General features: G+C 71.8%; 51 protein-coding genes and 1 riboswitch (2 of these 52 only partly in view). Of the genes, 16 read left to right on the top strand and 35 right to left on the bottom strand.

Annotated features, from left to right (window positions below; translation table 11 throughout):
* Positions 1-58, bottom strand: partial view of a metallophosphoesterase gene (locus ABZT12_RS19045; RefSeq protein WP_356385332.1) — the start only. 1,448 nt of this gene lie to the left of the window's left edge; 58 of the gene's 1,506 nt are visible here — the first part of the coding sequence; its start codon is at positions 56-58; the stop codon falls past the left edge of the window.
* A gap of 256 nt (positions 59-314) precedes the next feature.
* The gene (locus tag ABZT12_RS19040) at positions 315-734 is read right to left on the bottom strand and encodes an ATP-binding protein (protein WP_356385329.1); all 420 of its coding nucleotides are present in this window, start codon (positions 732-734) and stop codon (positions 315-317) included.
* 339 nt (positions 735-1,073) lie between these two features.
* Between ABZT12_RS19040 and ABZT12_RS19035 the strand changes: the two genes are divergently transcribed.
* Positions 1,074-3,470, top strand: a complete 2,397-nt coding sequence (locus ABZT12_RS19035; protein WP_356385326.1) for a M4 family metallopeptidase — start codon at positions 1,074-1,076, stop codon at positions 3,468-3,470.
* Positions 3,471-3,538: 68 nt separating this feature from the next.
* Here the strand turns inward: ABZT12_RS19035 and ABZT12_RS19030 are convergent, their stop codons facing one another.
* From ABZT12_RS19030 to ABZT12_RS19020, 3 genes are all read right to left on the bottom strand, one after another.
* On the bottom strand, positions 3,539-4,723 hold the full coding sequence (locus ABZT12_RS19030) for a glycoside hydrolase family 64 protein (RefSeq protein WP_356385323.1): 1,185 nt from the start codon (positions 4,721-4,723) through the stop codon (positions 3,539-3,541).
* A gap of 144 nt (positions 4,724-4,867) precedes the next feature.
* Positions 4,868-5,623, bottom strand: a complete 756-nt coding sequence (locus tag ABZT12_RS19025; RefSeq protein WP_356385320.1) for a dienelactone hydrolase family protein — start codon at positions 5,621-5,623, stop codon at positions 4,868-4,870.
* A 124-nt stretch (positions 5,624-5,747) separates the two neighbouring features.
* Entirely contained in the window at positions 5,748-6,368 is a 621-nt protein-coding gene (locus tag ABZT12_RS19020; RefSeq protein ID WP_356385317.1) for an L-threonylcarbamoyladenylate synthase, read from the bottom strand.
* A 112-nt stretch (positions 6,369-6,480) separates the two neighbouring features.
* On the opposite strand from ABZT12_RS19020, the gene ABZT12_RS19015 reads away from it, so the two are divergent.
* Positions 6,481-8,019 (top strand): helix-turn-helix domain-containing protein, encoded by a 1,539-nt coding sequence (locus ABZT12_RS19015; protein ID WP_356385314.1) that lies wholly within the window; start codon positions 6,481-6,483, stop codon positions 8,017-8,019.
* Positions 8,020-8,322: 303 nt separating this feature from the next.
* Here the strand turns inward: ABZT12_RS19015 and ABZT12_RS19010 are convergent, their stop codons facing one another.
* The 3 genes from ABZT12_RS19010 to ABZT12_RS19000 are packed head-to-tail and all read right to left on the bottom strand — an operon-like array spanning position 8,323 to position 10,857.
* Positions 8,323-9,363 (bottom strand): NAD(P)-dependent alcohol dehydrogenase, encoded by a 1,041-nt coding sequence (locus ABZT12_RS19010; protein ID WP_356385311.1) that lies wholly within the window; start codon positions 9,361-9,363, stop codon positions 8,323-8,325.
* Positions 9,364-9,383: 20 nt separating this feature from the next.
* On the bottom strand, positions 9,384-10,166 hold the full coding sequence (locus tag ABZT12_RS19005) for an SDR family NAD(P)-dependent oxidoreductase (protein ID WP_356385308.1): 783 nt from the start codon (positions 10,164-10,166) through the stop codon (positions 9,384-9,386).
* Between the two features lie 7 nt (positions 10,167-10,173).
* The gene (locus ABZT12_RS19000) at positions 10,174-10,857 is read right to left on the bottom strand and encodes a TetR family transcriptional regulator (RefSeq protein WP_356385305.1); all 684 of its coding nucleotides are present in this window, start codon (positions 10,855-10,857) and stop codon (positions 10,174-10,176) included.
* 244 nt (positions 10,858-11,101) lie between these two features.
* Between ABZT12_RS19000 and ABZT12_RS18995 the strand changes: the two genes are divergently transcribed.
* On the top strand, positions 11,102-13,369 hold the full coding sequence (locus ABZT12_RS18995) for an MMPL family transporter (RefSeq protein ID WP_356385303.1): 2,268 nt from the start codon (positions 11,102-11,104) through the stop codon (positions 13,367-13,369).
* Positions 13,370-13,372: 3 nt separating this feature from the next.
* On the opposite strand, the gene ABZT12_RS18990 is transcribed toward ABZT12_RS18995, so the two are convergent.
* From ABZT12_RS18990 to ABZT12_RS18980, 3 genes are all read right to left on the bottom strand, one after another.
* Positions 13,373-14,488, bottom strand: coding sequence for a PP2C family protein-serine/threonine phosphatase (locus ABZT12_RS18990; protein WP_356385300.1), 1,116 nt, complete (start codon positions 14,486-14,488; stop codon positions 13,373-13,375).
* A 56-nt stretch (positions 14,489-14,544) separates the two neighbouring features.
* Positions 14,545-15,732 (bottom strand): glycoside hydrolase family 64 protein, encoded by a 1,188-nt coding sequence (locus ABZT12_RS18985; protein WP_356385297.1) that lies wholly within the window; start codon positions 15,730-15,732, stop codon positions 14,545-14,547.
* Between the two features lie 299 nt (positions 15,733-16,031).
* Positions 16,032-16,925, bottom strand: a complete 894-nt coding sequence (locus ABZT12_RS18980; RefSeq protein ID WP_356385294.1) for a Gfo/Idh/MocA family oxidoreductase — start codon at positions 16,923-16,925, stop codon at positions 16,032-16,034.
* A gap of 296 nt (positions 16,926-17,221) precedes the next feature.
* Between ABZT12_RS18980 and ABZT12_RS18975 the strand changes: the two genes are divergently transcribed.
* The gene (locus ABZT12_RS18975) at positions 17,222-18,079 is read left to right on the top strand and encodes an aldo/keto reductase (RefSeq protein ID WP_356385292.1); all 858 of its coding nucleotides are present in this window, start codon (positions 17,222-17,224) and stop codon (positions 18,077-18,079) included.
* A gap of 23 nt (positions 18,080-18,102) precedes the next feature.
* Here ABZT12_RS18975 and ABZT12_RS18970 read toward each other — a convergent pair whose 3' ends face one another.
* Positions 18,103-19,140 carry a helix-turn-helix domain-containing protein gene (locus ABZT12_RS18970; protein ID WP_356385477.1) on the bottom strand — a complete coding sequence of 346 codons (1,038 nt, stop codon included), beginning with the start codon at positions 19,138-19,140 and terminating at the stop codon, positions 18,103-18,105.
* A 157-nt stretch (positions 19,141-19,297) separates the two neighbouring features.
* Between ABZT12_RS18970 and ABZT12_RS18965 the strand changes: the two genes are divergently transcribed.
* Positions 19,298-19,771, top strand: a complete 474-nt coding sequence (locus ABZT12_RS18965; RefSeq protein WP_356385289.1) for a hypothetical protein — start codon at positions 19,298-19,300, stop codon at positions 19,769-19,771.
* A 7-nt stretch (positions 19,772-19,778) separates the two neighbouring features.
* Here ABZT12_RS18965 and ABZT12_RS18960 read toward each other — a convergent pair whose 3' ends face one another.
* The gene (locus ABZT12_RS18960) at positions 19,779-21,824 is read right to left on the bottom strand and encodes a SpoIIE family protein phosphatase (protein WP_356385286.1); all 2,046 of its coding nucleotides are present in this window, start codon (positions 21,822-21,824) and stop codon (positions 19,779-19,781) included.
* Positions 21,825-22,035: 211 nt separating this feature from the next.
* On the opposite strand from ABZT12_RS18960, the gene ABZT12_RS18955 reads away from it, so the two are divergent.
* Positions 22,036-23,211, top strand: a complete 1,176-nt coding sequence (locus ABZT12_RS18955; protein ID WP_356385283.1) for a serine hydrolase domain-containing protein — start codon at positions 22,036-22,038, stop codon at positions 23,209-23,211.
* On the opposite strand, the gene tgmB is transcribed toward ABZT12_RS18955, so the two are convergent.
* The 7 genes from tgmB to ABZT12_RS18920 form a co-directional block, all read right to left on the bottom strand.
* Positions 23,183-24,163 (bottom strand): ATP-grasp ribosomal peptide maturase, encoded by a 981-nt coding sequence (gene tgmB, locus ABZT12_RS18950; protein ID WP_356385280.1) that lies wholly within the window; start codon positions 24,161-24,163, stop codon positions 23,183-23,185. The genes ABZT12_RS18955 and tgmB overlap by 29 nt on opposite strands.
* A 16-nt stretch (positions 24,164-24,179) precedes the next feature.
* Positions 24,180-24,371, bottom strand: a complete 192-nt coding sequence (tgmA, locus tag ABZT12_RS18945; protein ID WP_356385277.1) for a putative ATP-grasp-modified RiPP — start codon at positions 24,369-24,371, stop codon at positions 24,180-24,182.
* Between the two features lie 163 nt (positions 24,372-24,534).
* Positions 24,535-24,831 (bottom strand): YkvA family protein, encoded by a 297-nt coding sequence (locus tag ABZT12_RS18940; protein ID WP_356385274.1) that lies wholly within the window; start codon positions 24,829-24,831, stop codon positions 24,535-24,537.
* Positions 24,832-25,284: 453 nt separating this feature from the next.
* Positions 25,285-26,454 carry a hypothetical protein gene (locus ABZT12_RS18935; RefSeq protein WP_356385271.1) on the bottom strand — a complete coding sequence of 390 codons (1,170 nt, stop codon included), beginning with the start codon at positions 26,452-26,454 and terminating at the stop codon, positions 25,285-25,287.
* Between the two features lie 384 nt (positions 26,455-26,838).
* Positions 26,839-27,327 carry a hypothetical protein gene (locus ABZT12_RS18930; RefSeq protein ID WP_356385268.1) on the bottom strand — a complete coding sequence of 163 codons (489 nt, stop codon included), beginning with the start codon at positions 27,325-27,327 and terminating at the stop codon, positions 26,839-26,841.
* 362 nt (positions 27,328-27,689) lie between these two features.
* Positions 27,690-29,054: an FAD-dependent oxidoreductase gene (locus ABZT12_RS18925; protein WP_356385265.1), complete on the bottom strand. Its 1,365-nt coding sequence runs from the start codon at positions 29,052-29,054 to the stop codon at positions 27,690-27,692.
* A gap of 167 nt (positions 29,055-29,221) precedes the next feature.
* Entirely contained in the window at positions 29,222-29,677 is a 456-nt protein-coding gene (locus ABZT12_RS18920) for a MarR family transcriptional regulator (protein WP_356385262.1), read from the bottom strand.
* Positions 29,678-29,846: 169 nt separating this feature from the next.
* On the opposite strand from ABZT12_RS18920, the gene ABZT12_RS18915 reads away from it, so the two are divergent.
* Positions 29,847-31,307 (top strand): MFS transporter, encoded by a 1,461-nt coding sequence (locus tag ABZT12_RS18915; RefSeq protein ID WP_356385259.1) that lies wholly within the window; start codon positions 29,847-29,849, stop codon positions 31,305-31,307.
* A 182-nt stretch (positions 31,308-31,489) separates the two neighbouring features.
* Here the strand turns inward: ABZT12_RS18915 and ABZT12_RS18910 are convergent, their stop codons facing one another.
* The gene (locus ABZT12_RS18910) at positions 31,490-33,319 is read right to left on the bottom strand and encodes an NlpC/P60 family protein (RefSeq protein WP_356385256.1); all 1,830 of its coding nucleotides are present in this window, start codon (positions 33,317-33,319) and stop codon (positions 31,490-31,492) included.
* A 9-nt stretch (positions 33,320-33,328) separates the two neighbouring features.
* A riboswitch (cyclic di-AMP (ydaO/yuaA leader) is annotated at positions 33,329-33,487 on the bottom strand.
* A 424-nt stretch (positions 33,488-33,911) separates the two neighbouring features.
* Here ABZT12_RS18910 and ABZT12_RS18905 point away from each other — a divergent pair.
* From ABZT12_RS18905 to ABZT12_RS18885, 5 genes are all read left to right on the top strand, one after another.
* Entirely contained in the window at positions 33,912-35,933 is a 2,022-nt protein-coding gene (locus ABZT12_RS18905; protein WP_356385474.1) for a DUF1996 domain-containing protein, read from the top strand.
* 214 nt (positions 35,934-36,147) lie between these two features.
* Positions 36,148-36,312, top strand: coding sequence for a 50S ribosomal protein L33 (gene rpmG, locus ABZT12_RS18900; RefSeq protein ID WP_356385254.1), 165 nt, complete (start codon positions 36,148-36,150; stop codon positions 36,310-36,312).
* Positions 36,313-36,400: 88 nt separating this feature from the next.
* Positions 36,401-36,661, top strand: coding sequence for a type B 50S ribosomal protein L31 (locus ABZT12_RS18895; protein ID WP_356385251.1), 261 nt, complete (start codon positions 36,401-36,403; stop codon positions 36,659-36,661).
* A gap of 59 nt (positions 36,662-36,720) precedes the next feature.
* Positions 36,721-36,843, top strand: coding sequence for a type B 50S ribosomal protein L36 (gene ykgO / locus ABZT12_RS18890; protein ID WP_356385248.1), 123 nt, complete (start codon positions 36,721-36,723; stop codon positions 36,841-36,843).
* 135 nt (positions 36,844-36,978) lie between these two features.
* Positions 36,979-38,190, top strand: coding sequence for a cysteine desulfurase-like protein (locus tag ABZT12_RS18885; protein ID WP_356385245.1), 1,212 nt, complete (start codon positions 36,979-36,981; stop codon positions 38,188-38,190).
* 4 nt (positions 38,191-38,194) lie between these two features.
* Here the strand turns inward: ABZT12_RS18885 and ABZT12_RS18880 are convergent, their stop codons facing one another.
* The 9 genes from ABZT12_RS18880 to ABZT12_RS18840 form a co-directional block, all read right to left on the bottom strand.
* Positions 38,195-39,409 carry a carbohydrate-binding protein gene (locus tag ABZT12_RS18880; RefSeq protein ID WP_356385242.1) on the bottom strand — a complete coding sequence of 405 codons (1,215 nt, stop codon included), beginning with the start codon at positions 39,407-39,409 and terminating at the stop codon, positions 38,195-38,197.
* Positions 39,410-39,537: 128 nt separating this feature from the next.
* On the bottom strand, positions 39,538-40,956 hold the full coding sequence (locus ABZT12_RS18875; RefSeq protein ID WP_356385239.1) for an MFS transporter: 1,419 nt from the start codon (positions 40,954-40,956) through the stop codon (positions 39,538-39,540).
* A gap of 13 nt (positions 40,957-40,969) precedes the next feature.
* On the bottom strand, positions 40,970-41,770 hold the full coding sequence (locus ABZT12_RS18870; protein ID WP_356385236.1) for an alpha/beta hydrolase: 801 nt from the start codon (positions 41,768-41,770) through the stop codon (positions 40,970-40,972).
* Positions 41,771-41,825: 55 nt separating this feature from the next.
* The gene (locus tag ABZT12_RS18865) at positions 41,826-42,284 is read right to left on the bottom strand and encodes a cupin domain-containing protein (RefSeq protein ID WP_356385233.1); all 459 of its coding nucleotides are present in this window, start codon (positions 42,282-42,284) and stop codon (positions 41,826-41,828) included.
* 162 nt (positions 42,285-42,446) lie between these two features.
* Positions 42,447-43,355 carry a DJ-1/PfpI family protein gene (locus ABZT12_RS18860; RefSeq protein WP_356385230.1) on the bottom strand — a complete coding sequence of 303 codons (909 nt, stop codon included), beginning with the start codon at positions 43,353-43,355 and terminating at the stop codon, positions 42,447-42,449.
* Between the two features lie 10 nt (positions 43,356-43,365).
* Entirely contained in the window at positions 43,366-43,965 is a 600-nt protein-coding gene (locus tag ABZT12_RS18855) for an isochorismatase family protein (RefSeq protein WP_356385227.1), read from the bottom strand.
* A gap of 218 nt (positions 43,966-44,183) precedes the next feature.
* Positions 44,184-45,011, bottom strand: a complete 828-nt coding sequence (locus ABZT12_RS18850; RefSeq protein WP_356385224.1) for an SAM-dependent methyltransferase — start codon at positions 45,009-45,011, stop codon at positions 44,184-44,186.
* A gap of 86 nt (positions 45,012-45,097) precedes the next feature.
* Positions 45,098-45,349: a DUF397 domain-containing protein gene (locus ABZT12_RS18845; protein WP_356385222.1), complete on the bottom strand. Its 252-nt coding sequence runs from the start codon at positions 45,347-45,349 to the stop codon at positions 45,098-45,100.
* Entirely contained in the window at positions 45,346-46,218 is an 873-nt protein-coding gene (locus tag ABZT12_RS18840; protein WP_356385219.1) for a helix-turn-helix transcriptional regulator, read from the bottom strand. The genes ABZT12_RS18845 and ABZT12_RS18840 overlap by 4 nt, the downstream gene beginning before the upstream one ends.
* Before the next feature lie 312 nt (positions 46,219-46,530).
* Here ABZT12_RS18840 and ABZT12_RS18835 point away from each other — a divergent pair, with 312 nt between their 5' ends.
* Positions 46,531-46,977, top strand: a complete 447-nt coding sequence (locus ABZT12_RS18835) for an ATP-binding protein (RefSeq protein ID WP_356385216.1) — start codon at positions 46,531-46,533, stop codon at positions 46,975-46,977.
* Positions 46,978-47,039: 62 nt separating this feature from the next.
* On the opposite strand, the gene ABZT12_RS18830 is transcribed toward ABZT12_RS18835, so the two are convergent.
* The gene (locus tag ABZT12_RS18830) at positions 47,040-48,458 is read right to left on the bottom strand and encodes a GAF domain-containing SpoIIE family protein phosphatase (protein ID WP_356385213.1); all 1,419 of its coding nucleotides are present in this window, start codon (positions 48,456-48,458) and stop codon (positions 47,040-47,042) included.
* 67 nt (positions 48,459-48,525) lie between these two features.
* On the opposite strand from ABZT12_RS18830, the gene ABZT12_RS18825 reads away from it, so the two are divergent.
* Positions 48,526-49,338 carry an SAM-dependent methyltransferase gene (locus ABZT12_RS18825; RefSeq protein WP_356385210.1) on the top strand — a complete coding sequence of 271 codons (813 nt, stop codon included), beginning with the start codon at positions 48,526-48,528 and terminating at the stop codon, positions 49,336-49,338.
* Positions 49,339-49,402: 64 nt separating this feature from the next.
* On the opposite strand, the gene ABZT12_RS18820 is transcribed toward ABZT12_RS18825, so the two are convergent.
* The 3 genes from ABZT12_RS18820 to ABZT12_RS18810 form a co-directional block, all read right to left on the bottom strand.
* Positions 49,403-50,458 (bottom strand): cellulase family glycosylhydrolase, encoded by a 1,056-nt coding sequence (locus ABZT12_RS18820; RefSeq protein WP_356385208.1) that lies wholly within the window; start codon positions 50,456-50,458, stop codon positions 49,403-49,405.
* A gap of 676 nt (positions 50,459-51,134) precedes the next feature.
* Positions 51,135-51,545, bottom strand: coding sequence for a VOC family protein (locus ABZT12_RS18815; protein WP_356385205.1), 411 nt, complete (start codon positions 51,543-51,545; stop codon positions 51,135-51,137).
* 53 nt (positions 51,546-51,598) lie between these two features.
* A complete protein-coding gene (locus ABZT12_RS18810) occupies positions 51,599-51,991 on the bottom strand; it encodes an AraC family transcriptional regulator (protein WP_356385202.1) in 393 nt (130 codons plus the stop codon).
* Positions 51,992-52,103: 112 nt separating this feature from the next.
* On the opposite strand from ABZT12_RS18810, the gene ABZT12_RS18805 reads away from it, so the two are divergent.
* A complete protein-coding gene (locus ABZT12_RS18805) occupies positions 52,104-52,838 on the top strand; it encodes a hypothetical protein (RefSeq protein ID WP_356385200.1) in 735 nt (244 codons plus the stop codon).
* A gap of 67 nt (positions 52,839-52,905) precedes the next feature.
* Here ABZT12_RS18805 and ABZT12_RS18800 read toward each other — a convergent pair whose 3' ends face one another.
* A complete protein-coding gene (locus ABZT12_RS18800) occupies positions 52,906-54,360 on the bottom strand; it encodes a glyceraldehyde-3-phosphate dehydrogenase (RefSeq protein WP_356385197.1) in 1,455 nt (484 codons plus the stop codon).
* Positions 54,361-54,640: 280 nt separating this feature from the next.
* Here ABZT12_RS18800 and ABZT12_RS18795 point away from each other — a divergent pair, with 280 nt between their 5' ends.
* Positions 54,641-56,032, top strand: the 5' portion of a protein-coding gene (locus tag ABZT12_RS18795) for a hypothetical protein (RefSeq protein WP_356385194.1). Its footprint extends 123 nt past the window's final position; only the first 1,392 of its 1,515 coding nucleotides appear in the window; the start codon lies at positions 54,641-54,643; the stop codon falls past the right edge of the window.

The raw sequence follows: 56,032 nt of genomic DNA, 5'->3' as shown, positions 1-56,032 counted from the left end.
CGTGTTCCGCGGCGCCCCAGCCGGCGCCTTCGGCGGTATCGCGTGATGAGTCGGACACCGGTGCACGGTAACAACGCCGCGCGGGCGCTCAGCGGGCGGGGCCCCGGCCCGGAACGGCGGCGCGGACGACCGCCGACCGGCGTGTACCGCGACCCCGTTGGCGGCGCCGGCGGCCACACTGGGACCCCTCACCTGGCGCACCGGCAGCAGGGGCGGCGCGTTCGCCGCCTGCGAGCGGCACAGCGCGGCATCCCAACTCGCCGTAACCGCACGGGAGTTGACTCACTCCGCGCGGGACCCGGCCGGGCCGCCCGTCAGATCGCCAGCACGGCGCGGACCCGCTTGCCGCCCCCGGCCAGCGGGGTGACGTCGAGACGCCGGGCCAGACAGCGCACCATGGCCAGACCCCGCCCGCTCTCGCCCTCGGCCGTCAACGGGCGCACCTTGGGCCGCGTCGGGCTGTCGTCGTAGACCTCGACCGTGAGCCGCTCGTCACAGACCTGGAGTCGCAGCCGGCAGCCGCTGCGGCCGTGCCGGGTGGCGTTGGCGACCAGTTCGGAGACGACGAGGGTGGCGTCGTCGATCTGTTCCTCCTCCACCGGGGCGATCCGCCGACGGGACCGGTTGAGGAACTCGGAGGTCAGCCGGCGCGCCTGGCCGGCGGAGGACGCCTCGTGGGGCAGCACATACTCAACTCGTACGGAACGCCGGTGGGTACGCCGTTGCGCGCGCATGGCGCATCACTCCCCTCCTGGGCCTGTCCGGCATCGGTGCGGCCGTACCGCGCCGCTCCCCCTTCTCCTGATGCCCCGCACCCGTGATCGGCAATCCGCGGCGGCGGCGACCGGTCCGGTGGCTCGCTCGGCCATAGAGGGATAACCCTCGATTGCCCAGTACCTGGATGACATGGCCGGGTCAAGAGTGTCATTCTCCCCCCAGCTACCCCCCACGACCTCTCCACGTTTCAGTCAAGATTCCGGCCCCGCACAGCTCAGCTCTCCCCGGGCGGCACACCCGTCCTGCCCGGTCTGTTCCCGGCCGCGAACACCGCGGCTGTCGCAGGAGGAGTACGAGTGAGACGCATCCCCCGCAAGCGGACCGCGGCAGGAGCCCTGCTCTCCACGGCCGCGATGCTCGTCGTCGGCATCCAGACGGTCCCGGCGACCGCGCAGCCCGCTTCCCCCCACCCCAGCCCGCTGCGCACCGGCGGACTGGAGGCGAAACTCACCCCGGCCCAGCACTCCGCCTTGATCGACAGCGCCCAACGCAGGACCACGGCGACGGCCCGCACCCTCGGCCTCGGCGCCAAGGAGAAACTGGTCGTCAAGGACGTCGTCAAGGACAACGACGGCACCGTCCACACCCGTTACGAGCGCACTTACGACGGGCTCCCCGTCCTCGGCGGCGACCTCGTCGTGCACACCCCGCCCGCCTCCGTGGCGGCCGGCACGGTGAGCGCCACCTTCAACAACAAGCACACCCTCACCGTTCCTTCCACCACCGCGTCCTTCACCAAGTCCGCGGCCGAGACGGAGGCGTTGAAGACGGCCAAGGCTCTGGACGCCAAGGCGTCCGGCGCCGACAGCGCCCGGAAGGTCATCTGGGCCGGCGACGGTGCCTCCAAGCTCGCCTGGGAGACCGTGATCGGCGGTTTCCAGGACGACGGCACCCCGAGCCGGCTGCACGTCATCACCGACGCCACCAGCGGCAAGGAACTCTCCCGCTTCCAGGGCATCGAGACCGGCACCGGCAACACCCAGTACAGCGGCAGCGTTTCGCTGAGCACCACGCTCTCCGGCTCGACGTACCAGCTGACCGACGGTACGCGCGGCGGCCACAAGACGTACAGCCTGAACAACGCCACCTCCGGCACCGGCACGCTGATGACGGACGCGGACGACGTCTGGGGAACGGGCTCCGGCTCCAACACCCAGACCGCGGGCGCGGACGCCGCCTACGGCGCGCAGGAGACGTGGGACTTCTACAAGAACACGTTCGGCCGCAGCGGCATCAAGAACAACGGCGTCGCCGCCTACTCGCGCGTCCACTACAGCACGGCGTACGTCAACGCCTTCTGGGACGACACCTGCTTCTGCATGACGTACGGCGACGGCACGAGCTCCACCCACGCGCTGACCTCGCTGGACGTGGCCGGCCACGAGATGAGCCACGGCGTCACCTCCAACACGGCCGGGCTCGACTACACCGGTGAGTCGGGCGGGTTGAACGAGGCGACCTCCGACATCTTCGGCACCGGCGTGGAGTTCTACGCCAACAACTCCTCCGACGTCGGCGACTACCTCATCGGCGAGAAGATCGACATCAACGGCGACGGCACGCCGCTGCGTTACATGGACAAGCCGAGCAAGGACGGCGGCTCCGCGGACAGTTGGTACTCCGGCGTCGGCAACCTCGACGTGCACTACTCGTCGGGCCCGGCGAACCACATGTTCTACCTGCTCTCCGAGGGCAGCGGCACCAAGGTCATCAACGGCACCACCTACACCAGCAGCACCTCCGACGGTGTCGCCGTCGCGGGCATCGGCCGGGCCGCCGCCCTGCAGATCTGGTACAAGGCGCTGACGACGTACATGACGTCCAGCACCAACTACGCCTCGGCCCGCACCGCCGCGCTCAGCGCGGCAGCCGCGCTGTACGGCACGAGTTCCGCGCAGTACGCGGGAGTCGGCAACGCCTTCGCGGGCATCAATGTCGGCAGCCACATCACCGTGCCGACCAGCGGCGTCACGGTCACCAACCCGGGCAGCCAGTCCTCCACCGTCGGCACCGCGGTGAGCCTTCAGGTCTCGGCGAGCAGCACCAACAGCGGCTCCCTGACCTACGCCGCGACCGGACTGCCCACCGGCCTGTCGATCAGCAGCTCCACCGGCGCCATCACCGGCACCCCGACGACCGCGGGCACCTACAGCTCCACCGTGACCGTCACCGACAGCACGGGAGCCACCGGCACCGCCTCCTTCACCTGGACGGTCAGCACCTCCGGCGGCGGCGGCACCTGCACCTCGACCCAGCTCCTGGGCAACGCGGGCTTCGAGTCGGGCAGCACCACCTGGACCGCGAGCAGCGGGGTCATCACCAACGAGAGCGGCCAGACCGCCCACGGCGGCTCCTACTACGCCTGGCTCGACGGCTACGGCTCCACCCACACCGACACGCTGTCCCAGTCGGTGGCCGTGCCGAGCGGCTGCAAGGCGACACTCACCTTCTACCTGCACATCGACACCGCGGAGACCACCACCAGCTCGGCGTACGACAAGCTGACGGTGACCGCGGGTTCGACGACCCTGGCGACCTACTCGAACCTGAACAAGGCCACCGGGTACACCCAGAAGTCCTTCGACCTGTCCTCCTTCGCCGGCTCCACCGTGGCGCTGAAGTTCAGCGGCGTCGAGGACTCCTCGCTCCAGACCAGCTTCGTCCTCGACGACACGGCACTGACGGCCAGCTGATCCGTCCCTCCCTCCGTACACCCCGCACGCGCCTGAGGCGTGCGGGGTGTACGGCTTTCCCGGTCTCCTCAGCTGAGCGGGTCGAGGGTCAGATACGCCTGCTGCGGACTGCCGTCGTTGACGAGTGACTCCTGGTTGCCGACGTCGTCGAAGGCGAACGCGTACGCCTTGCCGTCGGCCATCTGGGCGTGCAGCCTGCGCGCGTACTGGTTGGTCACCGTGTCCTGGTAGAAGGCGGCCGACGTGGTGTCCGGCTGGTTGGCGTTGACCAGGAGCGTGGAGCGGTTGAAGCCGGCGCACAGCGTGCGCGAAATCGGCCCGCGCACCTGGTCGTTGGGGGCGTCGAGGTACTTGTGGCAACCGAAGATGCTGTCCGCGTCGGGCTTCTGGAAGCTGGTGACGACCGCCCCGGCACTGTTGGTGAAGTTCATGACGTTGCCCGACACCCGGCCGTAGTACTTCGCGGGGGTATCGGCGAACGGGGTGACCGTCAGGGTCGTCGTCGCGTACTTCTGCCAGACGCGGTTGACGTAGTCGTCCATCACCGTGCTGGGCAGGGCGCCGGTCTCCAGTCCGTGCCCGGGGGAGAGCGCTCGCAGGACCGTGCCGTCGGACCGCGTCTGGACCAGGTTGGCCCAGCCGCCCGCCTGTCCGCGCAGGGCGTTGAAGAACCCGGTGTAGCCACCGGACTTGAGGTGCCCGGTGGTGACCGTGGACCCGTCGGACCGCTGGACGCCGACCGCGTAGGGCGCGGAGACCATGTCCACCTGGGTGCTGTTGAGCCACAGCCCGGAGTCGTTGAGCGTGTACTCGGACCAGTTGAAGAGGATGTCGCGGTTAGGGTCGCTGGGGTTCTGCACGGCCGGTTGCACCAGGCCGCCCGTGGTCACCTTGAAGACGAGCTTCTGACCGTAGGAGAAGTAGATCCGGCCGGAGAACTTGGGCATCCGGATCGTGGTGGACTGTCCGGCCGCCGGGCCGGGTATGGAGGCGTCCGGTGCGGGGGTGGGCGGGTTGCCGCCCGCGGGCCAGGCGTGGAAGGTGCCGGTCGCGTCGGCCCAGCCCTGCCGGCCGGTGGAGAGCTGGGTGCCGAGGTCGTAGACGTAGACCGGGTCGGTGCGCCCGGAGTTGTTGGTGATCCTGAGGGGGATCGTGGCGGGCACCGCGGCCTCGGCCGTGAGCGGTGTGGCCAGGGCGAACAGGGTGGCCACCGCGGTCGCGGCACCGAGTCGGCGGACGAGTCGGAGCAGCACTCTTCACCTCCGTGTGGGGGGGCGTACGGAAATTGGTCCGTACCACTCTGAGAGCGCTCTCAGAGTCGCGCCGGGATGAGTGCATGTCAATGCGTAGGGACGAAGGTGCCCGCGGCGACCGGCGCCGCGGGCAGCGGGGCGGGATCAGAAGGTGCGGGCCAGCAGGTCGAGCAGCGCGGCCCAGTGACGCTCGTCGGCCTCGGCGCCGTAGGAAGCGGTGTCGGCCTGGGTGTAGCCGTGCCGCGCGCCCGGGTAGACCTCGCAGCGGTGCCGTACGCCCGCCGCGGTCAGCGCGTCCTCCAAGCGCTCGATCTGGTCCTCGGGCAGCGACGGGTCCTGGTCCGCGTGGCCGAAGTACAGCTCGGCGGTGATGTGCCGGGCCGCCAGGTGCGGGCTGTCCGGGTCGTCGGTGGCCAGCCGCCCGCCGTGGAAGCCGGCCGCCGCGGCGACCCGCTCCGGGTAGGCGCCGGCCGTGTGGAGCGCGAGCCGCGCGCCCATGCAGTAGCCGGTGATCGCGACCGGGCCGTCCGCGACCAGCGGGGACTCCGCCAGCCACCGCAGGTAGGCCCCGGCGTCCCGCCTCGCGAGCTCGGGCGTCAGCCCCTGGATCAGTGGGAGGAACTGCTCGAAGACGTCCGGACGCGCGTGCGGGTCGATGAAGTCGGGCAGCTCCACCACCGGAGCCCGCCCCGCGCGGTAGAACACGTTGGGTACCAGGACCGCGTACCCGGCCGCCGCGAGCCGGTCGGCCATCGCCTTGAGATGCGGACGCAGACCGAAGGCGTCCTGGTAGAGCAGGACGGCCGGCCGGGGACGCTCGTCGGCGGGACGCGAGAGATACGCGTCGGCGGTGCCGTCCTCGGTGGGGACGTCCACGATGGTGGCCTCTACGGCGGTCATGTCGGGGGTGCCTTCCTGGTGGCATCGGCGTCGAGCCACGGGCCGGCCCGACACGGCGTGTGCCGTCATCGTGGCACGCGGACCCGGCCCCTCCGCGCCCGGCCTCCCGGCACCCCCGCGCGGGTCACTCGAAGCGTGTCGCGTCCCCCGCGCCGTACCGGACGATCTCCGCCTCGCCGCTGGAGAAGTCGATGACCGTCGTCGGTTCCGTGCCGCAGTCCCCGGAGTCGACCACCGCGTCCACCACGTGGTCGAGGCGGTCCTTGATCTCCCAGCCCTGGGTCATCGCCTCCTCCTCGTCGGGCAGCAACAGCGTGCTGGAGAGCAGCGGTTCGCCCAGCTCCGCCAGGAGGGCCTGGGTGACGACGTGATCGGGGATGCGCACGCCCACCGTCTTCTTCTTTGCGTGCAGCAGCTTGCGCGGGACCTCCTTCGTCGCGGGCAGGATGAAGGTGTAACTGCCCGGCGTCGAGGCCTTCACGGCGCGGAACACGTCGTTGTCGATCCGCACGAACTGGCCGAGCTGGGCGAAGTTCTGGCACACCAGGGTGAAGTGGTGCCGGTCGTCCAGCCGCCGGATGGAACGGATCCGGTCGATGCCGTCCCGGCTGCCGAGCTGTGAGCCCAGCGCGTAGCAGGAGTCCGTCGGGTACGCGATGAGCGCACCCGACCGCACACTGTCGGCGATCTGGGCGATGGTGCGCGGTTGCGGGTTGTCGGGGTGCACGTCGAAGTACTTGGCCACGGGCCGAGCTTATGCCGTGGCCCCGGGCGCCGCCGCGCGGCGGTACCCTCCGCGGCCCCGGCGCCGTCCCGGGTGTCGGGTAACGTCCCCTCCGTATGCCGAGGTCAACGCGATGGACGAGGTGAAGGGCGAGGTGGCTGACGGAGCGGACCGGGACGACGGGCCGGACACCTGGGCGGAGCAGTTGCTCGACCAGCTGCGGCCCGGCACCCGTGACCTCCGCAGAGTCGTCGACTGGCTGGCCGCCGCCGTGCGCGGCACGGTCTGCCTGCGGGACGACGCCGGCACCCTCCTCGCCGGCTCCCCGATGCCACTGGACGACGGCCTGGTCGCGGAGCTCGTCGCCGGCCGCGTCTCCTCCGCCGCGCTGGAGGACGGAGGCCGCCATCTGCGCCTGGTCGGAGTCCGCCAGCCGCACCCCTCCTCCAGCGTGCTCGCCGTCTCCCGCGAGGCACCCTTCGACCGGCGTACCTCCGACATCGTGACCCACACCGCGGGCGTCGTCGAACTGCTCCTGCGCGAAAGGGAGATGACCACGGCCCGTGGCCGGCTGGAGCGGGCGACCGCCGATCTGCGGCTGGCGATCCTGCAGTTGCTGATGGTGGAGGACACCGTGTCGGCGCGCCGGGTCGCCGCGGGGCTCTGGCCCGGTCTGCTCGACACCGACTCGGCCTGCGTCTACGTCGTCGAGGGCGGACCGGAGGGACGCGACCGGCTGGCCGAGGAGTGCCAGGACGCGACCGACGGACACGCGCTCGTCGTGCGCTGCCCGGCCCGCGACCAGCACCTCATCGTCGTCGTCCCGGCCCGCGCCACGGAGGACGCACTGCGCGCGCTGATCGGCCGGCGCCCGCACACCTACCTCGGCGGCAGCGTCCGGCAGAGCCTCGCGCAGACCGCCACGGCTTACGGACAGGCCATCAGCGCGCTGGCCGTCGCCCACTTCCGGCCGGACAGGGCGGCCGTCTACGCCGTACGCACCCGTCCCGAGCGGCTGATCGAGCCCGCCGCGCTGCACGGCTGGACCGGCCAGGTGCTGCGCCCGCTCGACTCGCTGCCGCACCACACCCGCGCCGAACTCCTCGCCACCACACGGCTCGGCCTGGAGTTCACCGCCGTCGACACGGCGAAGATCCTGGGGGTGAGCCGCAACACCGTACGCGCCCGGATGGAACGCGTGGAGCGCCTGCTGGGCACGGACTTCGACGACCTCACCGCGCGCGCCGCCGTCCACCTCGCGCTCAACACGGAGGCGGGACTCACCGAGATTCCGCGCGGCCCGGCGGGGCACCGGCCCGCGCACGTGCGCCCGGCCCGGCTCGCCGACCTGCTCGCCGGACCCGCCGTCCGTACCTGGGCCCGGGAGTTGCTAGGCCGCGTCAGCCGTGACGGACGGAACCTGCGCGGGACCCTGCGGGCCTGGATCGCCGCGGGCGGCAACGCGGAGCGGGCCGCGCAGGGCCTCGGCATCCACCCGCAGACCGTGCGCGAGCACGTGCGCGCTGCCGAGCCCGTACTCGAACGTCAACTCCTCGCCGGCGGCAGCGATCTCTACGAGGTCGTCCTCGCCCATCTCGCCCTCGGTGACCTGTCCGAGCCCGCCCTGAACCGAACGAACCAGGGCCATTCGGGCCGACCTGTGCACGAGTGAGCCCTCCGTCCGAAACGGAGGGCACCGCCGCGATACCCAAGAGGCCCGGCGCGCACGTAAGTTCAACAGTCCGTGCGGGCCGACCGGAACGGGGGACCGGTCGGCCCCGCGACGTCTCCACGGCCGGGCCCGGCCGCGCGGCCGTACCCGCACCCGGCCCATACCGATGAACGAGGGCGGGCGCGGTCAGCGCCTTCGTCCGGCCCTGCGGCGGTACGCTCCGATGCCGGACGCCGGACGGCCGTCGGCGACCAGCCCACCGGTGTCCTTCCCAGGCTCAACTGTGGCTGTGTGGGCGCGTGTTCAGCCGTTCGGCAGGATCACCGCGCGACCGGTGATCTCGCCGGCGTGCAGCCGTTCGTAGGCGAGCGGGGCCTCGTCCAGGGAGAACGTCTGGGTGTGCACCGACACCGCACCGGACCGGGCCAGCGCGAGGACCTCCACGAGTTCGCCGCGGCTGCCCCAGTAGGGCGCGTGCACCGACACCTCGAACGGCAGCCGTCCGAAGCCGACGGGCAGGGCGCCGCCGCCGATCCCGACGATCGCCACCTCGCCCTCGACGGCCGCCACCGCCCCCGCCGTCCTGACCGTGGGCTCGGCGCCGACGAAGTCGAAGACGGCCTCGGCGCCGACCCCGCCGGTGATGGCGCGCACCGCCGCGGCGGCGTCCGCGTCGGACAGCACCGTCTCGTGCGCGCCGACCGCCCGCGCCAGCTTCAGCTTCTCCTCGCTCACGTCCAGCGCGATCACCCGGGCCGGTGTCATCGCCCGCAGCAGCTGGATGGCCACGTGCCCCAGCCCGCCCGTGCCGATCACGACCGCACTCGACCCAGGAACCAGCTTGGGCAGCGCCCGCTTGATGGCGTGGTACGGCGTCAGCCCCGCGTCCGTCAGCGGTACGGCGGCGACCGGATCGAGCCCGTCGAGCGGGACCAGGTGCCGGGGGTCGTCGACGAGCAGGTACTCGGCCATCGCCCCCGGAGTGCCCAGGCCGGGCGGATTGATGCCCAGTTCGGCGGCGCGCAGACAGTAATTCTCCTTGCCCTCCGCGCACTTGGCGCAGGTGCCGCAGCCCCAGGGCCCGTAGACCGCGACCGCGTCGCCCTCCCGGACGCCGGTGACTCCCGCGCCCAGCGCGGCGACCGTGCCGACGCCCTCGTGGCCGAGGGTGAGCGGAAGGTCGTAGGGGAAGTCCGTGGCGGGCCAGCTCATCACCGCGATGTCGGAGTGGCAGACGCCGGCGGCGGTGACCTTCAACAGGACCTGGCCGGGGCCGGGTTCGGGGTCGGGGACGGTGACCACCTCGGGGGCGGCGCCGATGGTGCGGTACTGCAGTGCCTTCATGACGGAACTCCTTCTCGTGCTCAGACGGCGGTGTAGGCGCCGTCGACCAGGTGGTAGCCGCCGGCCATGAACGAGGCGCGCTCGGAGAGCAGGAAGGCGATCAGCTCGGCGACCTCCTCCGAGCGGCCGAGGCGGCCGGCCGGGTGCAGGGCGACCAGTCCGTCGTGCGCGGCCTTGTCCATGGTCTGGAGCAGCGGTGTCTCGATGAAGCCGGGGCCGACCGCGTTGACGCGGATGCCCTTGGAGGCGTACTCGGCGCCGGCGGTCTTCGTCAGGCCGAGCACCCCGTGCTTGGCGGCGACGTACGCGATCGAGCCGGGGAAGGCGACCGAGCCGAGGATCGAGGCGACGTTGACGATGGCACCGCCCCGGCCCGCGGCCTCCATGACGGGGAGTTCGTAGCGCATCGAGTAGAAGACGCCGTCGAGGTTGGTGCGCACGACCCGGTCGTAGGCCTCGATGTCGTAGGCGCCGGTCGGTGCGCTCGGGCCGCCGATGCCGGCGTTGTTCACGGCGAGGTCGAGGCCGCCGAAGGTGGCGACGGTGAACCGTACGGCCGCCTCCACGGACTCCGGACGGGTCACGTCGAGGGTCACGGCGGCGGCCTCGATGCCCTGCGCGGTCAGCTCGGCGGCCGCCTTCTCGGCGCCTTCGGCGTTGTGGTCGGCGATGACGACCCGGGCGCCGCCGGCGCCGAGACGGCGGGCGGTGGCGAGGCCGATACCGGAGGCGGCGCCGGTGACGAGGGCGGTCTTTCCGGCGAACTCGGTCGCGTGGTCGGTGACGGGGGTGGTGTCGCTCATGGTGCTCTCACTCTTCGGTAGTGCCGGGTGCGGCCGCTTGTACGGCGGCAGCTATGAGGGCGTCGTAGGCCCGCTCCACCAGGGCGCCGAGCTCTGCGGCCGCCGAGCCGTGCTCGTCCGTGCCGCGCGCCCAGACGCGCAGGGCGGCGGTGAGGACTCCGGCGGCGGCGTCGACGATCACGGCGGGGCGTACGTCCTGGACGTCGTCGGTGCCGAGCCGTTCGGCGAGGATGCGGATCGACTCCTCCTGGGCGTCGACCCGGATGCGTTCGTAGGCGGCGAACAGGGCCGGCTCGCGGTCGACCAGGGCCAGCAGCCGCCGCATCCGCGGGCGGACGTGTCCGGCCGGGGTGTCCTCGTCGGCCAGCCAGTCGGCGACCGCCCTGCGATAGGCGAGGAGCGGTGGTTCACCGGCCGGGCGGGCGCGCAGCAGGGCGTTGATGCGGTCGCCGTCGCCGCGCACGAAGTCGAGGGCCGCGTCCTCCTTGCCGGTGAAGTGCCGGCTGAACGTGCGGCGGGTGACGTCGGCGCGCTCCGCGATCGCCTCGACCGTGGTGGCCGCCGAACCGTGCTCCAGCATCAGCTCCATGGCGGCGGTGGCCAGTGCGTCGCGGGTGCGACGGGCCTTGCGCTGCCGCCGGTCCACGGAGGCGGTGCCGACGGGGTCGGCGGGGGGCTCCATTGCCTTCATGGCTCCGACCGTACACCCATGATGTCCCGTTGGGACATGTGACTCGGTGGGACTTCTGTCCTAAGGGGACAGAAAGCCTCTTCCTCCGGGCGCACCAGAACGAAGCAGGTTCCGGGGACGAGGAGTTGGGGGACCCCTGCCTCTCCCTGGGGGACGTGGGCGGGCCCCGGCCCGAGATGCCGTAGTGATCCACCCGGGGTTCAATGAGGACGTCCGAGTGTCGCCCGGCGAAAAGAGCCAGGCCATGTCGCCCTCCGGTGTCAGTACGCGAAGCAGCGGGACGGCCCCCAGAAAGGGGGCGTTGCGGCGGCTGGGAGAGTGGTGCGCCCGGCACTCCGTGGTCGTCATCGTCGCCTGGCTGGTGGTCCTGGCCGCCCTCCAGATCGTCAACAGGTCCTTCGGCGGCGCCTATTCGGACAACTTCGCGCTGCACGGCGTCCAGTCCCAGGAGGGCCTGGACGTCCTGAAGCAGCACGACCCGGCGGCCGGCGGCTACAGCAGCCAGATCGTCCTGCACGACCGGGACAAACCGCTGACCTCGCTCGACTCGCAGATGTCCCAGACCGTCGGCGACCTCCAGAAGCTGCCGCACGTTTTGTCGGTGCAGAACCCGCTGCCCCCGCCCGGCACGTCGTCGTCCCAGCAGCCCTCGTCCTCCGGACAGTCGCAGCAGAACGTCGGACCGCTGTCGTCGGACGGCAAGACCGGCTACATCACCATCCGCTTCGACGTCCAGCCCTCCACCCTCGGCGACGGCTACCTCCCCGGAGTCGACCACTCCGTCCAGCCGCTGCGTTCGGCCGGCGCCCAGGTCGAGTACGGCGGACCGCTCGGCGAACTCGCCCGGCCCACCGCCGACGACCGGGTGAGCGAACTCATCGGCTTCGCCGTGGCCGTCGTCGTCCTGCTGATCGGCTTCGGCAGCGTGATCGCGGCCGGCCTGCCCCTGCTCACCGCGCTGCTCAGCGTGGTGGGCGGACTGGCCTGCCTGGGACTGCTCGCCGCCGCGTTCACCTTCGCGACCGTGTCACCGACCCTGGCCACCATGATCGGCCTCGGAGTCGGCATCGACTACGCGTTGTTCCTCATCACCCGGCACCGGCAGAACCTCATGGACGGCGCGGACCCCGTACGGTCCGCCGGACAGGCCACGGCCACCAGCGGCCGTGCCGTGCTCGTCTCCGGCTGCACGGTGATCATCGCCCTCGCCGGTCTCTCCGTGTCCGGAGTCAGCTTCATCGCCAAACTCGGGGTGGCCGCCGCTGTGACGGTCGTGTCGGCGGTGGCGGGCGCGCTCACCCTCGTCCCCGCCCTGCTCGGGCTCATCGGCAGACGCCTCGACCGCTACCGGGTCCGCCGGCCGGTCGCCGAGACCGACGCCGAACCCGGCGCCGTACCCCACGGCACCTGGCACCGCTACGCGCGGCGCGTGGAACACCGGCCGTGGACCTTCCTCGCCGCGGGCGTCGCCGTCGTGGTCGTCCTCGCCATCCCGCTGTTCTCGATCCAGCTCGGCCACATCGGCGACGGCGCCGACCCCACCTCGTTCACGGACCGCCGCGCCTTCGACCTGATGACCGATGCCTTCGGACCCGGCTCCAACGGACCGCTCACCGTCGTCATCGACCAGAGCGGCGTCCCCTCCGGCCAGCGCTCGAACCTCGCCTCCCAGGCCCAGCAGACCCTCGACAAGGTGCCCGGTGCCGCCACGGTCACCCCGCTCACCACCACCAAGGACGGCGACGTCCTGATCGGCACGGTCTACTCCACGCAGTCCCCGCAGAGCGCCGGCACCACCGACCTCACCAACCGGCTCGTCCACGACACCCTCCCCGACGCCGTCTCCGGCACCTCGGCCAAGGGCTACGTCACCGGCACCACGGCCGCCCAGGTCGACTTCCGGGACATCGTCGCGGCCCGGCTGCCCCTGATCATCGGCGTCGTGGTCGCCCTCGCCTTCCTCATCATCCTCGCCGTCTTCCGCGGCCTGCTCGTCGCGGTCAAGGCCGCCGTCCTCAACGTGCTGTCCATCGCGGCCTCCTACGGCGTCGTCGTCGCCGTCTTCCAGTGGGGCTGGGGCGGGCCCGCGCTGGGCGTCTCGGGGAAGGTGCCCATCGAGAGCTATGTCCCGATGATGATGTTCGCGATCATCTTCGGACTGAGCATGGACTACGAGATCTTCCTCCTCTCCCGAGTCCACGAGAACTGGCTGCGCACCGGCGACGCCGAGGCCTCCGTCGCCCACGCCCTGGAGATCACCGCCCGCGTGATCACCTGCGCCGCCCTGATCATGGTGAGCGTCTTCGCGGCCTTCGTCCTCAGCGACAACATCGTGGTCAAGATGCTGGGCCTGGGCCTCGCCGTGAGCGTCCTCATCGACGCGACCGTCGTACGGCTGCTGATGGTGCCGGCGGTGATGACACTGCTCGGCAGCCACGCCTGGTGGACGCCCCGCTTCCTGGACCGGATGCTGCCGCACATCGACGCCGAGGGTGGACACGAGGGGACCTGAGCCTCAACTCCCGTCCGTGGCGCGGGGCGTGAGCACGAGCATCGTCACATCGTCCTGGACCTCCGGGCAGTGCACCAGCAGATCGCGCCACACCCGCTCCGCCAGCACGGCCGGGTCCTCGTGGTCGAGCGCGGCCAGCCGCGCGGCGAAGGGATAGAAGGCACCGCTCGCGTTCCGCGCCTCCCAGACCCCGTCGGAGGCGAGGAACAGCCGGTCCCCGGGGCGCAGCCGCACCGTGCGACCGCACAGCGGGCCGGCGTCCGACAGCCCGAGGCCGAGCGGGGTCCACGGCGCGATGTCGGTCTCAGTGACCCGGCCGTCCCGCAGCAGCACCGGCGACGGCTGCCCGCACGCCACGATCCGTACCGCGCCCGCGTCCTCGCTGAACTCCAGCAGCACCGCCGTGGCGAACAGCTCCGCGTGCCGGGAACGGGCCGAGTCCACCACCAGCCGCCGGTCCAGCCGCGCCGCGACCGACTCCAGGTCCGGCCGGTCGAGCACCGCCTCCCGGAACGCCCCCAGCAGGGACGCGACCGTCGCCACCGCCGACAGACCGTGCCCCTGCACATCGCCCATCACCGCCCGCACCCCGTACGGCCCGTCCCGCACGTCGAAGAAGTCCCCGCCGACCAGCGTGCCGCGCTGCGCCGCCCGGTACAGCCCCGCGCACCCCACCGGCCCGACCCGGCTCGGCAGCGGCGGGACCAGGGCGCGCTGCGCGGCCTCGGCGACCGTGCGCTCCAGGTCGAGCTGGGCGTCGCGGTGACTGCGGACGAAGGAGACGAAGACGCTGAGGAGCGCGACGAACACGATGGTCAGCAGGTCGGTGTCGCCGGGATCGTTGAGAGAGAAGGCCGGCACGGTCAGCAGGGCGACCGTGGCGCCGCCCAGCAGCGCCGTCGCCAGGGGTCCGTACGACAGTCCGGCCAGCGGCGGGATGGCGCCCAGCAGGAAGCCGATGTCCAGCGGTCGCGGGCTCAGCAGCGTCGCCACGCAGACGGCCACGACGAGCGCGCCCGGCAGCACCCGCACCCACAGCGGCGGCGGCGCGCCCCGCAGCCACCCCCGCCGGGCCGGCTCCCGGCTCCGGCGCAGCGCCGGGACACGCACCTTTCCCACACCCCCACGCTCCTCCGCGGGACCCGGCCCCGCACGCCGAGCGCGGGTCCGCCGCCCTAGAACGGGGTGAGCGTGAGCCGGATGCCGGTGGGAGCGGTGTCTTGCACGTACGAGGCGAAGTCCGACACGTCGTCGAAGGCGAAGCCGTACGCCTTGCCGTCCTGGGTCGCGGCGTGCACCGCGGCGGCGTAGTGGTTGGTGAGCTCGGTCCGGTAGAAGTCGGACGCGTCGGTGGACGGCTGGGTCGTGTCCGACAGGAGCGTCGAGCGGTTGAAGCCGGCGCCGAGCACGGCGGCCACCGGGCCCGTGGTGCCGTCGTTGGGGGCGGCCAGGTTCCCGTCGCAGAACAGCACGTCCCGCGTCGAGGGTTTGGCGAAGGACACCGAGGCCGGTCCGGTGAAGGTGAACCGGTCCGCGCGCACCCGTCCGGTGAAGGCGCCCGCGTTCGTGGTGACCGTGAGGTCCTTGCCGGTGTACGTGCTCCACACCTCGTCGATGTACGGCGCGAAGTAGTCCGCCGCGAACAGGCCCGCGTCCAGCCCGTGCCCGGGTGCGACGACCCGGGTGTCGTCCACCACAAGCGGCGCGAACTCCTCGACCTTGCGCACCGCGTCGAAGACCGCCGCGCGTCCGCCGTCGCGCAGTGTGCCCGTCGTCTGGTCCTGCGCGCCGGTCAGCCGGATGCTCATCGGCACGCTGAACATGTCGACCATCGTCGTGTTGCAGAACATCCCGGAGGCGTTGTGCGTGAACTCGGCGCAGTCGTGCAGCACACCGTAGTTGGGGTCCGACTTCACCCAGCCGGCCGGGTACTGCAGGGCAGCGTTGCCGTTGCCGTCGGTCACGGCCTTGAACTTCAGCTTCGCGCCCAGCGACACGTAGATGCGGCCCGAGAGATACGGCAGGGACAGCGTGGTCTCACCGCTGCCGCTGAGCGGGATCGCGTAGTCCGTGAAGCCGTCGGCGCCGTTGTCGGAGAGGGCGATCGGCGCGATGGCCCCGTCGGGGGTGACCCGTACCTGCTTGCCGTCCTGGTTGCCCACGATGTAGACGAAGACCGAGGAGTTGGCGAAGGAACCGCTGCTGTTGACGAGCGTCAGGGGAAGCGCGCCGGCCGCCGAGGTGGCCGGCCCGGCGAGGGCGTAGGGAGCTATCGCGGCGACGGCCGGGGCGGCCACCACCGCGCCACCGAGGGCGAAGAGGACCTTGCGGCGGCCGAGCGCGCGCTGGTGACGAGGGGTCATGTGGGGGAACCTCCGGACTGCTGGACCTACGGGGACGACCCGGGCGGTTGCCGACTACCTGTGAGAGCGCTCTCATTCCGAGAGGGGGCACCACCGCGGGGCCCTGATGCTACGCACGACGGCGACCCCGACCAACTGTCCCGTCCCCCCCTCAAACCGCCCTGACCTGGGGCTACTTGAGACGGCTCACAGGAATCGGAAGCGCTTAATCCGAACTTAAGGCCCACTTAAGCGCCACGGGCCGCGAAATCCGGTGCGCCTCTCCTCCGACGGTGTGAGCCGGCCCGGACGCGCTCGGCTCACACCCCCGTCCCCGGTGCCTCCAGCACCGCTTCCGCCGACGCGAGGATCTCCGTCACCCGCAGCCCGAACGCGGCGTCGCACGGATGCGGCCGGCCCGTACCGGCCGCGTCGAGAAGGGCGTCGGCCGCCCGCGCCAGGGCCGTCACCGCGCCGTCCGTGCCGTCGGGCAGGTGGGTCACTCCGGCCTCGCCCCGCAGTTCGACGCCGGCCCCGGCCGCCGCGGGCGGCGCGCTGAGGGTCAGGGTCAGGGTGCTGGTCGCGCCCCCGGTGTGTTCGAGGACCAGATGCACCGTGTCCTTCAGGCCGCGCGCGGCGGCCGCCACCCGGCGAACGTCACCGAGGACCGGCAGCAGCACGGACAGGGCATGCGGACCGACATCCCACAGGGCGCCCTTCTGCTGCCGCCACGGCGAGGCCGCGAACGGGCTGTCGCTGGTGAAGACCGACCCCAGCCACTGCGCCCGCCCGGTGAACCACCCACCCACAGACGCCTGTTGGTCGATCCAGGCGGCCGGCGCCGACTGGAAGCGGGTGGTGAAGAAGACGACCGAGGCGACCCCGGCCTCCTGGACGGCGTCGGCCACGGCCCGCCCCTGCTCCACCGTCGTGGCGAGGGGCTTGTCGAGCAGCAGGTGCCGGCCCGCCAGTGCGGCCCGTACCGCCAGCTCCGCCTGGACGGCCGGCGGCAGCGCGATCGCCACGGCGTCCACATCGGCGAGCAGGGCGTCGACCTCGTCGTAGGCGCGGGTGCCGTGGCGCTCGGCCAACTCCTTGGCCGCGTCCGGGCGCCGGCCCCACAGCCCCACGAAGTCCAGTCCGTCGTGTCCGCTCAGGGCGGGGGCGTGGGCCCCCTGCGCCCAGGGGCCGGTGCCGAGCAGTCCGATGCGCATGCGCTGCCTCTCCACGGGGTCGTATCCACCGGGTCGTACCTGGTGGCGGCCGGAATCGGCCCGGCCGGTCGCCGGTGAGCGTGCCACACGGAAGGGGCGGACGCGCAAACCGAACCGGCGTTGCCTGCCCGGTTCCCGCGATTGAGCGCCCCGGCTGCTGGATGCGTTCGGTTTCTTCTATTGGACCTGCGGACCCGCGCCCGACAGGCTGGTCGTACGTCACGTCCGTTGCCGCCCGTCGCGCCGGCACCGGACGGCAGGGTTCGGCGCGGCGATCGGAAGAGAAGGGGAGACCCATGCAGACTCGCCGCATCGGTGACGTCGAGGTCGGCGCGATCGGTCTGGGCGGTATGCCCATGTCGATCGAGGGACGACCGGACGAGAGCCGTTCGATCGCCACCGTCCACGCCGCGCTCGACGCGGGCGTGACGTTGATCGACACCGCCGACGCCTACCACCTGCACGCCGACGAGGTCGGACACAACGAGACCCTGATCGCCAAGGCCCTCGCCTCCCATGAGCGGGGCGCCGACGTCCTGGTCGCCACCAAGGGCGGTCATCTGCGCCCCGGGGACGGCAGTTGGACCCAGGACGGCAGCCCCCGCCACCTCAAGGAGGCGTGCGAGGCGTCACTGCGCCGGCTGGGTGTGGAGGCCATCGGGCTCTACCAGTTCCACCGCCCCGACCCGCGCATCCCCTACGCGGAGTCCGTCGGCGCGGTCCGCGAACTGCTCGACGAGGGCAAGATCCGCATGGCGGGCGTCTCCAACGCCGACCCGGACCAGATCCGGCAGGCGAACGAGATACTCGGCGGACGGCTCGTCTCCGTACAGAACCAGTTCTCCCCGGCCTTCCGCTCCAGCGAGGCCGAGCTCCGCCTCTGCGACGAACTCGGCATCGCGTTCCTGCCCTGGAGCCCGCTCGGCGGTATCACCCGAGCCGGTGAACTCGGCTCTGCCTACGCGCCGTTCGCCCGTATCGGCGAGACGCACGGGGTCAGCCCGCAGCAGGTCTGCCTGGCCTGGATGCTCGCCAAGTCCCCGGTCGTCGCGCCGATTCCGGGCGCCAGCCGGCCCGAGACGATCCGCGACTCGGCAGCCGCCGGTGAACTCACCCTCACGGACGAGGAGTTCGCACAGCTCGACGCCGCCTGACCCGCACCACCCAGCCCCACCTCTCACCTCTCACTCGCACCCCCCGTTCCGCGTATCGGTGAACTGCTCGTACCGGAACGGGGGTTCGCCGGAGAGGCAAGGGCATGAGCGACGCCGGTCCGGCCGTGGAACGCGGCTCGGTACGCCTGCGGGCTGGTGCCGACCACCCGCCGGAAACGCTCCCGGAACGCGGTCGGCGAGCCGAACCCCGCCTGCCTGGCGACGCGTTCGACCGGGTGGTCACTGTGCTCCAGCAGATACTGGGCGCGCCGGACCCGGGCCCGCAGCAGCCACTGGAGCGGTGTGCTGCCGGTCTGTTCGCGGAAACGGCGGCTGAACGTCCGCTCGCTCAGCCCCGACCGGGCCGCCATCCCGCCGAGGGTCACCTCGTGGGCCAGGTTGTCCTCGATCCACCGCAGCAGGGGTTCGAGCGTCGAGCCCTGCGGGATCGGCGGCTGCTGTTGGACGATGAACTGGGCCTGGCCGCCCTCGCGTTCGAGCGGCATGACCGACATCCGGGCCGCGTCCGCCGCGACGGCCGACCCCAGATCCCGGCGGACCATGTGCAGACAGAGGTCGAGTCCCGCGGCGGCACCGGCCGAGGTGAGGATCTGCCCGTTGTCGACGTAGAGCACGTCCGGCTCGACCTCGACGCGCGGATGCCGCCGCGCCAGCGCGTCGGCGGCCGTCCAGTGGGTGGTGGCGCGCAGCCCGTCCAGCAGTCCGGCCTCGGCCAGCACGAACGCCCCCACGCAGACGGAGGCGATCCGGGTGCCGGCCTCCGCCGCCGCCCGCAGCGCGGCCAGCACCCGCTCGGAGACCGGGGCCGCCCGCTCCGAACAGCCGGGCACGACGATCGTGTCGGCGTCCTCCAGCGCTTCCAGCCCCCACTCCAGCCGTAGCGCGAACCCGTCCGTCGCCACCTCCGCGGCCTCGCCGCACACCCGGACCCGGTAGGCGGGACGGCCGTCGGGCAGCCGGGTACGCCGGAACACCTCCATCGGCGCCGCCATGTCGAACGGGACGACGTGATCCAGGACAAGTACCGCCACGGTGTGCATGAACGCCACGATAGGCACCTTCCCGCCACCCCCACGACACCGGGTTCCGGTGCGGCGAGCGGCGAGAACACCGGTCCGGGACGCCTGGCGGGAATCCGTCGGACCCTGTCGTTTCTGCCCCTGTGCGAGCGAGGCGTCCTTCCCTAGCGTGGGCCGGGTGACCAAGATCCTTCTTATCCTCCACGTCCTGGCCGCGATCGTCGCGGTCGGCCCCGTGACCGTCGCCGCCAGCATGTTCCCGCCGGCCGCCCGCCGCGCCCACCAGGACGCCGGAGCCGGCACCACGGGCGCGGAGGTGAGCACCGTACGGCTGCTGCACCGCGTCTGCCGCGTCTACGGCGCGGTCGGCCTCGCGGTACCCGTCCTCGGCTTCGCCACCGCCTCCGCGATGGGCGTCCTGGGCAGCGGATGGCTGATCACCTCCATCGCGTTGACCGCCGCGGCGGCCGGCCTCCTGATCGCCTTCGTCCTGCCCCGGCAGGACGAACTCGTCGAGCAGGTCGCGGCGGGCCGCCCCGTCGAGCGTGCTGCCACCGTTCAACTGGCTATGTTCACCGGCCTGTTCAACCTGCTGTGGGCGACCGTCACCGTCCTCATGGTCATCCGGCCCGGTTCCAGCACGGGCGCCTGAACGGTCGTCAGCCGGTGGCGCGGACCAGGAGAAGCGCCACGTCGTCGTCGGGTTCGGGGCGCAGCGCGTTGAGCAGCATGTCGCTCGTGCCCTCCAGGGTGTGGCGGGAACTCTGCAGCAGCCGGGTCAGCGTTCCGAGGCCGACGTCGATCGACTCGCCCCGGTTCTCCACCAGCCCGTCGGTGTACAGGGCGAGCAACGAGCCCGCACCGAAAGGGACTTCGGCGGTGTCGAACTCCACCCCGCCGACCCCGAGCGGCACCCCGCCGGGAATGTCGAGGAGCCGGGCACTGCCGTCGGGCCCGATCAGCACCGGCGGCAGATGTCCCGCGCTGGACAGCGCGCAACTGCCCCGGCCGAGGTCCACCACCCCGTACGCGCAGGTGGCGATCGCGTCGCCGAGCGAACCGGCGATGTCGTCGAGATGGCGCAGCAGTTCGGCCGGAGGCAGGTCCAGCCGGGCCAGCGCCCGCGTCGCGGTGCTCAACTGGCCCATGATGGCGGCGGCTTGGACTCCCTTGCCCATCACGTCCCCGACGACGAGACCGGTCCGCCCCGGCCCCAGCGGCAGGACGTCGTACCAGTCGCCGCCGACCTCGCTCAGCGCCGGCAGATAGCGGGCGGCGATGTCGAGCCCCTCCTGCCGGGCCGGGGCCGCCGGCAGCAGGCTCCGCTGGAGGGTGAGCGCCGTGGTGCGCTCACGGCCGTAGAGGCGGGCGTTGTCGATGCAGATCGCGGCGCGGGCGGCGAGTTCGGAGGCGAGGAGCTGGTCCTGCTCGTCGAAGGGGCGGGTGTTGACAGTGCGGTAGAGGCTCAGCGTGCCGAGTACCTCGCCGCGCGCCATCAGGGGGACGGCCAGGTAGGAGTGGACGCCCGCCGCGCGCAGCGTCTGCGCGGCGCGCCCGTCCCTGGCGATGCGGCGGGCCATCGACCGGTCCACCTCGGGGACGAGGACGGCCCGGCCCTCGCGGACGCACTGGGTGATGAGGCGGTTCGGGCCGTAGGTCGCCAGCTCACCCACCGGGTCGGCCGCGTGGATGGCGTCGGTGAGATATCCGGCGGCGACGGCCAGCGCCCGGAACTCGACCTGGGCGTCCGCCGCGACCGGCGTGATCGCGCCGTCGGCGACGACCGACTCCAGCACGTCCACGGCCGCCAGGTCCGCGACCTGCGGCACCGCCACGTCGGCCAACTCCCTTGCCGTCTGCGGGAGGTCGAGCGTCGTTCCGATCCGCACCCCGGCCGCCGCCACCACCGACAGGTGCTGACGTGCCTGCGCGACCTCGGCGGCGGCCTGCTGCCGCTCGGTCACGTCCAGGACGGCCATCGCCAGCCCCAGCACCCGGCCCTGCGCGTCCTCGATCCGGTGGTACGACTCCGAGTACGCGCGGTCCTCGGTGTCGGCGGCCGTACGCCCCACGGTCTGCTGGTCGAGCAGGGGCTTGCCGCCGGCCAGCACGTGCCGCATCCGGGCGTCGATCGCCGCCACGTCCAGACCGGGCAGCACATCACCCAGGCGGCGCCCGATCAGCTCCGCCTCCGGCACCCCGTTCATGCGCTCCAGGGCCGGGTTGACCCCGATCCAGCGCAGATCGGTGTCGAACACCGCGATGCCCACCGGTGTCTGGTGGACGAGGCTGTGCGACAGCGCCAGGTCCCGTTCCACCTGTCGTACGGTCCGGGCGTCCGCGGCCAGGCCCAGCAGGTGTGGGCGGCCCTCCGGGTCGCGCAGCCGCATGGTGCGGAACTCCACCGGACGCTCGGTGCCGTCCCGGTGCCGCAGCGGGAAGACCCCCGCCCAGCGGACGCCCGCGCCGACCTGGGCGAAGAGCTTGCGGGCCCGCGCCCGGTCGTCCGGCGCCACCAGCAGCCGGTCCGCCCGCTCCCGCAGCGCCTCCTCGGCCCGGTAGCCGAGCAGCATCTCCGCCTCGGGGCTCCACAGCCCGATGAATCCGTCGGCGTCCAGCACCACCGCCGCGACCTGCAGAAGATCCAGCAGACCACCGGGGGCCGCCGTGATCCCGTCGTCGTCATCGGCCTCGTACGTGTGCATTCCAGCCGCTCCCTCCGGCGCGGCACCGGCACCGCCAAGATCCAGAACCACGGGTCATCCGATTACGGCACAGGGCGGCCGGGACGGCAACAGCACGGCGGCCCGGAGCCGGACGGCGCGGTGGGGGCCGTATGGAGCAGACACCCGCGCGGAGGGCGGGGCACCCCGTGAAGCTGAACCTGCCCTGTCCGCGCTCCCCCTTGGATGTTCCATGCGACGTGCCCTCCGTCTCCGTCTCGTCCCCGCCCTGGCCGCGCTCTGCGTCAGCGGTCTCCTCGCCACCCCGGCCAGAGCCGCCGACGACCCGTCGTTGCGGCAGCTCCTCGACCGGCTGGTCGCGGCCCCCGGCGGCCCGCCCGGCGTGATCGTCGTCCTGCGGGACGGCGACCGGCAGCGCGTCGTCCGCGCCGGGGTCGCCGACCTCGCGACCGGCCGCCCGATCGACCCCGACGACCACACGCGGACCGCCAGCACCAGCAAGGCGTTCAGCGGAGCGGTGGCCCTGCGGCTGGTGCGGGATCACCGCCTCGGGCTCGACGACACGATCGGCCGACGGCTGCCCCGACTGCCGCACGCCTGGCGGTCGGTGACGTTGCGCCAACTGCTCCAACACACCAGCGGGCTACCGGACTTCAGTGCGAGTCCACGGTTCGTCAGCATCGTCAAGGCCGATCCGCACCACCGGTTCGACTCCCGCCGGCTGCTGGACTTCGTGGCCGGCGAACCACTGGGCTTCCGGCCGGGCACGCGGTACCACTACTCCAACTCCGACAACATCGCCGTGGCCCTGATGGCCGAGGCGGCGACCGGACAACGCTACGAGGAACTCCTGCGGCGGTACGTGTACCGGCCGCTGGGCCTGCGCGACACCAGCCTGCCGCAGGGCTACAAGATGCCGCGGCCGTACATGCACGGCTACGACGTGAGCGGCTCCGGCCGCCCCCAGGACGTCAGCGAGGCCCTCGGCGTCTCCGGCGTGTGGGCCTCCGGCGGCATCATCTCCACCCCCCGGGACCTGACCCGCTTCATCGCCGGCTACGCCTCCGGCGCCCTCACCTCGCCCGCCGCGCTGCGCGCCCAACGGCACTGGATCGACGGCGCCTCCGAGCCGGCCGGACCGGGCCGCAACAGCGCCGGACTCGCCATCTTCCGCTACGAGACCCGGTGCGGTGTCGTCCTCGGCCACACCGGGAACTTCCCCGGCTACACCCAGTTCATCGCCGCCACCCCCGACGGCCGGCGCGCCCTCACCTTCTCCGTCGGCACCCAGGTGAACGCGGCGAGCACCCCGGCCCTACTCCGCCGCCTGCGCGCGGCGGAGGAGCAGGCCGTCTGCACCCTGCTCACCCGACAGCCCGTCAGGCCGCCTTCGAGCCACGGCCGTTGATCATGTCGTGCCGCCCGGCGGGACGGCCCAGCCACTCCGCGATGGTCCGCGCGATCGGCTGACCCGTGTCCACCTCCACGAACCCGAACTGGCCGGACTGGTTGCACTCCAGGAACCACCAGGTACCGTCCCGGTCCTCGGCGAAGTCGAAGGCCCCGTACGCCAGTTCGGCCTCCCGCAGATAGACGAGGACCGCCTCGGCGACGCGGGGCGGGACCTCGGCGGGCGACCACGGCCGGACGGAGGCGGCGAACCGGACGTCGACCTCGTCGGGAGCCGCGTCCGGCGCGATCTCCTTCCGGGCGGCGAGCAGTTGGTCGCCCACCACGGTCAGCCGGATGTCGGCGCGCTTGACGATCCGCCGTTGCAGCAGCGTGGGACCGAACGCCACGGCGCTGAAGTCCGCGTTCGGCTCGACCCGGCTGGTCGGCACCGCCCGCGGCGGATCCTGCGGGTGGGCCCCGGAGACGGGCTTGACCACCAGATCCGGGAAGCGCTCCGCGAACTCCCGCGCCGCCTGCGGAAATGTGGTGATGAGGGTGGCCGGCACGGGCAGTCCGCTGCGCTGCGCCAGACGGAGCTGCCAGGGCTTGTGCCGGGCGCGACCAGCCGCGTCCGGGTGGTTCATCCAGCGCACCTCCACACCGCGCAGCATGCCGTAGAGCGCCTGTGAGGACTCCTCCGTCAGCCAGGCGGAGGGCTGCGGACCCCGGGTGGCCGGGGTGCCGGGTCTGCGCATCCAGATCGAGCGCAGCCCGCTGAGGCTCACCAGCCGTCCCGCCGTGGAGAGATGGCCCCGGAAGGCGCCGTGCACGTACTCCCCGGAGAGGGCGACCCCGCCGGTGAGGTCGGCGGGATCCAGGCGGACCACCGGAACGCCGGACGCGTTCAGATGCATCACCACCATGTCCGCCGTGACGTCCACTTCGGAGGTAAGGACCAGAACGGTCATGTTCGTCGTTCCGTGTTCAGTCGTCGAAGTGGGTCTTCGATCCCGCGGTCGAGGTCGTCGTCCCCAGCTCTCTCAGCAGAGCGAGATCGCGGGCCGCGAGCCGCCCGTCGACGAGCACGTTCAACTGCAGCCCGGAGTCATACACGTACGGAGCCGTGACCTCCAACTCCGCCGCCGGGCGGGCGTAGTTGAGCGCGAACGGTTGCATCGTCTCTCCCTCGTCGGTACTGCCTCATGCAGGCGGTGGCCACCGTGCGAGTTCGCTTGGCCCGCCGACTTCCGTCTGTTTCCAGAGACTTATACGAATCGAACGGGTGAATGGTTTCCTTACTGTGCGTAGTCACAGAAAGGAACCGCGCTCAACGCCGTTGTCAGGAGGGATCCTTCGGCAGGCCCGGAGCCTGCTCGGGCAGCGCCGCGCGCATGCTGCGGAGGGCGAGGAGAAGAACGCCGATGTCATCCAGATAGATCGGATCGGGGAGCAGATCCGTCGGCAGTACGAGGTAGAGCACGGCCCCCCAGAACACCCAGCGCGGACCGGTGGGCAGACCGGCCCGCCGCAGGCCACGGCGGGTGCGGACCAGTCGCACCAGCAGTGTCACGGCAACGCCGAGCACCACCGCCGCGAGCACCGCGACGACGACGATCACCGCTGTGGTCGCATCCACGGGCGCCCCTCCTTCGATCCGGTTTCGTTGGGCCGTACTTCGACTACGTTTCCGGGTTCCCGGTAACGGCGTCCGTACCGCGGAGGTTGGGAACATCACACTCGACCGCCCGGCAGACGGCACGCGTACGGCGGCCGGGGTCGTCCGTGGCCGCCGTACGTTCTCACGCTGAGTGGCCATCCCGGCACAGGACATCACCCGCGGATCGGCCGCCTGGCGTGCGCGGGGGTGCGCCACCGCTGCCGCTGCCGGGAACGCTCCGATCACGTCCGGGCGCCTGTGGAACTCCCGCGTGGTGCCGGCGGTAGCGAACTGGGCGCAAACGAGAGGCGGTTCGCGACCGATGACGTGCGCCGGTACCCGGCCCGTCGGACCACCGGGGGCCGTGCCGTTCGCTTCCGGACGCCAACTCCCCGCCCACGTGCGCGGGTTGCCGCGGCAGGGACCGGGTCGCTACCGCTCAGCCGGCGGTGAGGGCGGAGTGCCGGGTTCGCCGGTCTCGGGCGCGGGAGCCGGCCGCAGGGCCTTGGCCGACTCCTTGAGACGGCCGAAGGTCCGGGCCAGGGAGGAACCCGTGGACGGCGCGGGGGCCGGCGGAGCGGACGGGGGCCGGGGCCCGGCGCCGTCCACGCCGGACTCCCGGTAGGCGACCAGGGCCTCGTGCGCGCGGTCGGCGGCGGCCCGGTACAGGTCGCGGGACTGGGTCATCGCCTCCAGCGCCTCGGCGTACATGGCCACGAGCCTGCGCTCATGGGCCAGTTCCTCCTCCAGGGTCAGCAGCCGCCACTCCTCGCGCAGCGCCGTGATGGCCTCGACGGCCCCTTCGGGCAGCGGCCTCGCCAGATCGGTGTAGCGGACCAGCGCCTTGACGACCTCGGTGGGCTCCGAACCGTCCAGGAAGACACTGCGCACCGAGAAGTCGCGCACGTCGTAGTCGGGAGCGGCCGGACGGCCGGGCAGCACCACCGCGCCGCCGCGCGGCACCTCCACGTCGAACTCGCGCAGGGCGTAGTTGACCGACCGCAGCTGGTCCGGGGCGGCCCGGTGCTCGATCACCCGGTGCCGCAGGCTCGGCGGCAGCAGCCGGGTCAGCGGCCCTCGGCCGCGCTCGTCGGGGGTCATCGCCTCGTGCACGACGACGTGGATGCCCCAGCCGTCGCGCGCGCCGTTCTTGAGGAGGCGGCGCAGCACCTTCTCGTCGGCGGGCACGGCGTTGACGTCCCGGTAGCGCAGACCGGTCCCGGCCTCGTGGTCCCACGGGTCGTCCTCGTCCTCCGGCCAGAACACGGTCGCGGGGGAGAGCCAGCCGGGTTCCCAGGCGTGCTCGGCCTCCGCCACCAGGATCCACTCCTGGCCGTCCCCGTCCTCGGGCCGCGGCGAGACGGCCAGCCGGGCCCGTACGGTCACGCCGTCGGCGACCCGCCAGCGCGCCTCGAAGACCGTGTCCGGTCCGCCGTCGGCGCCGCCCTCCCCCGGTTCCTGATGGTCGTCGACGACGCCGCTCTCCGTGAGCTGCCGAAGGCGTCGTCGTACGACCTCTTCGGCGTCGGAGCCGGGGCGGCGGCCACGAGCCGGCCACACCGTGTGGGGGATCGTGGTGAGAAGGGCGGAGGAGTTCAGCATGAGCCAGTCTGCGGGCGGGGACGGCGGGCGTTCCCAGTATCGTCACCTGGGATCATGCCGAGTCAAGCGGGGGTCGCGCGGCTCGGGCGGCGCGTGAGGCGACCGGGTCCCGTGCGAAGGCCGTGCGCGCCCGCGCGCGGGGCGCGCGGCCCTCGTCCAGGGCGACAGGCGCGCACCCGTGCCCGTGATCGGAGCCGAGCGCGCGCAACGGAGGCCGTAGCCGGACCCGTCCGCCGTCCGTCTCGGAGCCCGTCCCGCCCGCCCTCGGCTCGTGGCGGGTCCCACCCACCTTTCGCTCGCGGCGGGGTCCGGCCGTCATCCGCTCAGAGCCCGTCCCGCCCACCTTTCGCTCGGGGCGGGGTCCGGCCGCCCGTGGTCCGGGTCTCAGCCCCGGCGCGGCCCTCTGCGCCGGAACGGCTGGGCAGGCGGCGGGCCTGCGTCGGCCATGGGAGCGCTGAAGCCCTCGGGCACGAACCGCGTGGACGCGGCGGCCGGAGCCGCCACCGGCTCGGGCCGCTGCTCGACGACCGCCCGCGAACGCGGCAGCGGCCGTCCGACGACGCGGGTGTGGGTCATCAGCGCGGCGCAGGCTGCGCAGACCTCGGCGAGCGTCCACACCTGGCCGATCGCGGGATCGTGACGCAGGACGAGCACGACCGAGCCCGCGCAGTCGACGCGGGTCCCCTCGTGCGCGCCGCACTGCTGCCGACGGCATCCGCAGGCCGCGTCGGGCCGTACGGTGGCCGCTCTGGCGTGCGCGGCGGCATGAGCTTCGGCGAACCGCCGCAGGGCCGCGATCTCCCGCGACCGGGCGGGCATGCCGCACCCGGAGGAGCAGCTGACGGAGGCGGTACGGTCACGGTGGCCTGTCATCCGGATGGTCCAGGTACGACCGGGCCGACGGGCTGACGGAACGTCAGGATACGCGAGAGCCAAGACCACAATTCCTTCGGTGGAGGTGTTCACGCGGTGAAAGGCGTTTCAGTAGAACTACCCGTCGTGACCCGGTTCACAGCACTTCGACATGCTGACTTCCTCTCGTCACTTCCGCTCACTCCGCCGAGCGGCCCGGTCCGGCGCTGCGGGCGGGGCGCGCTACGGCAAGCCCCTGTCCGACGCGCGGTCGACCGCCTCTGCCTTCCTCGGCGGCCGGAGCGGAACCGCGACGAGGGGCCCGGCGGCGGACCGCCGGACCCCTCGTCGTCGCCGTGTTCCGGCCGCGGGTGTGGTGCGTGCTACGCCCCGCTCGCCCTCAGCATGTCCTCGCGCTCGACGAGCTTGACCCGCTCGCGGCCCTGCGGCTCGCCCAGCGCCTTCTCGGCCGCGTCGAGGCGGTACCAGCCGTCCCACGTGGTGAAGCGGACGTTCCGCTCGGCGAGGAACGCGTCCACGGCCGCCGGCTCGGGCGAAACAGGTGTGTGCAAACGCCCGTTGGCGTGGTCGTCCAGCAGATTGGCGACCGTCTCGTTGGCATCACCCTTGGTGTGACCGATCAGGCCCACGGGACCACGCCGGATCCAGCCGGTCACGTACGTCGACCGGAGGTGTTCGCCGGACTCCTCGATGACCCGGCCGCCCTCGTCGGGGACGGTGCCCGAGTCGATGTCCCAGGGCAGCTTGGGAAGCCGGTCGGAGAGGTAGCCCACCGCACGGTAGACGGCGGTGACGTCCCACTCCTTGAAGGTGCCGGTGCCCTTGACGTTGCCGGTGCCGTCGAGGGCGGTGCGCTCGGTGCGCAGCCCGACGACCCTGCCGTCCTCGCCGAGGATCTCGGACGGCGACTCGAAGAAGTGCAGGAACAGCTTGTGGGGGCGGTCGCCGACGTCCCGGATCGCCCAGTTCTCCAGGGTCTTGGCGACCATGTCGGACTGCTTGTTGCCGCGCCGGGTGGCGATCGAGCCTTCGTCGTAGTCGATGTCCTCGGGGTCGACGATGACCTCGATGCTGGGGGAGTGGTCCAGCTCGCGCAGCTCCATCGGGCTGAACTTCGCCTGAGCCGGGCCGCGACGCCCGAAGACGTGGACCTCCAAGGCCTTGTTGGCCTTCAGGCCCTCGTGCACGTTGGGCGGGATCTCGGTCGGGAGCAGTTCCTCGGCCGTCTTGGCGAGGATGCGGGCGACGTCGAGCGCCACGTTGCCGACACCGAGGACGGCGACCTTCTCCGCCTCCAGCGGCCAGCTGCGGGGCACGTCCGGGTGGCCGTCGTACCAGGAGACGAAGTCGGCGGCACCGTAGGAGCCGTCGAGTTCGATGCCGGGTATCGACATCTCCCGGTCGGCGGTCGCGCCGGTGGAGAAGACCACCGCGTCGTAGAAGGTGCGCAGGTCGTCCAGGCTGATGTCGGTCGGGTAGTCGACATTGCCGAAGAGACGGATCTGGGGCTTGTCGAGGACCTGGTGCAGGGCCGTGATGATGCCCTTGATGCGCGGGTGGTCGGGGGCCACGCCGTAACGGATCAGGCCGAAGGGGGCGGGCATCCGCTCGAAGAGGTCGATGGACACACCGGGCGCGGCGGCCACCTCGGACTTGAGCAGGGCATCGGCGGCGTAGATCCCGGCGGGGCCGGCTCCGACGATGGCTACCCGCAGGGGGCGCGGCATGATCAGGTTCCCTTCGAGTGAGGACAGGCGTCTCGACGGAAATCCTAAGTTGAGGCAAGCCTTACCCGGTATGCGGGTCCACTCTATGACCTCATAAGGCCAGCTTATGGGGCCCCAAGGCCGTCGTGCGGCCGCGACAGCCCGTGCGGCGAGCGTGCTGTGCGGCGCTACGGCCGCGGCCAGGGACGGCCGCCGAGCCGTTCGATGTCGGTGTTGAAGCGCCGCAGGAACGAGGCGAACGCCGCGACGTCGTCATGGGACCAGTCCGCCATGATCCGGTCCAGCGCGTGCACGAGACCCTCGCGCTCCTCGTCGAGCATCCGTGCGCCCTTGGCGGTGATCCGGAACTTGCGGGCCATCCCGCCCTCGGGGTCGGGGATGCGCTCCACGAGTCCGGAGCGCATCGCCGCGGCGGTCTGCCGGTTGAGGGTGGAGGCGTCGAGACCGAAGGCGTCGCTGAGTTCGCCGATCGACATCGGCCCCTGCACCCGGATCCGGCTCAGCAGGATGTAGGCGCTGCGCTCCAGGACGCCGTCCTTGCGGGGGCCGCCCTTGAGCTGCAGGAGTCCGTGGCGGCTGAGGAGCATCTGCTCGTACTCCACCTCGTGCGTGGGGCCGTCCATCCGCCTGCTGCCTCCTGCTGTCCACCGAGGCCGCCGGTACGTCCCGTTCGGCGGGCGGCCCGGTTCCATCCTCGCACGCGAGTATGTGCCGCCCACAAAACAGGGACGATACATATGATGTGTACGATGCACATCAGTCCGAACGACATATAAGCCGAGGAGTCCCGTCATGGACGCCCCCCAGCCCTCATCAGCCCGCGCGGGCGGTGTGATCGCCACGCTGGCCTTCGCCGGCATCACAGCGGCGATCATGCAGACGCTGGTCACCCCACTCATCGCCGAACTGCCCCAGCTGCTGCACACCTCGTCCTCGAACGCCGCCTGGGTGATCACGGCCACCCTGCTGGTGGCGGCGGTCTGTGTGCCGGTCGTCGGTCGCCTCGGCGACCTGGTCGGCAAGCGCCGGATGCTGCTCGTCTGCTCCGTCCCGTTGATCGCCGGCTCGGTGGTGTGCGCGCTCTCCTCCTCCGTCGTCCCCATGATCGTCGGGCGGGGCCTTCAGGGCATGGGCATGGGCATGGTGCCGCTCGGCATCGCCCTGCTCCGTGACGTGGTCCCGGCGGAGCGGCTCAGCTCCTCCATCGCCCTGGTCAGCGCCTCCATGGGGATCGGCGGCGGCCTCGGTCTGCCGATCGCCGCGGCGATCGCCCAGTACGCCAACTGGCGTGCGCTGTTCTGGGGTTCGGCCGGTCTGGCGGTCGTCGTCGCCCTGCTGGTCTGGTTCCTGATCCCGGACGTACCGGCCGGCGCCAAGGGCCAGCGCTTCGACGCGCCCGGCGCGCTCGGCCTCGCCGTCGGCCTGGTCTGCCTGCTGCTCGGTGTCTCCAAGGGCGCCGACTGGGGCTGGGGCTCGCCGACGATCCTCGGCCTGTTCGCCGCCGCCGTGATCGTCCTCCTGGCCTGGGGCTTCTGGGAGCTGCGCACCCGGGACCCCCTGATCGACCTGCGCACCACGGCCCGCCCCCGGGTCCTGATCACCAACCTCGCCTCGATCTTCGTCGGCGTCGGCATGTACGCGAGCCTGCTGGTCGTCCCGCAGCTGCTCCAGTTCCCCTCAGCCACGGGTTACGGACTCGGCCAGTCGATGCTGGCGGCCGGTCTCTGGATGGCGCCCGGCGGCATCATGATGATGATCGTCTCGCCGCTCGGCGGAAAGCTCACCAACGCACGCGGCCCGAAGTTCACCCTGATCAGCGGCGTCCTGGTGATCGCCGCCGGCTACGGCCTGTCGATCGGCCTCATGGGCACCGCCTGGGGGCTCATGCTCGTCTGCATCGTCATCAACAGCGGCGTCGGCCTCGCCTACGGCTCCATGCCCGCGCTGATCATGAGCTCGGTGCCGCTCTCCGAGACCGCCGCCGCCAACGGTTTCAACACGCTGATGCGCTCGCTCGGCACCTCGATCGGCGCGGCGGTGATCGGTGTGGTCCTGGCCCAGATGACCAACACCGCGGGCGGCTACACGTTCACGTCCGAGGGCGGGTTCCGCACCGGCCTGATGATCGGCGGCGGTGTCGCGCTGCTGGCCGCCCTGGTCGCGGCCGCCATCCCGGCGGTACGCCGACCCCCGGCCGGCGAGGAGGAGGCCCTTCCGGCCACCGCGCTGGAGGGCGCCTCGGTCGAGTCCTGACCACCACCCGGGGGCGCGCGAGCGGTCCATCCGCTCCCGGCCAGGTCGGGCGTGTCTGTCGACGGCCGTCGGCCGGAGGTGCCGCGAGCACCCCGGCCGACGGCCGTTCCGCGCTGTCCCTCCGGTCCGGACAGCAACGCCCAGGGCTCAACACCCGACGTCCTACGGCAGGACGCGACCCGTCACGCGGGCCGTACGGCGCTCTGGATCGCGGACGGGCCCGCGAAGAAGATCGACTCCTCGCGTACGGGCATGCCCGGACCCGGCGCGTGGATCATCTGGCTGTTGCCCGTGTAGAGGCCGACGTGCCCGGCGTCGCCGTGGAAGAAGACGAGGTCTCCCGGGCGGACGTCGGTGAGCGGGACGGGTGTGCCGACCAACGCCTGTTCCGGCGCCGTACGCGGCAGCAGGACCCCGGCGGCCCGCCAGGCGGCCTGGACGAGGGCGGCGCAGTCGTAGGTGTCCGGACCGGACGCGCCCCACAGGCACGGCTTGCCGATCTGGGCGCGGGCGAACCCGAGGGCGGTGGCGTTCTTGCTGGCCGCGCTGACAGCGGGCGCGCCGGTAACGGGGGCGGTGTCGACGGGTGCGGTGGCGATCGCCGGCGCCGTCGGGGTCGCGGTCGCCGTGGCGACCGCGGGGATCGAGGGGCTGGTCAGCGGGTCCGCCAGGAAGGCCAACTCCACTTCGGCGTCGGTGAGTTGCTGATACTGGGGCACCTGCGGCGCGGGCTGCCAGAGGACTTCGGGGGCCGGCTGCCAGTCGAGTTGCTGCGCCGACTGCCAGGCCGCTTCAGGGGCGACCTGGGTCGCGAAGCCGGGCATGGACTGCGTACCGAAGTCGGGAGCCGCCTGCATACCGACCCCCGGCATCGACTGCGTGCCGAAGTCCGGGGTGACCGACGCGTATCCGAGGTTCGGTGTGCCGGATGTGCCGAAGTCGGGGGCGGGTTGCGTGCCGCCGAGGACGGGCATGGAGTGCGTGCCGAAGTCCGGGGTGACCGACGCGTATCCGAGGTTCGGTGTGCCGGATGTGCCGAAGTCGGGGGCGGGTTGCGTGCCGCCGAGGACCGGCATCGACTGCGTGCCGAAGTCCGGGGCCTGCTGGGTCCCGTAGGCGGGCATGAAAGGTGAATTGGGGTCCGGGGTGGGCTGGCTGCCGAAGCCGGGGTCGGGCTGGAGGCCGACGACGGGCATCGACTGACTCGCGAGCGTGGGCGTCGACTGGGTGCCGAAGTCCGGGGCGGGCTGCCAGGGCTGCTCCGGAACCGCTCCCCAAGTGGTAGCGGCCGGTGCGGAGTTGAGCTCCGGGGCGGCGGCCCACGGCTGTGCGGCGTACTGGGAGAGCAGTTCGCGGTCCGGGGCGTACTCGGTCCAGGCCTGCTGCGGCCCGGCGGCCGCGGGCAGCGCCTGACGGCCGGACTCCTGGGCCAGTTCCGGGAGTTGTGGCGGCTGCGGGACCTGAAGGGCCTGCGGCAGTTGCGTGGTCGCTGTCGGCAGCGCCTGTTCGGCGGTCCGTGGTGCCGGTGACGCGGGCGGCAGCGCGGCGATCGCCGGTCCGGCCGTCAGCTCCGGTACGTCGCCGGAGGCAGCCGCGCCGACCGGCCCCGCCGTTAGCTCGGCCACGGGCCGGGAGCCCGCCGCGCGGTCACGGCCGCCGTCGTCGCCGCTCCGGCGCGGAGCGGGAATGCCCGCCCGGGAAGCGGCCGTTCGGGCGGGATTCCGGGCGGCCGGGAGCACGGCCGGGACGCTCGGGCCCAACTGCGCGCGGGCCGCGTCGAACCACTGCCGGGCGACGGCGTCGAGAGGCGGATTCGACGGCCGGCCGGCGGCCGCGGGACGCTGACGTCCGCGTCCTCCGGCCGCCATGGCGCGCGTGGCGTTGTAGTTCCCGGTGGCGGTCTCGGCCGCGTCGTAGAGGGAGTTGATCCGCCGCGCGACCTCCTCCCGACTGGGTCGGTCGTCCGTGCTGAGGCCGCTGACCCCGGACCGATCGCTGGATTCCGCCGCCATGGCAGACGTGCTCCCTCCGTGCTGCGCCTACCGGGTTAGCTGTCGGGTTCGGGCGGGTGGATACGGAAGGTGTGCCCTACGGCCCTTGTCCCTGGGGACAGTTGGGCCGATTCACCCCAAGTCGATTGGGTCCCCGGCTCCGGCCGCCACGGGGGGCGGTACCGGACTCAACGCCGGCCGCGCGGCCCGGCGCCGTTCGCCGGAGGAAGTCGTGCGGCCTGGCGCCAACCTAGCCAACGTGTGTGCCTCGTGTGAAGGTTGAAGCGCGATATGTCCGATACGTAAATGTGACCTTTACCTCTACCGTACGTCGAGCGTCGGTCCAGCCGCCGACGACGGCCCTGGTCACCGCTGGTCGAGGGGTGCCGCGCCAACTCCCGGCAGGAGGTTCGGAGCAGCGTGAGGATGCCGTTTCATAAGAGGTCGCTGTGAATTCGTGGCTCGCTTGAACGCGCCACGCACCCGCTCCGTATGAGTCGGGGGGATTTCCATGCCGAGCCGACCGATAGGCGTAGGAGCACTTCTCTTGAGACGCAACACGCGCAGACGCCCCACGGGCGCACGACGAGCGACTCTGGCAGCAGTCGCGCTGATGCTGGGTGGCGGCGGCCTCGTGGCGGCCAACGTGTACGCCTCCGCGGCCGAGGGCGGCCGGGGCGGCGACTCCTCCCAGCACACGGACTCGGCTGCGCCGGGCGGGAGTTCGGGAGCCGGCACGATCGACTGCCCGGACGTCGGAAGCCGGTTGACCACGGTTCCCGAGGGCGCGAAGTCGGACGTCGACACCGAACTCGCCCTGCTCGACCAGCAGACGGCCGAGGCGTACCAGAAGCTCCAGAACTCGGCGCAGGCCATCGGCCAGGACGCCGGCTTCGCCGACAGCGCGATCATGAGTCCGCTGAAGGAGAAGCGCGCGGCGACGCTCGAACGCATCGCCGTCGCCATCGACCGCGTGGGGGAGCGCCCCCAGGGCCTCGACGACCTCGCGGCCTGCACCCTGCGCCCGTCCGACAACCAGAACGGCGCGGGCCAGGGCCAGCAGCAGGGTGACAGCCCGGGCCAGAGCGGCCAACCGACCGCGGGCCAGACCAGCAACGGCGGCCAGACCGGCAACGGCGGACAGGCCGGCAACGGCCCGGTCGCCGCGGACTACGCGGACATCACCACGGTCCAGCCGAACGTGCGGAGTCCGCAGCAGCAGGCGGACGCCTCCCGGGGCACCTTCACCACCAGGTGCGGGGTGAACGCCAACGGCCTGTTCAACTCGGACAACGTCATCGTCGCGCCGGGTGTCACCAACGGAGCCCACCACTTCCACGACTACGTGGGCAACCAGTCCAACAACGCCTTCGCCAGTGACCAGGACCTGGCCACCGCCGACACCAGCTGTGCCGACAAGGGCGACAGGTCCACGTACTACTGGCCCGTCCTGCGGTTGCAGAACGGGACCCAGGAGCGGGACGCCAACTCGCCCGGCGGCGGCACCGAGGGCAACGCGGGCCGGATCGTCACGGCCAAGCAGGTCACGCTGACGTTCCAGGGCAACCCGCGCGGCAAGGTCACCGAGATGCCGCGCCTCCTGCGCATCATCACCGGCGACGCCAAGGCGTTCGTCAACGGGCCGGCCAACGCCAACGCCTCCTGGAGCTGCACCGGGTTCGAGGACCGGCAGCTCAAGGACAAGTACCCGCTGTGCCCCAAGGGCAGTGACGTGGTGCGCACGTTCAGGTTCCAGAGCTGCTGGGACGGCAGGAACATCGACAGCGCCAACCACCGTACCCACGTGGCGTTCGCCACCGCCGACGGCGCCTGCCCCGAGGGCTTCGAGCCCATCCCGCAACTGGTCCAGCGCATCGTCTACGGCGTGGGGGCGCCGAGCCTCGCCGACGGCGGGCGCACGGTCCCGTTCTTCGCGGTCGACTCCTTCCCGGAGCAGCTGCACAAGCCGGTCACGGACCACGGTGACTTCATCAACGTCTTCGACGAGAGCCTGATGCGGGAGATGGTCGGCTGCATCAACGACGGGCGGCGCTGCGGTGCCGGGTCCGGTTCGGGTTCCGGCGGCGGAGACCAGGGCGGGACCACGCCCCCGGCCGAGCCCACCGCGGGCAACGGCGCCGGAGGCGGCAACGGCTCCGGCGACGTCGGTGGCGGTGACAACGGGGGTGCGACCGATCCCGGCACCGGAGGCGGCGAGCCGTCCGCCGAGCCGACTGCCGAGCCGTCCGACACCGTCACGGCCACGCCGAGCGCGACCGACCGGCCCGGCGCCCCGGCGACCGAGCCCGCGGAGGGTGTGACGCCCACCCTGGCGGAGCCCAAGGCCGACACCAAGACCTCGGGTGTCCATGACGCCGCCACCGCGGCCCCCTCCCGGGGCGGCTCGGGCGACGCTTCCGGCGGCGAGGTGGGGACCGCCGTGCGGACACCGGACCCGACGATCACGGCGGGCGGCGGGGAGACCTCGGTGGCCGCCCCGCAGACCGAGCCGCAGGCGGTCCAGGGCGGCGGCCTCGCCGAAACCGGCGCGCACCTCTGGCCGGCCGCCCTCGGGGCGCTGCTGCTGATCGGCGGGTTCGTCCTGCTCCGCAGGGGCGGACGCGCCGCACGCTGACGTAGTTCCCCGTCGCGGAGGCGGGGACGAGCCGGTCCGCGGAGGCCCGATCACGGCGTCCGCGGGCCGGCTCTCGCGCTGTCCGGCCCCCGGCGATCCCCTCAGCGGCGAGGGGGAATACGGAGGCACCCTCCGCGGTTGGATGGCATGTAACCGACAGCGGGGATCGAGACCGAAGACCCCCGGTTGCCGGACGGAAGGAGAACGAATCCCCATGGCAGCCAACAACGTGCGGCCCGTGGTGACCCTGCGGTCGACGGCCGGAACCGGCGCGACCTACGTCACCCGCAAGAACCGCCGGACCCACCCCGACCGGCTGGTCCTGCGCAAGTACGACTCGGTGGCCGGCACGCACGTCCTGTTCCGCGAGGAACGCTGACCCACGGGCCGTCCGTCAGCGGCGGACGGCCCCACCCGACAGGGCGCCCCGCAGACCGCGCCCCGAGCGCCGCAGGAGAGGACAGAGCATGCAGCCGCGCATCCACCCCGAGTCCCGTCAGGTCGTCTTCCGCGACCACGCCGCGGACACCGCCTTCCTCACCCGGTCGACCGCAGTGGCGAACCGCACGATCGACTGGGCGGACGGCCACACCTACCCGCTGATCGACGTCGAGATCTCGTCCGCGAGCCACCCCTTCTACACCGGAAGGGCGCGCGTCCTCGACACCGCGGGACGGCTCGAACGCTTCGAGCGCCGTTACGGCCGCGAGGCCGCGGCCCGAGTCTGACCCGTGACCGCCGTCGCACCACCCCGCGACGGCGGTGGCACAGAACGGAGAACACCGCCATGAAGGTACGCAACTCACTGCGCTCACTGAAGTCGAAGCCCGGCTCCCAGGTGGTCCGCCGCAAGGGCGTCACCTACGTGATCAACAAGCGGGACCCGCGCTGGAAGGCCCGCCAGGGCTGACCCGGACGGCACAGGCCGGGGACCGGGCGGGATGGGCCGCACCCCGCGATGGCACGCACTGGAAGACTGACCTCGACGACCACCGTCGACACCTGGGTCCCCGACCCGGGTGTCCGGTCCCGACAGGAGCCTCTCGTGACGTACGACATCGCCGCCATCCGGGCCCGGTTCCCCGCGCTGGCCGCCGGCACCGCCCACTTCGACGGTCCCGGCGGCACCCAGACACCGGCACCGGTCATCGAGGCCATCGCGGACGCGCTGGCGGCACCCCTGTCGAACAGGGGCCACGAGACCGCGGGGGAGCGCAACGCCGACGGCATCGTGGTGGCGGCCCGGCAGGCCATGGCCGACCTGCTGGCCGCCGACCCGTCGGGCATCGTCTTCGGCCGCAGCGCCACCCAGCTCACCTACGACTTCTCCCGCACCCTGTCCAGGACTTGGGCGCCGGGCGACGAGGTGGTGGTCACCCGCCTCGACCACGACGCCAACATCCGGCCCTGGATCCAGGCCGCCGAACGGGCTCAGGTCACCGTCCGCTGGGTCGACTTCGATCCCGCCACCGGCGAACTGAGCCTGGACGAGGTGCGTTCCGTCCTCTCCGCGCGGACCCGTCTGGTCGCCGTCACGGCGGCGTCCAACCTGATCGGCACCCGGCCCGCGATCACGGAGATCTGCCGGCTGGCCCACGAACGCGGCGCCCTGGCCTACGTCGACGGCGTGCACCACACCGCCCACACCCTCGTCGACGTCGAGCGACTCGGCGCCGACTTCTTCGTCTGCTCGCCCTACAAGTTCCTCGGCCCGCACCACGGAGTCCTCGCCGCCAGGCCCGAGTTGCTGGAGACCCTGCGACCGGACAAGCTGCTGCCCTCCTCCGACCGGGTCCCGGAGCGGTTCGAACTCGGCACCCTGCCCTACGAGTTGCTGGCCGGTACCACCGCGGCCGTCGAGTTCCTCGCGGACCTCGACCCGGCCGCGACGGGCAGTCGGCGACAGCGCCTGGCCACCGCGTTCGCGGCCCTCGAAGCCCGCGAGGAGACGCTCCGCACCCGGATGGAGAAGGGGCTGTCCGAACTCGGAGGGATCACCGTCCACTCCCGGGCCGCCGACCGGACCCCCACCCTGCTGCTCACCTTCGACGACGAGGCGCACAGCACGGTGGACGCCTGCCGTTTCCTGGCACGGCGCGGTGTGTGCGCCCCGTCCGGCTCGTTCTACGCCCTCGAAGCCTCGCGTCGGCTCGGCCTCGGCGACACCGGCGGCCTGCGCCTCGGCCTCGCGCCGTACAGCAGCGCGGAGGACGTCGACCGGCTGCTGTCGGGTCTGGCCGACTTCCTGACGGGCTGAGGCGTCAGCAGGTTCCCTCGTCCTGCCAGACACCCCAGTCGGAGGCGGTGGGCACCCCGTTCTGGGTCCACCACTTGGCCTTCCAGTTGTGACCGCCGTACGAGACCTCGTTGCCCTGGGTGTAGACCGCCGTCGAGCTCCAGGCGGCCTTGCACCCGACGGGCGTCGGGGTCGGGGTCGGCGTGGGGGTGGGGGTGGTGGTGGGCGGGGTGACCCCGGCGAACTTCACGGAGTACTTCGCGAAGTCCCACGCGTTCTGCGCCACGCTGGAGCAAGTGCCGGACGTCCGGCCGCCGTTGTCGGCCGGGGTGCACTGGCGGTCGCGGTTGAGCGACCAGAAGGTGAACCGGTCCATGTTGTGGCTGGTGGCGAAGTCCAGCACGGTCTGGAAGTCGGCCTGCGAGAAGTACTCGCCGCTGTCGCTGCGCCCGTTCATCCCCGAGAAGCCCTCGTGCGCGTAGGCCGTCGCCTGGCTCCAGCCGAAGGTGGACTGGAGGACGGAGTTGAAGTTGGTGAGCGCCGCGGTCTGCGCGGCCGCGCCGCTGAAGCCGCCGTCGAACGGCATGATGGAGAAGTTGTTGGGGGTGAACCCCTGCGCCTTCGCCTCCAGCAGCATCTGCTTGCCGAACCAACCGGTGCCGTCCGCCGTGCCGGCCGTGGTGACGGAGACGTACAGACCCGGGTTGTTCTGCTGGAGGATCTTCGCGGCGCCGATCTCGTTCTTGATGGCCGCGGTGTTCTCGTACTCCGGCTCCTCCAGGTCGAAGTCGATGGCGTGCAGGCCGTACTTGGAGATGACCTGCTGGTACGCCGCCGCCGTCGAGGCCGCGTCCGCGCACACCTGGCCGAGCTTCGTGCCGCCGTAGCCGCCGATCGAGACGGAGACGTCACCGCCCTTGGCGCGGATGGTGTTGATCGTGGACTGGACGGCGGTGTCCGACGAGACGGGCGCCGTGCCGCCCCAAGTGGCTGAGCAGCCACCGCCGTTGGGGGCGAGGACGAAGGCGAGCTGGAACGCCTTGAGGCCGGTCGCGTCCATGATGGCGGCCGCGTCCGGCGGGTCGTTGTCCAGCGGCATCAGATAAGGGGCCGCCGCGTACCAGCGGTTGCTGAGCGCGGTCGTCGCGCCCGAGGCGTTGCCCGCGACCAGCGCGGTCGCCCCGGCTGCGGCGAGCCCGACCGCGGCCGCCGCGCCCAGACATGGGCGAAGACGTCTCATGGTGTGCCTCCGGTGGGGGAGTGGAGTGGGGGATCACCCCAGCTTCCTGGCCTGTCGGCCCCCCGTCAACGAGTTGGACTAGACCAAGCGGCACTTTGGACTAGACCATGCACATTCTTTACCCGCGCTCAGCCCGACTCCGCTGCCAGGCGCGGCCGTTCACCGTCGTGTCGGTCCACGGGGCCGGACGCCTCCCGAGCCGTCCGGCGCCCCGCGGTCACCCCGCTCAGGGCGAGTACGGCCAGTCCGCACCCGGTGACGATCCACCAGGCCGACGCCCGCGACCCGTCGGCGACCGCCGCCCCGATCACCGCGACACCGAGCGCCGAACCGACCTGCCGGCTGGTCGCGGCGAGAGCGGCGGCCACCCCGGCCTGGGCGCGCGGCAGACCACTCACGGCCGTATCCGTGACCGGCGCGTTGACGAAGCCGAAGCCCACGCCGAACAGCGCGTAGGTGATGGCCAGTTGGAGGTACGACGGGTGTGCCGACGCGGTCGTGAACACGGCCAGCGCGCCACTCGCCGACATGCCCGCCCCGGCGAGCAGCAGCGGAACGCGCGGGCCCCGGCTGCCCACCATCCGCCCGGACAGCGGCGGACACAGCAGCGCCGGCACCGCCATCGGCAGCAGCCGCACCCCGGCCGCCAGCGGACTGAGACCCAACACACCTTGCAGATAGAGGGCGTTGGCGAACAGGAAGCCGCCGAGGGCGGCGAACGCGAAGACCGCCGTCAGGGTGGCGCCGCTGAACGACGGAGCGCGGAACAGGCGGGGATCGACCAGTGGTTCGGGCCGCCGTGTCTCGTAGGGCACGAGTGCGGCCAGCGCGCCCGCCGCGGCGATCAGGCACCCCACGACCAGCGGCGAGGTCCAACCGGCCTCGGGCGCCTCGATGATGGCGTAGACGAGGGCGCCGAGCACCACGACGACCAGTGACTGCCCGACCGGGTCGGCCCGGCGCGGGTGGGCCGCGCGGGACTCCGGGACGAAGAGCGCGGTCAGGACCAGTGCGACGATGCCGATCGGCACGTTGAGCCAGAACACCGAACGCCATCCCACCCACTGCACCAGTACGCCGCCCAGGACCGGCCCGGCCGCCATGCTGACGCCGACCACGCCTCCCCACACACCGATCGCCCGCGCCCGTTCCGCGGGCTGGGGAAAGGTGTTGGCGAGGATGGCCATGGCGACCGGGGTGAGCATCGAGCCGCCCACCGCCTGGAGCATGCGGAAGGACACCAGCCACCCGGTGCCCGGCGCGACGCTGCACAGCGCCGACGCCGTGGTGAACAGGACAAGGCCGAGCTGGAAGACCCGCCGGCGGCCGACCCGGTCGGCCGTGGCACCGGCCGCCGTCAGCAGCGAGGCCAGCACGATGGTGTACGCGTCCAGCGTCCACTGCAGGCCGGAGACGGAGGAGCCGAGGTCGCGGCCGACGGAGGGCAGGGCGACGTTGAGGACGGTGCTGTCGAGGCTGACGAGGAGGACGCTCAGACAGCAGACGGCCAGCACCACCGACCGTCCGCCCCTGCCGGACCGGTACATACGGCGCCTCCCGTCAGAGCCGGTCGGCGGTGGTCGTGGCCGCGAAGTCCCGGACGAGGGACAGCAGTTGGTCCGGGGTCTCCAGTTGCGGCATGTGGCCGCTCGCCGCGATCAGCTCGAACCGGGCCCCCGGGACGGCCGCCGCGTACGCGCGCCCGTACTCGGCGTCGACGACCTGGTCGCTCGCGCCCCAGGCGACGAGGGCCGGGCAGGTCACCTTGGCCAGCCGCTCGGCCAGTGACGGGTCCTCCATGACGTACGGGCCGGAGTAGACCTCCAGGGCGGCGCGGCCCGCGGCCATCGCCGCGCGGACGGGCTCCGGCAGGGAAGCCGGGTCCACGGCGAACTTCGCGGGGTCGTGGAAGGCGAGCCGGGAGAGTTGGGCGGGGGTGAGGGAGAACGTGTCGGCGATGGGGTGGCCCGGGACGAGGAGGCCGGCCGCGTTGACCAGGACGACGCCGCTGACGCGGTCGCTGCCGGTCAGGGCGAGTTCGGCGGCGATCCAGCCGCCTATCGAGTTGCCGACGACGACGACGTCCGTCAGGTCGAGGTCTTCGAGCAGTTGCGCGTAGAGCCGGGCCAGGGTGGCCACGTCGGTCAGCCACTCCGGGCGGACGGTGCCGCCGAATCCGGGGTGCACCGGCGTGACGACCCGGGTGTCGCCCGGTGCGGCGAGCAGACCGGCGAACGCCGCGACGGTCTGCGGCCCGCCTCCGCCGTGCAGCAGCAGGAAGGGGCGGCCCTCGCCCTGGTCGTCGACGGTGACGTCGACGTCGGCGGCGGGGAGGTGGACGGTACGGACAGTGCTGGGCATGTGGTTGTCCTCGGAGTCGCAGGGGGCGGTCGGTGGAACAGGGGAAGCCGGTGGATCAGGCGAAGTCGGTGGCGGGGACCGTGGCGTAGGGGCGCATCGCCTCGACGGTCGACTCGGGGGTCAGCGGCCGGCCGCCGGCGATCATGTCGCGCAAGTCCCGGAAGTACCGCACGTACAGGTCCGGAGTGAAGGTGTTGATCATGACCGCCGGCTCGTCGCCCAGGTTGGCGAAGGTGTGCGGGGCGCCGGGCGGGATCATCGCGAGGGTGCCGGCCGGGGCGACGTGCGTGGTCTCGCCGATCGTGAAGTGCACGGTGCCGGAGACGACGTAGAACCCCTCGTCGTGCTGGGCGTGCCGGTGCTGGGGCGGGCCCTGGGTGTGCGGGGCGAGGGTGATCTCGCCGATCCCGAGCCGGTGTCCCGTGGTGCTGCCGTCTTCGAGGATGCGCATCGTGGCCGGGCCGAGGCGGATCGTCTCGCCGTCGTCGGGGCCGACCACCGAAACCTTGCTCATCGCCGTCTCCTTCAGGTCCTTCGTAAGAGCTTGCTCTCAGGACAGTAAGGGAACAGGTCTCGTTATGCAAGTCCACTCTCATCCAGAGAGTCGGCAATGACAGAGCGGTGACGGACGCAGGGGGACGGGGCCCGGCGCGCCGGAGTGAGACGGGCCGCCGCGTCAGGCGGTACGGGCGCGGAGGCGGCGCAGCATGCGGGCGTCCTCGAAGCCCACCGAGCGGGCGGCGGCGTCCACGGTCGCGCCGTGGCTGAGCAGGTGCTGGGCGCGTTCGAGGCGCAGAGTCTGCTGGTAGCGCAGCGGGGTGAGGCCGGTGGCGCGGGTGAAGAGGCGGGTCAGGGTGCGTTCGCTGACGCCGGCGGCGGAGGCCAGGGCGGACAGCGGCAGCGGTTCGTCGAACCGGCCGTCGATGAGGTCCTGGGCGCGGTGCACGGTGTCGTCGAGGTGGGACCGGTGCCGGAGCATCGCGCTGGCCTGCGGTTCGTGGCCGTTGCGGCGGGCGTAGACGACCATGCTCCGGGCGATCCGGGCCGCGACGGCGGGCCCGTGCCGGGTCGCGACGAGGTGCAGGGCGAGATCGATGCCGCTGGCGATGCCGGCCGAGGTGACCACCCGGTCGTCGGCCGTGAACAGCACGTCCCGCACCACCAGGGCGCGCGGATGGCGCAGGGCCAGTTCGTCCTGGACGTCGTGGTGCGTGGTGCAGCGGCGGCCGTCGAGCAGCCCCGCCCGGCCGAGCGCCTCCGCCGCGGCGCAGACGCTGGCCACCGTGCCGCCCCGGGCGTGGTGGTCCCGCAGGGCCCGCAGCGGCGCGGCGCCGATGGCGGGCGAGTCGGCCAGGGTGACGGAACGCCAGCCGGGCACCACGATCAGGTCCTCCGGCCCGAGCCGCGGCCAGTCGATCTCCGCGACCAGCGGCAGCCCCTGGGCGCTGATCACCCTCGGCCGCTCGGCGACGTAGGACAGCGTGTAGGGATGCCCGAGGCCCGCGGCCGTGGAGAAGACCTGCGCGGGGCCGGCCAGGTCCAGCAGATGGACTCCGGGCACCAGGAAGAAGACGACGTTGCTCACGATCCGGTCATCATGCCCCAGGTCCGGCGACGGCCTCCAGCTCGTCGACCGTGGCGATGGTGGCGAAGCGTCCGGCGAGGGCGTACTCGGTGCGGCGGATGACCTCTTCGGCGGAGAGCGTCCGGGGGTCGGCCAGCAGGTCGGCGACGCTCCGGCCGGCGGGGGCGTCCCGGTGCGGGATGGGATTGGTCGCGGTGGCGTCGACGACGAAGGTGACCTGGTAGCCGAAGTCACTGGCCACGCGGGTGGTGGTCTCCACGCACTGCTCGGTACGGATGCCGCAGACGGTGAGTTCGCGGACACCTCGCTCGGTGAGGAGCTGCTGGAGGTTGGTGGTGGTGAAGGCGTTGTGCGAGGTCTTGTGGATCAGCGGTTCCCCTTCGGCCCGCTCCAGCTCCTCCATCAGCCGGACGTGGCCGAGGGCGGGGTCGAAGACGTCGCCGCTGCCGGGCTCGGAGTGCAGCACCCAGACGACCAGGTCGCCGCCGCGTCGGGCGAGCGCGACCAGGCGGTTCACCCTGTCGGCGATCTTCAGGTCGGAGGTGGTCTCCCACAGCGGACGGGCCCGGAAGGACTCCTGGACATCGATGACGATCAGTGCTCGGGTCATACCCCCAGCGTGGACCCCGCGGCCGGGACGGCGACAGGCCGCATCGGGTCCGGCGGCGGACCGATCCGGTCACGGTCCCCCGGCCGGGGAAAGCGCGCGCCCTGGCGCGCCCGGCCGGACCGGGCACCCAGGGCGTCGTACACGATCAGCGGTCCTCAGCGGCAGCGGTCCTCAGAAGTCGTCCGCAGCCGTCAGCGGTCTCAACAACGGCCAGGGGGTTACGGCTTGATGCCCACCCCGGTCCACAGGCTGACCTCGGCGTCGGTCGGCGGCTGCGCCGTGGACGCGTCGCCCGCCGGGGCGCCGGGGCGCCAGCGGTGGCCCACCGAGACCCCCGGGTCGAGGAGTTGGAGACCGTCGAAGAAGCGGGCCACGTCCTTCTTGGAGCGGAACTGCACCGGGGTCCCGGCGTTGGTGTAGATCGCGGTGACCTTCTCCCAGGTCCGGGGGTCGAAGTCGGGAGTGCAGTGGCTCAGGGCCAGGGCGCTGCCCGACGGGAGCACGGCCAGCAGGCGGCTCACCAGACCGTAGGGGTCCTGGGCGTCGGTGATGAAGTGCAGGAGCGCGTTCAGGGACAGGGCCACGGGACGGCCCAGGTCGAGGACCTCGGCCAGCTCGGGCGCGTTCAGCAGCGAGTCGGGGTCGTTGGCGTCGGCCTCGATGTAGGCGGTACGGCCCTGGGGCGTACTGCGCATCAGGCGCTCGGCGTACTTGAGGACGAGCGGGTCGTTGTCCGCGTAGACGACCCGCGCCTCCGGGACCACGGACTGCGCCACCTGGTGCAGGTTGGGCTCCGTGGGGATGCCGGTGCCGATGTCGAGCCACTGCCGGATGCCGTGTTCCTGCGCGAGGACGCGGGTGGCCCGGTGCATGAAGGCGCGGTTCTCGCGGGCGCAGACGAAGATGCCGGGGTAGGCCTTCGCGACGCTCTCGGCGGCCAGCGTGTCCACCTCGAAGTGGTCCTTGCCGCCGAGGTAGTAGTCGTACATGCGGGCGGAGTGCGGCCTGCTCGTGTCGATGTCCCGCGCGGTGTGGGCGTTGGTCATGCTGTCCCTCTCAGTGGTGTGCATCGGCGTGTCGGGCAGGCCGGGGCCGGAAGCCGGGCCAGGGTGCTCGCCGCCCGTGGACCGGTTCAGCCGGCCAGCAGGTGATCGGCGAGCCCCCGCTTGACCCCCGCGACGAACGCGGCGATCTCCTGGGGTGTGTAGATGAGCGCGGGACCGCCGGGATCGGTCGACTGCCGCACCGCGACGCGGCCGTCGGCGAGTCGCTTGGTCTCCACGCACTGACCGCCGTTGGGACCGCTCCAGGGGCACTCCCAGCCCTGCTCGCCGAGGCTGGTCGCGGGCATACCGTTGTAGACCGTGTCGTCGGTGATCGTCATGAGTACTCCTTGCGCATGCGGTTCAAGAGCGCCTTGCTCTCCGCCGACGAGGTCAGCAGCGACATCCTGTTGTGCGCCTCCAGGTGGGCCGAGACGTCGGAGCGCTGGTCCAAGTACATGGAGGCGGACAGGATTTCGCTGTAGACGACGTCGGGAAGCTCCGGTTCCTCGAACCGGAAATAGGTGAAGGGCGCGCACGCACCGACATGGGCACCCGCCCTGAACGGGATGACGTCGACGCTGACGTGGTCCAGTTCGAAGACCTCCAGGAGCCGGTCGATCTGCGCCCGCATCACCGCGGGACCACCCACCACCCGGTGGAGCACGGCCTCCTCCAGCACCACCCAGAGTGTGGGCGCGTCCGGCTTCTCCACCAGGCTCTGTCGGCGCAGCCGCAGCTCGACGCGCCGCTGGAGGTCCTCGTCGCCGTCGTTGGGGAAGCCCCCACTCAGGACGGCGCGGGCGTAGTCATGGGTCTGCAACAGCCCGGTGACGTAGTGCGGTTCATAGGTGCGCAGGGTCTTGGCACCGGTCTCCAGACTGACGTAGGCCGTGAACCAGTTGGGCAGGACATCGCGGTAGGCGTGCCACCAGCCGGGTTCGTTGGCCCGCTCGGCGAGGGCGACGAACTCCTCGATCTCCTGCCGCTGGGCCCCGTACGTCTCCAGCAACTTCTCCACGTACAGGGGCTTGAGGCCGACGTCCGCCTTCTCCAGCCTGCGGATGGTCAGGGACGTCACCCGCAGCGCCTTGGCCGCGTCCTCCAGCGAGACGCCCGCGCTCTGCCGCCACTCCTGCAACCGCCGGCCCAGGATCATGCGGAGAACCGTGGGCGCACTGGCGCCCGCGCCGGAACGAGCTTCGCTCACGCCCAACCTCCTGATGGAATGTCACCAACACGATTCTGACAGCGACTTGCTGATGCGGCCAGAGCGAAACCGACTTCCTGAAATTATCAGGGAGTCGGTTGCAGCCCGAACTCAGCTGTGAGCATAGTTACTTACGTGAGCGCACTCCGCGAACGTCAGCGCAGGACGTCAACACCGCTTACTCATAGCGGAGTTGACGTACAGCGCCGTGCGGTTCGCAGCTCCTCGCCAGGCGCACCCCTGTCCGGCGAGCCGCCCCGCACCGTCCCCGTCCGCCGTATGTGCCCGCCCCTCGATGGAAGGCGAACCACCGTGTCCCCCCACACGACTTCCTCTCCCAAGCTCTTAGACGTCGCGAGTCCGGAACGAGCGCACTGGCTGGAACTCCTGGCGCACCGTTCCAGCGTCAGAGTCGCCCGCCGCGCGGTGCGCGGACAGCTGGCCAAGTGGCGGCTGCCCGGCGAACTGTGCGCGGACGCGGTGCTGCTCGTCTCCGAACTGGCCACCAACGTCGTACGGCACACGCCGAGCACCCGGTTCCTGTGCGGGGTCGGGCTGGTCACCGACACCTGTCTGCGCATAGAGGTGCACGACCACGACTACGGGGGCAGCGATCTCGCCCGGCGCGAGCCGGCCCCCGAGGACGAGAGCGGCCGGGGACTGCTGCTCGTCCAGGAGATCGCGGGGACCTGGGGGGTCGACCGCTCGACGCTCACCGGCGGGAACGCCGTCTGGGCGACGCTGTTGACCGGCCACTGACCACGGGGGACGGGGGACGGGGGAGGGGGGAGGTCGGGTTGGCGCCGGCGAATGGGGGGAGATCAATCCTTCGCCGGCGTCAACTCGGCCAGTACCAGGGTGCAGTCGTCGGCACCGGGGGGTCCGGACGAGGTGTGCAGCAGCCGTTGGCAGAGTGCGGGGAGTGTCTCCTCGTCGGCCGCCGACGGAGGCTCGGTCACGGTGGTGTCGACGGCCCGGGCCAGCCGGGCTATCTCGTGGTCTATGTCGGCGTGCCGGGACTCGACCAGCCCGTCGCTGTAGAGCACGAGCAACGCCGGTTCGGGGATGCTGAGTTCGGTCGCCTCATAGATTCCGGCACCGAGCCCCAGGGGGAGTCCGGCGCCGACCAGCGTGACCGGCGCGGTGTGTCCGTCGAGGCCGCGCAGCAGCGGGGGCGGGTGGCCCGCGCCGACGAACGTGCAGGAGCGCGACCTCGCGTCCCACTCGACGTACATGCAGGTGGCGAACGACGCGTCCGGAGTGTCACAGGCCAACTCGTCGAGCCGCCGCATCAGTTCGGCGGGCGTGATGTCGAACCGGGCCAGGGTACGGACCGCGGTGCGCAGCTGGATCATGGCGACGGCGGACTCCGGGCCGTGCCCCATCGCGTCGCCGACGACCAGGCCGACCCGTCCGCCCGGCCGCGGCAGCACGTCGAACCAGTCACCGCCGATGATGTTGCCGTGCCCGGCCGGAAGATAGCCGTGGGCGATACGGCAGCCGTCGAACCTCTGGGCCGGATCCGGCAGCAGACTGCCGCGGATGGCGAGCGCGGTACGCCGCTCACGTTCGTAGCGGCGCGCGTTGTCCAGGGCCACGGAGGCCCGGGCGGCCAGCGACTCCACGGCCACGGCCTCGCCGTGCAGGAACGGCGGCCGGCCCGGGGCGCGGGTGCAGGCGACGAAACCGACGGCGGCACCGCGCAGCCGCAGCGGGACGACGAGGAACGACGCGGCGTGCAACAGGTCGTCTATCCGCAGATTGCCGTCGGCGGAGGCCGTCAGCCGCTCGGAGGTGTGCGTGTCCACGGTGTCGAGCAACTGGGTGTGCCCGGTGGCCAGCGCGCGCACATACGGCGTGTCGCGCGGGAAGACGACCACCTCGCCGACCGGCAGCACCCGGTTCCAGGTCTCGGCCGTCTCCGCGCCCACGCGGAGGGCGAGCCTGCGGGCCTCGATCTGCGGCGGATCGGAGGCGGCGTACGCGTTCTCGTCGACGAGCCACCGCTCCAGCAGGTACACCGACGCCGCGTCACAGAACCCGGGAGTGAGCGCGTGCACCACATGACTGCCGGTCACCCGCAGGTCGAGCTCCGAGCCGATCAGGTCGACGGCGGGGGAGAACGCAGCGTCACGGCGTCGGGGCGGCGCGGCCGGTGAGTCGTAGGGATGGCTGCGCGGTTCGTTCCGCAGGGTCGTGCCTTTCCGGGTGGGGGGTCGGCCGTGTGGGGGTGGGGGCAACCGGCCGGTCGTTCGTGCGTAACTATAGGATGGCGCGTCAAGGACCCTTGGCGGACGGGGAGTTGTGGTGCCGGGCAGCGAAGGTATCCCGCAGGGGATAGATCCCGACAAGGCGAGTGTGGCTCGGATGTACGACGCCATGCTCGGGGGACAGCACAACTACGCGATAGACCGTGAGGCGTTGGCGGCCTTCACCGCCATCGACCCCCAGGTCCGCACGCTGGCCCGGGCCAACCGTGACTTCCTCGGGCGGGCCGTACGCTTCCTGGTCGGGGCGGGGGTACGGCAGTTCATCGACCTCGGCTCGGGCATCCCCACCCAGGGCAACGTCCACGAGGTCGCCCAGGCGGCCAGTCCGGGCGCCCGGGTGGTCTATGTCGACAGCGACCCGGTGGCCGTGGCGCACAGCGCGTCCCTGCTCGCCGACAACCCCGACGCGGACATCGTCGACGCCGACATCCGCCGCCCCGCCGACGTGCTGTCCTCGCCCCAGCTGCGCAAGCTGATCGACTTCGAGCAGCCCGTCGCCGTACTGATGATCACGATCCTGCACTTCATCGGCGCCGACGAGGACCCGGCGCGACTCGTGGGTGCCTTCCGCGACGCGCTGCCCGGCAACGGCTGGCTGGCGCTGTCCCACGCCACCAACCAGGACCGCCCCGACACGGCCGCCGCCGTCGGACAGCTCTACCGCTCGCGGGCCACCTCACCGGTCACGGCCCGCTCCCACGACGAGATCCTCGGGCTCTTCGACGGCTTCGAGCTCGTCGACCCCGGCCTGACCTACGTACCCCTGTGGCGCCCCGACGCCGACGACGCCGTTCCGGAGAACCCGTCGGAGTACTGGGTGTACGCGGGCGTCGGCCGCAAAATCCCCTGACGGACACCCCGATGGGCTCCGCGCCGAAGCGCGGAGCCCACAAGTGGCGTGCGGCGGAGGCCCGTTACTTCTGGACGGGGCGGCCCCGGCCCCAGGCCCAGGCGAGCCGGTCGGCGCCGGACTGGTTGGTGGTGGCCAGCGAGGGACGGGCCGCGCTGCCGGTGAGGGTCTGGATCGAGTAGGTGTCGTCCGTACGCAGCCCGGGCCAGTAGACCGACCCCATCTTCAGCTCGCGGAACGTGTCGGTGACGGCCTGGACGTAGTTCACGAAGTTGTCGGACGCGTCCGGCTTGTCGTAGTCGAGGCCGGTGGTCATCGGGGCGCCGAACTCGTCGGCGACGGTGCGGCCCGCGCAGTCACCGATGCGCGCCTTGAGGTCGGCCACCCACTGGTCGTAGGTCGCGTAGTCCTTCCAGAAGCCGTAGTGGTGCAGCGACAGATAGGTGCCCTTCAGGCGCGGGTCAGCGCAGACCGAGGTGACGTGGTCGTTGTAGCCGGCGCCGCTGACGAACACCCGGTCGCGGGGGACCGACGGGTAGGTCGCCAGCCACTTCGCGGCGATGTCGGCCCACTCGGTCTCGGTATAGCCGTGCGGCTCGTTCATCGGCTCGAAGTAGACCCGGCGGTCGTGCTGGTAGGCCTTGACCACGGTGTCCCACATGGGCCAGAAGGTGGCGGGGTCGTCGATGAACCCGTCCTTCTTCGCCCCGGTGCCCTCCCAGTAGGAGACGATCACCTTGAAGCCCTGCGCGGAGGCGGCGTCGATGACCGCCCGATAGGACTTCCAGTAACTCCCGTTCACCGTGTACGGGTTGATCGGCAGCCGCACGGTGTTGGCGCCCAGGTTCTTACGGAACCCGGAGATGACGCGGGTCGCCTTGGCGTAGGTCTGCGCGTAGGTGTCGGTGGTCGACAGACCGGACAGGACCACGGCGTCGTCGGCGTAGTTGTCGCGCGGATCAGCCCAGTTCACGCCCTTGAACTGGGTCGTCCCCCGGTTCGGTGCCGGGTGGGCGGGGCTGGCGGCGATGGTCGTGCCGCTGGTCCCGGCGATCAGGAGTGCCACGAAGGCGGCACGCATCGTGGGACTGAGGCGGCTTCCGCCGGGGGTCTTGCGCATCGACTTGCCCTTTCAGGAGATGACCGCTCCGCGCGGGGAGACCCGTGCGGGGGTGAGCGGCCGTCGGGAGGTGTTCCGGGCCGGACGGGGGGAGTTCGGCCCGCCGTCGTGGGGGCCCGGCGCTGACCGGTGGAGCGGGGACCCTTCTCCCCGGCGATGGCCGACGGCGGCTCCCGGCCGTGCGGCGGAGCCGCCCGCCGGGACAACCACCGTGTGGGCAGAGCGGGTTGGCGGCGACACCGGGCGCCGGACTCCGCGCACCCGCGTCCTCAACTCCGGGACCATCGTTCCGCTCCTCCCTCCTCCGCCGACCACGGCACCGTGTTTACGTAAACACGCATGACCGGGAAAGGGGCCGGGCCTCGTGACCGAGGCGCGGCCCTGGGTGATGTTTACGTAAACATGACAGCGCCGGAATCGTGACATCCGACGCCACGCCCGTCAAGGTTTCCGACACGTAACATCCGTTGGCGGCCCGAGCGGAGAGGTTCCGCGCCCTCGCGTGCGGACGCGTGCGGAAGGGTGCTGAGGCGGGTGCGAGGCCGGCCCGGCGCTGCTCGAAGACGAACCCCACCCCGCACCGGGCGGGACGGGGTTCGCGCCTCATAAGCCGGACGGCCGCGGTCCTTCAGTGCCTCTGTGCCTCAGTGCCGCAGGAACGCGGTACCTCAGGACCTCAGGACTTCGGCTGGGTGAAGCGGATGTTGTTGCCGAAGGGATCGCGCAGACCGCAGTCGATCCCGTACGGCCGCTCGGTCGGCTCCTCCGTGAACTCGACCCCCAGGCCGCGCAGCGTCTCGTACGTCTTGCGGCAGTCGTCCGTGCTGAAGATGAGCCAGCCGCCCGTGGCCCCCTTCGTCACCAACTCGCGGACCTGCTCGGCCGTCTCCTCGGACATCGACGGCGCGCCCGGCCGCTCCAGCAGGATCTGGCGGTCGGGGTGACCGGGGACGTTGACCGACAGCCAGCGCATGAAGCCCAGGTCGACATCGGAGTGCACCTCCAGGCCGAGCTTGCCGACGTAGAAGTCGAGGGCCTGGTCCTGGTCGAGAACGAAGATCTGTGAGTGTGTGATCGCGTTGAACATGGATCCCACGCTACTGACCGGGCCGGACGAAGACTTATCCGAAACTGCTCGACTCAGTGGTGCGGCCGGGTCCACGCCTTCGTGAAACACGTCGGTACGTTCAGGGCCGCCGCCTCTTTCCGGTACGCCCTCGGCGACCGGCCGACGATCGCGCTGAACGTCCGGCTGAAGGTGCCCGGACTGCCGAACCCCACCCGGAAGCAGATGTCGGTCACGCCGAGGCCGGTCTCGCGCAGCAGGGACATCGCCCGCTCCACCCGGCGCCGCTGGAGGTAGCGGTGCGGGGTCTCACCGAACGTGGCCCGGAAGACGCGGATGAAGTGGGCCGGGGAGACATGGGCGATCCGGGCCAGCGCCGGGACGTCCAGCGGCTGCGCGTAGGCGCGGTCCATGGCGTCCCGGGCCCTGAGCATCCGGCGGTTGGTCTCTTCGGTGGCGCGGCTCACCGTGCCATCACATCATGGGGCGCCGACGACGTCGTGGGGCGGGACGCGGGCGGCGCCCCGCCCGCCGCCCCGGTGGTCCGGCGACCGGTGGCCGGGCGGGGACAATGAACCCGTGACGGATGGCATGAGCGACCCCGAGCGGCGGCTGGACCGGATCGAACGGCTGCTGCGGAGCGGCGAGCGGGACGTGGCGCCCGCGTGGCGACGGGTGACGCGGGGCGAGTCGCGCTGGGCGGTGACCGCCGTGATCGCGGTCGCGGTCGCGGTCCAGCTGACGCTGCCGCACCGGCTCGTCCTCCACCCGTTCTGGCTGCTGCCCGTGCTGGAGACCGTCCTGCTGGTCGGGCTCGGCGCCGCCAACCCACGGCAAGTGGAGCCCAGGAGCCGCTACTTCCGCTGGGCCGGCCTGGTCCTGCTCGGTCTGATCAGTCTGGCGAACGGCTGGGCCGCGGCCCAGCTGGTCGTGGATCTGGTGCGCGGCACCGCGGGGAGCGGTGCCGCGGCACTGCTGCTGGCCGGCGGCGGTGTCTGGGTGACGAACGTGATCGTGTTCGGCCTCTGGTACTGGGAGTGGGACCGCGGCGGGCCCCTGGCCCGGGCGCACGGACAGCACCAGTACGCCGACTTCCTCTTCGTGCAGATGCAGAGCCCGGAGACCGCGCCGCCGGACTGGGAGCCGACCTTCGTCGACTACCTGTACCTGTCCTTCACCAACTCCACCGCCTTCAGCCCCACCGACGTGATGCCGCTGTCGCGCTGGGCCAAGCTGCTGATGATGCTCCAGTCCTCGGTCTCCCTGGTGACCGTCGTCCTGGTGGTGGCCCGGGCCGTCAACACCCTCACCTGACCCCCGCGGCAGGGCCGGGCCGCCGGTCCCGCCGGAGAGTGCGGGGGCGTCGGCGGCCCGGCCCGGATCAGACCGCGGGTGCCGGATAGGTGGGGTACTCGACCCCCGAGACGTGCTGGACGGTGCGGACGACCTGGCAGGAGTAGCCGAACTCGTTGTCGTACCAGAGGTAGAGGATCGCGTTGTCGCCGTGGACCTTGGTCGCGCCCGCGTCGATGATCGAGGCGTGGCGGGAGCCGATGAAGTCGCTGGAGACGGCGTCGGGGGCGGTGGTGAAGTCGATCTGGCGGCGGAGCGGCGAGGTGAGCGACACCGTGCGCAGATGGTCGAGCACCTCCTCGCGGGTGGTCTCGCGGGCCAGGTGCAGGTTGAGGATCGCGATGGACACGTCCGGCACGGGCACCCGGATCGAACTGCCGGTGATCGGCGCCTTGAGGTCCGGCAGCGCCTTCGCCACGGCGGAGGCGGCGCCCGTCTCCGTGATCACCATGTTGAGCGCCGCGGAACGGCCCCGGCGGTCGGAGGAGTGGTAATTGTCCAGCAGGTTCTGGTCGTTGGTGAACGAATGGACCGTCTCCACGTGTCCGCGCAGGACCCCGTACTCGTCCGCCATCGCCTTCAGCGGCGGCACGATGGCGTTCGTCGTGCACGACGCGCAGGAGAGGATCCGCTCGTCGGGCTTGACGGTGTCGTGGTTGACGCCGTGCACGATGTTCGGGACGTCGCCCTTGCCCGGAGCGGTCAGGACGACCTTGTCGATACCGGGCCGCAGATGCTGCGACAGCCCCGCACGGTCGCGCCACCTGCCGGTGTTGTCGATGAGAACGGCGTTCTCGATGCCGTACGCCGTGTAGTCGACGGACGCCGGGTCGCTCGCGTATATGACCTTGATCTCATGGCCGTTGGCGATGATCAGGCCACGGGACTCGTCGACGGTGATGGTCCCCTGGAAGGGGCCGTGGATGGAGTCGCGGCGCAGCAGCGAGGCGCGCTTGACGAGGTCCTGGGACTCCAGGCCCGAGCCGGGACGCACGACGATCGCGCGCAGCCGCAGACCGTTGCCCGAGCCCGCCTTCTCGATCAGCAGCCGAGCCACCAGCCGCCCGATCCGGCCGAAGCCGTACAGGACGACATCGCGGCCCGAGCGGCTCTCGGCCTTGTTGACGCCGGTCGCGCCCGCCACGGCCCGGGCGGTGAACTCCGCCACGGACAGCCCCCGGCCGTCGCTCTGGTAGGTCGCGGCCAGCATGCCGATGTCGATCTGCGACGGGCCGAGGTCGAGGGCGGTGAGCGCCTGGAGGAAGGGCAGCGTGCGGGTGACGGAGAGCTCGGCGCCCGCGATCTGCCGGGCGAACCGGTGTGTCTTGAGGATGCTGATCACCGACTTGTTCACCAGGGAACGGCTGTGGAGGAGGACGGTGACGTCCCGCTCCCGGTGCAGCCTTCCGATGATCGGGATCATCGACTCCGCGATCTCCTCGCGGGTCTTCCAGTGGGTGAACGAGTCCTCGTTGGCAGACACAGATTTCTCTTTCGAGCTAGACGGCGCTCATATGCTAACCCGCTGGTCTCCCGGTCTTTCAGGGGGTGCGGACGGAGCCGCGGCGGCTCCGTATCCCCCTGTCCTGACGGCGAACCCGACCGTACACTGACAAGTCGCGGTAACGGGGGCGCGGTTGAGCGGGGGGAGAGGCATGTCCGGGGATCAGTACGGTGCGGGTTTCGGTCCAGGTCCAGGTCCAGGTCCAGGTCCAGGTCCAGGTCCAGGTTCAGGTCCGGGTTCGGGGTTCGTCGTGCCGCCCATGCCGTCGGCACCACCACCGGCCCCGCCGGACGGGGTGCGCGCCGCGGCGGTGGGCCTGCTGAACCTCGGCGGTCTCGGCCTCGGCTACGCACTGCTGCGCCGCTGGGTACTCGTGGCCGCGTGCTGGGCGGCGACCGCCGTACTGCTGCTGGTGGCGCTGCCCGCCGACCCGGACGGTGTCCCGGGGGCGGCCCTCGTCCTCTACGTCGTGTTCCTTGTCGGCGTCGCCGTCCACGGCGCGCTGGCCGCCCTGCGCACGCGGCTCGCCTGGCCGCCGCGCGCACCGCTGGCCCTCCTGCTCGGCCTGGTGCTGCTGGCCGTCCCGGCCGCCGGCGTGGTGCTCTACGGCAACGCGCGTGACGAGGCGACCGAGCAGATGCTGCTGGACCGGCTGGAGAAGGCCGACACGCTCGTCCGCGCCAGTGCCGACGAGCCCTTCAATACGGCCCAGCCGCACTACGGCGAGGCCCTGGACGTCTACGACAACCTGCGTTCCGCCCACGCCGGTTCGCGTGCCGCCGCGCGGGTGCCGGACCGGATGAAGACCTTCTACGCGACCGTCGCGACGGCCTACGCGCAGAAGAAGTACTGCGACGCGATACCCCAGTTGAAGTATCTGCGCACGGTCCCGCGCACGATCGACAAGAAGACCCTGGGCTCGCTCGCCGACTGGCCGGACGACCGGCTCGCCACGTCGCTGTACGCCTGCGGCCTCGACGGTCTGGCCGCCAGGGACACCAGTTGGCCCACGCACTTCGGGGAGTTGCTCGACTTGTTCCCGAGCTCCGAGCAGGCGGCCCGGGTCGAACCGGCCGTCAAGTCGGCGGTGGGCACGGCCGCGAAGGGGGTACGCGGCAGCCAACCCTGCACCGCCGTCCAGCAGTTGCGCGGGCTCTCCACCCAGATATCCGGCCTCGGTGGCGAACAAACGGGCGCGGCAGCCGCCCTCGCCGAGGACGTGAAGACGGCCGACTCCCGTGCGGACGCGGGCACGTACGACTGCGGGCTCGCCGAGTACCGGAGCGGCGACTTCGACACGGCGCTCACCACGATGAACGACTTCGTCAAGAACAGCCCGCAGGATCCGAACCGGGCCCGCGCCAAGAAGGTCGCCATCGCCGCGGAGGTCGCCCAGACGGTCCCCGCCGCGGGCAAGCGCCTGCCCACCACCGCGTCCGGCGGCAGCATCTCCGTCACGGTCAAGAACGACAGTCCCGACGACATCACCGTCCTCTACACCGGGCCGGTGACCGGCAGCTTCACCCTCAAGGGCTGCGGCAGCTGCACGTCGTACTCCCTCAGCAGCACCCTGTTCACCGGGTTCAAGCCCTGCAACGACAGCGGCAAGCACTATCCGCAGCACACCATCAGCCTGCCCGCCGGCACCACG

The organism is Streptomyces sp. NPDC005423, assembly GCF_040606415.1.
Taxonomy (GTDB): Bacteria; Actinomycetota; Actinomycetes; order Streptomycetales; family Streptomycetaceae; genus Streptomyces.
This window is presented reverse-complemented; position numbering and strand designations above follow the sequence as displayed.

What these genes read in the sequence shown, in the direction of transcription:
- ABZT12_RS19040 (WP_356385329.1), bottom strand. Translation starts at nt 734, where the DNA reads ATGCGCGCGCAACGGCGTACCCACCGGCGTTCCGTACGAGTTGAGTAT.
- ABZT12_RS19025 (WP_356385320.1), bottom strand. Translation starts at nt 5,623, where the DNA reads ATGACCGCCGTAGAGGCCACCATCGTGGACGTCCCCACCGAGGACGGC.
- ABZT12_RS19015 (WP_356385314.1), top strand. Translation starts at nt 6,481, where the DNA reads ATGGACGAGGTGAAGGGCGAGGTGGCTGACGGAGCGGACCGGGACGAC.
- ABZT12_RS19010 (WP_356385311.1), bottom strand. Translation starts at nt 9,363, where the DNA reads ATGAAGGCACTGCAGTACCGCACCATCGGCGCCGCCCCCGAGGTGGTC.
- ABZT12_RS19005 (WP_356385308.1), bottom strand. Translation starts at nt 10,166, where the DNA reads ATGAGCGACACCACCCCCGTCACCGACCACGCGACCGAGTTCGCCGGA.
- ABZT12_RS19000 (WP_356385305.1), bottom strand. Translation starts at nt 10,857, where the DNA reads ATGAAGGCAATGGAGCCCCCCGCCGACCCCGTCGGCACCGCCTCCGTG.
- ABZT12_RS18995 (WP_356385303.1), top strand. Translation starts at nt 11,102, where the DNA reads ATGTCGCCCTCCGGTGTCAGTACGCGAAGCAGCGGGACGGCCCCCAGA.
- ABZT12_RS18985 (WP_356385297.1), bottom strand. Translation starts at nt 15,732, where the DNA reads ATGACCCCTCGTCACCAGCGCGCGCTCGGCCGCCGCAAGGTCCTCTTC.
- ABZT12_RS18980 (WP_356385294.1), bottom strand. Translation starts at nt 16,925, where the DNA reads ATGCGCATCGGACTGCTCGGCACCGGCCCCTGGGCGCAGGGGGCCCAC.
- ABZT12_RS18975 (WP_356385292.1), top strand. Translation starts at nt 17,222, where the DNA reads ATGCAGACTCGCCGCATCGGTGACGTCGAGGTCGGCGCGATCGGTCTG.
- ABZT12_RS18970 (WP_356385477.1), bottom strand. Translation starts at nt 19,140, where the DNA reads ATGCACACCGTGGCGGTACTTGTCCTGGATCACGTCGTCCCGTTCGAC.
- ABZT12_RS18960 (WP_356385286.1), bottom strand. Translation starts at nt 21,824, where the DNA reads ATGCACACGTACGAGGCCGATGACGACGACGGGATCACGGCGGCCCCC.
- ABZT12_RS18955 (WP_356385283.1), top strand. Translation starts at nt 22,036, where the DNA reads ATGCGACGTGCCCTCCGTCTCCGTCTCGTCCCCGCCCTGGCCGCGCTC.
- tgmB (WP_356385280.1), bottom strand. Translation starts at nt 24,163, where the DNA reads ATGACCGTTCTGGTCCTTACCTCCGAAGTGGACGTCACGGCGGACATG.
- tgmA (WP_356385277.1), bottom strand. Translation starts at nt 24,371, where the DNA reads ATGCAACCGTTCGCGCTCAACTACGCCCGCCCGGCGGCGGAGTTGGAG.
- ABZT12_RS18935 (WP_356385271.1), bottom strand. Translation starts at nt 26,454, where the DNA reads ATGCTGAACTCCTCCGCCCTTCTCACCACGATCCCCCACACGGTGTGG.
- ABZT12_RS18930 (WP_356385268.1), bottom strand. Translation starts at nt 27,327, where the DNA reads ATGACAGGCCACCGTGACCGTACCGCCTCCGTCAGCTGCTCCTCCGGG.
- ABZT12_RS18925 (WP_356385265.1), bottom strand. Translation starts at nt 29,054, where the DNA reads ATGCCGCGCCCCCTGCGGGTAGCCATCGTCGGAGCCGGCCCCGCCGGG.
- ABZT12_RS18920 (WP_356385262.1), bottom strand. Translation starts at nt 29,677, where the DNA reads ATGGACGGCCCCACGCACGAGGTGGAGTACGAGCAGATGCTCCTCAGC.
- ABZT12_RS18915 (WP_356385259.1), top strand. Translation starts at nt 29,847, where the DNA reads ATGGACGCCCCCCAGCCCTCATCAGCCCGCGCGGGCGGTGTGATCGCC.
- ABZT12_RS18910 (WP_356385256.1), bottom strand. Translation starts at nt 33,319, where the DNA reads ATGGCGGCGGAATCCAGCGATCGGTCCGGGGTCAGCGGCCTCAGCACG.
- ABZT12_RS18905 (WP_356385474.1), top strand. Translation starts at nt 33,912, where the DNA reads ATGCTGGGTGGCGGCGGCCTCGTGGCGGCCAACGTGTACGCCTCCGCG.
- rpmG (WP_356385254.1), top strand. Translation starts at nt 36,148, where the DNA reads ATGGCAGCCAACAACGTGCGGCCCGTGGTGACCCTGCGGTCGACGGCC.
- ABZT12_RS18895 (WP_356385251.1), top strand. Translation starts at nt 36,401, where the DNA reads ATGCAGCCGCGCATCCACCCCGAGTCCCGTCAGGTCGTCTTCCGCGAC.
- ykgO (WP_356385248.1), top strand. Translation starts at nt 36,721, where the DNA reads ATGAAGGTACGCAACTCACTGCGCTCACTGAAGTCGAAGCCCGGCTCC.
- ABZT12_RS18880 (WP_356385242.1), bottom strand. Translation starts at nt 39,409, where the DNA reads ATGAGACGTCTTCGCCCATGTCTGGGCGCGGCGGCCGCGGTCGGGCTC.
- ABZT12_RS18875 (WP_356385239.1), bottom strand. Translation starts at nt 40,956, where the DNA reads ATGTACCGGTCCGGCAGGGGCGGACGGTCGGTGGTGCTGGCCGTCTGC.
- ABZT12_RS18870 (WP_356385236.1), bottom strand. Translation starts at nt 41,770, where the DNA reads ATGCCCAGCACTGTCCGTACCGTCCACCTCCCCGCCGCCGACGTCGAC.
- ABZT12_RS18865 (WP_356385233.1), bottom strand. Translation starts at nt 42,284, where the DNA reads ATGAGCAAGGTTTCGGTGGTCGGCCCCGACGACGGCGAGACGATCCGC.
- ABZT12_RS18855 (WP_356385227.1), bottom strand. Translation starts at nt 43,965, where the DNA reads ATGACCCGAGCACTGATCGTCATCGATGTCCAGGAGTCCTTCCGGGCC.
- ABZT12_RS18850 (WP_356385224.1), bottom strand. Translation starts at nt 45,011, where the DNA reads ATGACCAACGCCCACACCGCGCGGGACATCGACACGAGCAGGCCGCAC.
- ABZT12_RS18845 (WP_356385222.1), bottom strand. Translation starts at nt 45,349, where the DNA reads ATGACGATCACCGACGACACGGTCTACAACGGTATGCCCGCGACCAGC.
- ABZT12_RS18820 (WP_356385208.1), bottom strand. Translation starts at nt 50,458, where the DNA reads ATGCGCAAGACCCCCGGCGGAAGCCGCCTCAGTCCCACGATGCGTGCC.
- ABZT12_RS18815 (WP_356385205.1), bottom strand. Translation starts at nt 51,545, where the DNA reads ATGTTCAACGCGATCACACACTCACAGATCTTCGTTCTCGACCAGGAC.